This is a genomic window from Aliidiomarina minuta, from assembly GCF_003987145.1.
Classification (GTDB): Bacteria; Pseudomonadota; Gammaproteobacteria; order Enterobacterales; family Alteromonadaceae; genus Aliidiomarina; species Aliidiomarina minuta.
Window position 1 is genome coordinate 747,342 of record NZ_PIPL01000001.1, and the last position, 57,671, is coordinate 805,012.

The 57,671-nt window shown below is 46.6% G+C and carries 51 protein-coding genes, 4 tRNA genes and 1 pseudogene (2 of these 56 cut by a window edge); 13 read left to right on the forward strand and 43 right to left on the reverse strand.

Going from position 1 to position 57,671, the window contains the following annotated elements:
• The 12 genes from relA to rpoE all read right to left on the reverse strand — a co-directional run.
• Window positions 1-504: the 5' portion of a GTP diphosphokinase gene (gene relA, locus CWE09_RS03560; RefSeq protein WP_126802637.1), read on the reverse strand. The gene continues 1,680 nt to the left of window position 1, outside the view; only the first 504 of its 2,184 coding nucleotides appear in the window; its start codon is at window positions 502-504; its stop codon lies off the left edge, out of view.
• A 99-nt stretch (window positions 505-603) separates the two neighbouring features.
• Window positions 604-984, reverse strand: coding sequence for a holo-ACP synthase (acpS, locus tag CWE09_RS03565; RefSeq protein ID WP_126803902.1), 381 nt, complete (start codon window positions 982-984; stop codon window positions 604-606).
• A gap of 1 nt (window position 985) precedes the next feature.
• Window positions 986-1,714, reverse strand: coding sequence for a pyridoxine 5'-phosphate synthase (gene pdxJ / locus CWE09_RS03570; RefSeq protein WP_126802638.1), 729 nt, complete (start codon window positions 1,712-1,714; stop codon window positions 986-988).
• Between the two features lie 2 nt (window positions 1,715-1,716).
• Complete coding sequence (gene recO / locus CWE09_RS03575; RefSeq protein ID WP_157982803.1) at window positions 1,717-2,436, reverse strand: DNA repair protein RecO; 720 nt, start codon at window positions 2,434-2,436, stop codon at window positions 1,717-1,719.
• A 3-nt stretch (window positions 2,437-2,439) separates the two neighbouring features.
• Entirely contained in the window at window positions 2,440-3,339 is a 900-nt protein-coding gene (gene era / locus CWE09_RS03580) for a GTPase Era (RefSeq protein ID WP_126802640.1), read from the reverse strand.
• On the reverse strand, window positions 3,339-4,028 hold the full coding sequence (gene rnc / locus CWE09_RS03585) for a ribonuclease III (protein WP_126802641.1): 690 nt from the start codon (window positions 4,026-4,028) through the stop codon (window positions 3,339-3,341). The genes era and rnc overlap by 1 nt, the downstream gene beginning before the upstream one ends.
• Window positions 4,025-4,945, reverse strand: coding sequence for a signal peptidase I (gene lepB, locus CWE09_RS03590; protein ID WP_126802642.1), 921 nt, complete (start codon window positions 4,943-4,945; stop codon window positions 4,025-4,027). Before lepB ends, rnc begins: the two co-directional genes overlap by 4 nt.
• Window positions 4,946-4,966: 21 nt before the next feature.
• Window positions 4,967-6,778 (reverse strand): translation elongation factor 4, encoded by a 1,812-nt coding sequence (gene lepA / locus CWE09_RS03595; protein WP_126802643.1) that lies wholly within the window; start codon window positions 6,776-6,778, stop codon window positions 4,967-4,969.
• Window positions 6,779-6,850: 72 nt separating this feature from the next.
• Entirely contained in the window at window positions 6,851-7,306 is a 456-nt protein-coding gene (locus CWE09_RS03600; RefSeq protein WP_126802644.1) for a SoxR reducing system RseC family protein, read from the reverse strand.
• A complete protein-coding gene (locus CWE09_RS03605) occupies window positions 7,303-8,268 on the reverse strand; it encodes a MucB/RseB C-terminal domain-containing protein (protein WP_126802645.1) in 966 nt (321 codons plus the stop codon). Before CWE09_RS03605 ends, CWE09_RS03600 begins: the two co-directional genes overlap by 4 nt.
• Window positions 8,268-8,885: a sigma-E factor negative regulatory protein gene (locus CWE09_RS03610; protein ID WP_126802646.1), complete on the reverse strand. Its 618-nt coding sequence runs from the start codon at window positions 8,883-8,885 to the stop codon at window positions 8,268-8,270. Before CWE09_RS03610 ends, CWE09_RS03605 begins: the two co-directional genes overlap by 1 nt.
• A 23-nt stretch (window positions 8,886-8,908) precedes the next feature.
• Window positions 8,909-9,487, reverse strand: a complete 579-nt coding sequence (gene rpoE, locus CWE09_RS03615) for an RNA polymerase sigma factor RpoE (RefSeq protein ID WP_126802647.1) — start codon at window positions 9,485-9,487, stop codon at window positions 8,909-8,911.
• Between the two features lie 156 nt (window positions 9,488-9,643).
• On the opposite strand from rpoE, the gene nadB reads away from it, so the two are divergent.
• Window positions 9,644-11,254, forward strand: coding sequence for an L-aspartate oxidase (gene nadB, locus CWE09_RS03620; protein ID WP_126802648.1), 1,611 nt, complete (start codon window positions 9,644-9,646; stop codon window positions 11,252-11,254).
• On the opposite strand, the gene CWE09_RS03625 is transcribed toward nadB, so the two are convergent.
• On the reverse strand, window positions 11,223-11,639 hold the full coding sequence (locus tag CWE09_RS03625; protein ID WP_126802649.1) for a protein YgfX: 417 nt from the start codon (window positions 11,637-11,639) through the stop codon (window positions 11,223-11,225). The genes nadB and CWE09_RS03625 overlap by 32 nt on opposite strands.
• Window positions 11,640-11,649: 10 nt before the next feature.
• Window positions 11,650-11,922, reverse strand: coding sequence for an FAD assembly factor SdhE (locus CWE09_RS03630; protein WP_126802650.1), 273 nt, complete (start codon window positions 11,920-11,922; stop codon window positions 11,650-11,652).
• A gap of 156 nt (window positions 11,923-12,078) precedes the next feature.
• Between CWE09_RS03630 and ygfZ the strand changes: the two genes are divergently transcribed.
• The 5 genes from ygfZ (at window position 12,079) to CWE09_RS03655 (ending at window position 17,535) form a co-directional block, all read left to right on the forward strand.
• Window positions 12,079-12,978, forward strand: coding sequence for a CAF17-like 4Fe-4S cluster assembly/insertion protein YgfZ (gene ygfZ / locus CWE09_RS03635; protein ID WP_126802651.1), 900 nt, complete (start codon window positions 12,079-12,081; stop codon window positions 12,976-12,978).
• On the forward strand, window positions 12,971-13,456 hold the full coding sequence (locus CWE09_RS03640) for an FKBP-type peptidyl-prolyl cis-trans isomerase (protein ID WP_126802652.1): 486 nt from the start codon (window positions 12,971-12,973) through the stop codon (window positions 13,454-13,456). Before ygfZ ends, CWE09_RS03640 begins: the two co-directional genes overlap by 8 nt.
• A gap of 159 nt (window positions 13,457-13,615) precedes the next feature.
• Window positions 13,616-16,048: a S9 family peptidase gene (locus tag CWE09_RS03645; RefSeq protein WP_126802653.1), complete on the forward strand. Its 2,433-nt coding sequence runs from the start codon at window positions 13,616-13,618 to the stop codon at window positions 16,046-16,048.
• A gap of 177 nt (window positions 16,049-16,225) precedes the next feature.
• Window positions 16,226-16,582: a hypothetical protein gene (locus CWE09_RS03650; protein WP_126802654.1), complete on the forward strand. Its 357-nt coding sequence runs from the start codon at window positions 16,226-16,228 to the stop codon at window positions 16,580-16,582.
• A gap of 56 nt (window positions 16,583-16,638) precedes the next feature.
• Complete coding sequence (locus tag CWE09_RS03655) at window positions 16,639-17,535, forward strand: phospholipase A (RefSeq protein WP_126802655.1); 897 nt, start codon at window positions 16,639-16,641, stop codon at window positions 17,533-17,535.
• A 1-nt stretch (window position 17,536) separates the two neighbouring features.
• Here CWE09_RS03655 and arfB read toward each other — a convergent pair whose 3' ends face one another.
• Window positions 17,537-17,953 carry an alternative ribosome rescue aminoacyl-tRNA hydrolase ArfB gene (gene arfB / locus CWE09_RS03660; protein WP_126802656.1) on the reverse strand — a complete coding sequence of 139 codons (417 nt, stop codon included), beginning with the start codon at window positions 17,951-17,953 and terminating at the stop codon, window positions 17,537-17,539.
• Window positions 17,954-18,018: 65 nt separating this feature from the next.
• Here arfB and CWE09_RS03665 point away from each other — a divergent pair, with 65 nt between their 5' ends.
• From CWE09_RS03665 to CWE09_RS03675, 3 genes are all read left to right on the forward strand, one after another.
• Window positions 18,019-19,350, forward strand: coding sequence for an amidohydrolase (locus CWE09_RS03665; RefSeq protein ID WP_126802657.1), 1,332 nt, complete (start codon window positions 18,019-18,021; stop codon window positions 19,348-19,350).
• A gap of 319 nt (window positions 19,351-19,669) precedes the next feature.
• Window positions 19,670-20,008 carry a P-II family nitrogen regulator gene (locus CWE09_RS03670; RefSeq protein ID WP_126802658.1) on the forward strand — a complete coding sequence of 113 codons (339 nt, stop codon included), beginning with the start codon at window positions 19,670-19,672 and terminating at the stop codon, window positions 20,006-20,008.
• 11 nt (window positions 20,009-20,019) lie between these two features.
• Window positions 20,020-21,192 carry an ammonium transporter gene (locus tag CWE09_RS03675; RefSeq protein WP_126802659.1) on the forward strand — a complete coding sequence of 391 codons (1,173 nt, stop codon included), beginning with the start codon at window positions 20,020-20,022 and terminating at the stop codon, window positions 21,190-21,192.
• Window positions 21,193-21,386: 194 nt separating this feature from the next.
• Here CWE09_RS03675 and CWE09_RS03680 read toward each other — a convergent pair whose 3' ends face one another.
• The 10 genes from CWE09_RS03680 to pgi form a co-directional block, all read right to left on the reverse strand.
• Window positions 21,387-23,537: a prolyl oligopeptidase family serine peptidase gene (locus CWE09_RS03680; RefSeq protein WP_126802660.1), complete on the reverse strand. Its 2,151-nt coding sequence runs from the start codon at window positions 23,535-23,537 to the stop codon at window positions 21,387-21,389.
• A gap of 32 nt (window positions 23,538-23,569) precedes the next feature.
• Window positions 23,570-23,773, reverse strand: a complete 204-nt coding sequence (locus tag CWE09_RS03685) for a hypothetical protein (protein ID WP_126802661.1) — start codon at window positions 23,771-23,773, stop codon at window positions 23,570-23,572.
• Between the two features lie 76 nt (window positions 23,774-23,849).
• Window positions 23,850-25,130 carry a flavohemoglobin expression-modulating QEGLA motif protein gene (locus tag CWE09_RS03690; protein WP_126802662.1) on the reverse strand — a complete coding sequence of 427 codons (1,281 nt, stop codon included), beginning with the start codon at window positions 25,128-25,130 and terminating at the stop codon, window positions 23,850-23,852.
• Window positions 25,131-25,143: 13 nt separating this feature from the next.
• Window positions 25,144-26,316 carry an endonuclease/exonuclease/phosphatase family protein gene (locus tag CWE09_RS03695; protein WP_198679588.1) on the reverse strand — a complete coding sequence of 391 codons (1,173 nt, stop codon included), beginning with the start codon at window positions 26,314-26,316 and terminating at the stop codon, window positions 25,144-25,146.
• Between the two features lie 14 nt (window positions 26,317-26,330).
• Window positions 26,331-27,104, reverse strand: a complete 774-nt coding sequence (locus CWE09_RS03700; RefSeq protein ID WP_126802663.1) for a class I SAM-dependent methyltransferase — start codon at window positions 27,102-27,104, stop codon at window positions 26,331-26,333.
• A 60-nt stretch (window positions 27,105-27,164) separates the two neighbouring features.
• A complete protein-coding gene (locus CWE09_RS03705) occupies window positions 27,165-28,118 on the reverse strand; it encodes a toxin-antitoxin system YwqK family antitoxin (RefSeq protein WP_126802664.1) in 954 nt (317 codons plus the stop codon).
• Between the two features lie 79 nt (window positions 28,119-28,197).
• Window positions 28,198-29,841, reverse strand: a complete 1,644-nt coding sequence (locus tag CWE09_RS03710; RefSeq protein WP_198679590.1) for a toxin-antitoxin system YwqK family antitoxin — start codon at window positions 29,839-29,841, stop codon at window positions 28,198-28,200.
• An 11-nt stretch (window positions 29,842-29,852) separates the two neighbouring features.
• Window positions 29,853-32,147 (reverse strand): hypothetical protein, encoded by a 2,295-nt coding sequence (locus CWE09_RS03715; RefSeq protein WP_126802666.1) that lies wholly within the window; start codon window positions 32,145-32,147, stop codon window positions 29,853-29,855.
• Window positions 32,148-32,257: 110 nt separating this feature from the next.
• On the reverse strand, window positions 32,258-33,406 hold the full coding sequence (locus tag CWE09_RS03720) for a murein transglycosylase domain-containing protein (protein ID WP_241974296.1): 1,149 nt from the start codon (window positions 33,404-33,406) through the stop codon (window positions 32,258-32,260).
• Window positions 33,403-34,902, reverse strand: a complete 1,500-nt coding sequence (pgi, locus tag CWE09_RS03725; protein ID WP_126802667.1) for a glucose-6-phosphate isomerase — start codon at window positions 34,900-34,902, stop codon at window positions 33,403-33,405. The genes CWE09_RS03720 and pgi overlap by 4 nt, the downstream gene beginning before the upstream one ends.
• 127 nt (window positions 34,903-35,029) lie before the next feature.
• Between pgi and CWE09_RS03730 the strand changes: the two genes are divergently transcribed.
• Complete coding sequence (locus tag CWE09_RS03730; RefSeq protein ID WP_126802668.1) at window positions 35,030-35,599, forward strand: YbhB/YbcL family Raf kinase inhibitor-like protein; 570 nt, start codon at window positions 35,030-35,032, stop codon at window positions 35,597-35,599.
• Window positions 35,600-35,642: 43 nt separating this feature from the next.
• On the opposite strand, the gene CWE09_RS03735 is transcribed toward CWE09_RS03730, so the two are convergent.
• Both CWE09_RS03735 and CWE09_RS03740 read right to left on the reverse strand, forming a co-directional pair.
• On the reverse strand, window positions 35,643-36,002 hold the full coding sequence (locus tag CWE09_RS03735) for a helix-turn-helix domain-containing protein (RefSeq protein ID WP_126802669.1): 360 nt from the start codon (window positions 36,000-36,002) through the stop codon (window positions 35,643-35,645).
• A gap of 11 nt (window positions 36,003-36,013) precedes the next feature.
• Window positions 36,014-36,361, reverse strand: a complete 348-nt coding sequence (locus CWE09_RS03740; protein WP_157982804.1) for a helix-turn-helix transcriptional regulator — start codon at window positions 36,359-36,361, stop codon at window positions 36,014-36,016.
• Between the two features lie 368 nt (window positions 36,362-36,729).
• Here CWE09_RS03740 and CWE09_RS03745 point away from each other — a divergent pair, with 368 nt between their 5' ends.
• Window positions 36,730-37,512, forward strand: a complete 783-nt coding sequence (locus CWE09_RS03745) for an EAL domain-containing protein (protein WP_126802671.1) — start codon at window positions 36,730-36,732, stop codon at window positions 37,510-37,512.
• Window positions 37,513-37,608: 96 nt separating this feature from the next.
• Here CWE09_RS03745 and CWE09_RS03750 read toward each other — a convergent pair whose 3' ends face one another.
• The 4 genes from CWE09_RS03750 to CWE09_RS03765 all read right to left on the reverse strand — a co-directional run bounded on the left by CWE09_RS03750 (window position 37,609) and on the right by CWE09_RS03765 (window position 43,283).
• Complete coding sequence (locus CWE09_RS03750) at window positions 37,609-38,406, reverse strand: hypothetical protein (RefSeq protein ID WP_126802672.1); 798 nt, start codon at window positions 38,404-38,406, stop codon at window positions 37,609-37,611.
• Window positions 38,407-38,563: 157 nt separating this feature from the next.
• Window positions 38,564-39,709 (reverse strand): acetyltransferase domain-containing protein, encoded by a 1,146-nt coding sequence (locus tag CWE09_RS03755; protein WP_126802673.1) that lies wholly within the window; start codon window positions 39,707-39,709, stop codon window positions 38,564-38,566.
• Complete coding sequence (locus CWE09_RS03760) at window positions 39,699-41,807, reverse strand: TonB-dependent siderophore receptor (RefSeq protein WP_420807986.1); 2,109 nt, start codon at window positions 41,805-41,807, stop codon at window positions 39,699-39,701. Before CWE09_RS03760 ends, CWE09_RS03755 begins: the two co-directional genes overlap by 11 nt.
• A 99-nt stretch (window positions 41,808-41,906) precedes the next feature.
• Window positions 41,907-43,283 carry a hypothetical protein gene (locus CWE09_RS03765; protein ID WP_126802675.1) on the reverse strand — a complete coding sequence of 459 codons (1,377 nt, stop codon included), beginning with the start codon at window positions 43,281-43,283 and terminating at the stop codon, window positions 41,907-41,909.
• Window positions 43,284-44,992: 1,709 nt separating this feature from the next.
• Here CWE09_RS03765 and CWE09_RS03770 point away from each other — a divergent pair.
• A complete protein-coding gene (locus CWE09_RS03770; protein ID WP_126802676.1) occupies window positions 44,993-48,664 on the forward strand; it encodes a hypothetical protein in 3,672 nt (1,223 codons plus the stop codon).
• Between the two features lie 167 nt (window positions 48,665-48,831).
• Here CWE09_RS03770 and CWE09_RS03775 read toward each other — a convergent pair whose 3' ends face one another.
• The 12 genes and pseudogenes from CWE09_RS03775 to CWE09_RS03825 all read right to left on the reverse strand — a co-directional run bounded on the left by CWE09_RS03775 (window position 48,832) and on the right by CWE09_RS03825 (window position 57,327).
• Window positions 48,832-50,025: an AIPR family protein gene (locus CWE09_RS03775; protein WP_126802677.1), complete on the reverse strand. Its 1,194-nt coding sequence runs from the start codon at window positions 50,023-50,025 to the stop codon at window positions 48,832-48,834.
• Between the two features lie 533 nt (window positions 50,026-50,558).
• Window positions 50,559-50,645, reverse strand: a tRNA-Leu gene (locus CWE09_RS03780).
• 30 nt (window positions 50,646-50,675) lie between these two features.
• Window positions 50,676-50,749, reverse strand: a tRNA-Cys gene (locus CWE09_RS03785).
• A 230-nt stretch (window positions 50,750-50,979) separates the two neighbouring features.
• Window positions 50,980-51,366, reverse strand: coding sequence for a CBS domain-containing protein (locus tag CWE09_RS03790; RefSeq protein WP_126802678.1), 387 nt, complete (start codon window positions 51,364-51,366; stop codon window positions 50,980-50,982).
• 16 nt (window positions 51,367-51,382) lie between these two features.
• Window positions 51,383-51,733 (reverse strand): transcriptional regulator, encoded by a 351-nt coding sequence (locus CWE09_RS03795; protein ID WP_126802679.1) that lies wholly within the window; start codon window positions 51,731-51,733, stop codon window positions 51,383-51,385.
• Window positions 51,730-52,443, reverse strand: coding sequence for a DUF1538 domain-containing protein (locus tag CWE09_RS14370; RefSeq protein WP_241974344.1), 714 nt, complete (start codon window positions 52,441-52,443; stop codon window positions 51,730-51,732). Before CWE09_RS14370 ends, CWE09_RS03795 begins: the two co-directional genes overlap by 4 nt.
• A gap of 93 nt (window positions 52,444-52,536) precedes the next feature.
• Window positions 52,537-53,217, reverse strand: a pseudogene (locus tag CWE09_RS14375) (DUF1538 domain-containing protein); the annotation flags it as partial.
• 97 nt (window positions 53,218-53,314) lie between these two features.
• Window positions 53,315-53,659, reverse strand: coding sequence for a putative signal transducing protein (locus CWE09_RS03805; protein WP_126802681.1), 345 nt, complete (start codon window positions 53,657-53,659; stop codon window positions 53,315-53,317).
• A gap of 307 nt (window positions 53,660-53,966) precedes the next feature.
• Window positions 53,967-54,042, reverse strand: a tRNA-Gly gene (locus tag CWE09_RS03810).
• Between the two features lie 100 nt (window positions 54,043-54,142).
• Window positions 54,143-54,700 (reverse strand): CDP-diacylglycerol--glycerol-3-phosphate 3-phosphatidyltransferase, encoded by a 558-nt coding sequence (gene pgsA / locus CWE09_RS03815; protein ID WP_126802682.1) that lies wholly within the window; start codon window positions 54,698-54,700, stop codon window positions 54,143-54,145.
• Between the two features lie 29 nt (window positions 54,701-54,729).
• Window positions 54,730-56,568, reverse strand: a complete 1,839-nt coding sequence (uvrC, locus tag CWE09_RS03820) for an excinuclease ABC subunit UvrC (RefSeq protein WP_126802683.1) — start codon at window positions 56,566-56,568, stop codon at window positions 54,730-54,732.
• Between the two features lie 84 nt (window positions 56,569-56,652).
• The gene (locus tag CWE09_RS03825; RefSeq protein ID WP_126802684.1) at window positions 56,653-57,327 is read right to left on the reverse strand and encodes a LuxR C-terminal-related transcriptional regulator; all 675 of its coding nucleotides are present in this window, start codon (window positions 57,325-57,327) and stop codon (window positions 56,653-56,655) included.
• 313 nt (window positions 57,328-57,640) lie between these two features.
• Between CWE09_RS03825 and CWE09_RS03830 the strand changes: the two genes are divergently transcribed.
• Window positions 57,641-57,671, forward strand: a tRNA-Ser gene (locus CWE09_RS03830) (it continues 61 nt past the right edge of the window).

The window sequence follows — 57,671 nt, forward strand, 5'->3', positions numbered from 1 at the left end:
CGCCAGCACCCGGGTTTCTTCATCGGCATTTTTCAAAATGCGCAGGTGACAAATACGTTCCGCCAGCTTGATCAGCACCGCCCGCACATCTTCCACCATAGCCAGCAACATACGGCGTACGGTATCTATCTGCACAACATTAGGTTTACCGTGTTGAAAGTGCTGCAATTCGCTGATGCTTTGCATCTGTTGCACGGTATGCACCATGCTGGCCAGCTGCTCACCGCCCTGAGCAATCAGCCAGTCGTCATCAATCTGTCCGGCTTCAAAAGCAGGCAGGCATAATGCCGCCTGTAAGCCCAGTTTATCCAGATTCAAAGCAGCCAGGATTTCTACCATCTCCTCCCCTTTGATAAGGGTCTCAGGCTGATCGATAGAAACCTTTCTTAGCTGACCGGCAAGGTCACGTAACATGTCACGTTGCTCATCACGCTGCACGGCGGCCAGCCAGTCACCTTTTTGATGAATGCCCTGATCAACATGAATATTACGAACCTGGACCATACTGCGCCTCTCTACCTGAGCTTTTTGTGTAAGTGATGCTTCTTCACAATGTGCGAAATCCCTGCAGTGCTGTCAACGATTGTTCCGCTATAAGTTATGTTAGTCGCTTTCCAGAATTACATAAGCCATCGCATAATCAGCTTCATCGCTGATTGATAAATGGAATGCTGTGGCACCAATCGTATTGGCCCGCTGAAGAGCTGCGGCTGACAGATGCAGTAGCGGTTGGCCCAATGCCGTATGGCGTACTTCGATATGCTGAAAGGAAACCCCTTGCGCAATACCAGTGCCCAAAGCCTTAGCAGCTGCTTCTTTAGCAGCGAAACGCTTTGCCACCAAGGCAGCCGGACGACCCGCCTGAGCATAAGTCTCCAGCTCATCGCCAGTCAGCACACGTTCTGCAAATGCCGGATTGCGCTCCAGCACTTTCTCAATCCTTGCTAATGCGACTATATCGGTGCCAATGCCCACAATAGCCATATCAGGTGCGGGCGTTATCAATAATGTGTTTCATATCGGCCACTGCCTGAGCCAGACCACTAAACACCGAACGGCTAATAATAGAGTGCCCGATATTAAGTTCATAGAACTCGGGAATGGCCGCTACTGCCGCCGTATTATGATAATGCAAGCCATGTCCCGCATTAACAATTAAGCCCAGAGCTTTTGCTTCACGAGCGGCTTTCTTAAGTACCAGCAATGCTTCTTCCTGAGCCTCGCCCGTAACTTCAGCATAATGACCGGTATGCAGTTCGACCAACGGAGCGCCAACTTCCCGCGCGGCCTCCAGTTGCCGGATATCAGCATCAACAAAAAGAGATACCTGAATACCGGCAGCAGTCAGTTCAGCCACTACATCCCGGGTACGCGAAATTTGCCCGGCGACATCAAGTCCACCTTCGGTCGTCAGTTCTTCTCGTTTTTCAGGAACCAGGCAACAATAGGCAGGATTAATTCGGCGCGCAATAGCGACCATCTCATCCGTCATAGCCATTTCCAGATTCATTCGGGTCTGCAGTGTCTCGGCAAGCAATTCAACATCGCGATCTTTAATATGACGGCGGTCTTCACGTAAATGGATAGTAATTCCGTCAGCGCCAGCCTGCTCAGCCAGCGTTGCAGCATGTACCGGATCCGGATAACTGACACCGCGTGCATTGCGTAAGGTAGCAATATGATCAATGTTGACACCAAGTAAAGCGGGTTGCATAACTATCTCCTGTCTGGGCCCGTCAGCGTATTCACCTGAGCCTGAAAAAGTTCACGACTGCGCAGTGGCTTAGTCCCCAGGTAAGGGGCCAGTGCACGGCGCATAATATGCTTAAATTGTTGTAATAAACTGGCATCCTGCAGTGCAAAATTCGCCATAGCGAGCAACGCTTCACCAGAAAAATAAGGAGTGGGAGCACGATTGTCATTAACCACAGAAAAACCTTCAGCAGGTCGGAAATAATAAGTCTGTTGCGGTTCTATCGGATCACCATTGTCGACATCTTCATGCCAGCTAAAATCCAGTTGCAGGTGACATAACAATAGCCATTCGAATTTACGTAATACCGGCTGCATACTCACCTGCTCGCGCAACAGATGCAGGGTATCCTTATAGGCGTTAAATAATTCGGGAATCGAAGCCTGCTCTGGCAACAACCTCTGCAACAGTTCATTCATGTAAAAACCACAATACATAAACTCACCCTGCAAGGGGCCGTTGTAATCATCAACTTCTACTGAAGTCAGAGTTTTCAGTTCATGCCGGCCACGTACTTCTATCTGTAATAAGCGGAACGGCTGCAGCAACGGAGCCGTGCCGCGTTTACTGCGCCGGGCACCTTTGGCAATTGCCCGAAAACGCCCGTCCTGTTGACCAAAAAATTCAACAATCAGGCTGTGCTCCTGATAGGGCCAACGATGTAATACGTAGGCCTGTTGCACTATCTAGTCCTCGCCGTAACCCAGGCTACGCAACGCCCGCTCATCGTCGGCCCAGCCAGATTTCACTTTCACCCAAAGGTTAAGATGCACTTTGCCGTCAATTAAACGTTCAATATCGCGACGCGCCTGCTGCCCTACTTCTTTTAATTTAGAGCCGCCCTGGCCTATTACCATGCGTTTCTGACCTTCCCGCTCAACCAGTATTAAAGCGTGAATATGGGTAGTACCCGACTCATGGACTTCATACTTTTCAATTTCTACTGTGGTTGAGTACGGCAGTTCATCACCCGTTAAACGCATCAGTTTCTCACGTACCGCTTCCGCCGCCATAAAACGCACTGAACGGTCAGTGACATAATCGTCAGGGTACATATGCTGACCTTCCTGCTGATAACGAGCCACAATACCTTTAAGCGTAGGTATATGCTCACCAGAGCGCGCTATCATAGGCAGAATGTCAGCAAACTTATGTTGCTCAGCCAGCCACTGCATATGAGGCAAAAGCTCGCCTTTATCTTTTATTTGATCAATTTTATTTATAATCAGAACTACAGGCCGTTGAGAGCGCTTTATTTTCTCCAGCACCATGTTGTCATCATCGGTCCAGTGAATGCCATCGACGACAAAAAGCACAACGTCGACATCGCCGATAGAGGAGCTGGCAGCCCGGTTCATCAGGCGATTAATAGCACGCTTTTCTTCGCTATGCAGACCTGGAGTATCTACATACACCGTCTGTACATCACCGTCAGTATCTATACCTAAAATACGATGGCGCGTCGTTTGAGCTTTTTTTGAGGTAATACTGATTTTTTGCTGCAATATCTGATTCAGCAACGTTGATTTACCTACATTCGGTCGTCCAACAATGGCTACAAAGCCAGTGCGTGAAGAAGTTGTCATTACTTTATATCATCCAGTTGTTGAAGCATCGCGCTCGCTGCAGCCTGCTCGGCTTTACGGCGGCTGGTGCCTGAGCCCTGCACGGGCTGGTCAAGCTGTTGAATAGAACAGCTGACCGTGAATTGCTGATTATGAGCCTGACCCTGTTTGGCCACCACTTCATAAATCGGTAACGGGTTTTGTCGCGCCTGCATACGTTCCTGCAATTGCGTTTTAGGATCTTTTTGGCTGATACCCGGCTTAATGTCCTGCAGATAAGGCTGAAACCAGCCAAGTACCACCTGCTTACAGACTTCTACATTACTATCCAGATACATAGCACCAATAATGCTCTCAACCGCATCCGATAAAATAGACTCTCGACGAAAACCGCCGCTCTTTAATTCACCCGGGCCAAGTTGAAGATGGTCACCCAGGTTAAAAGACTTCGCCAACGTAGCCAGCATAGGAGCACATACAAGGCTCGCACGCATACGACTGAGGTCCCCTTCGTCTTCTTTCGGGAACTGGGTATACAGAGCCTCAGCTATAACCATGCTCAGAATCGAATCGCCTAAAAACTCGAGACGTTCGTAATGAATAGCAGAGGCGCTGCGGTGAGTCAGAGCTTGCTGCAGTAATTTATTATCACTGAACTCGTAACCAATCTCTTTTTGTACCTGACGACTGGCAGCTGCCGTTAAACTCACTCAATGCCTCCCAAACGAGAGAAACGAACGCCACTAGGTACCCAACGCGGCAACCAGTCACCTCGTTCCCGGTCAAATTCAAAGCTCATCCATATAGCCACAGCGCGACCAACCAACAGGTCCTCTTCAACAAATCCCCAATAGCGACTGTCAATAGAATTATCGCGGTTGTCGCCGACCATGAAATAGTGCCCTTCAGGCACTAACCATTCATCAGCGCGGGTTCCTTCCTGGGTCATGTACTGACCTAAGCGGGGGGCGACAGAAGGGTCAATTAAAATGTCGTACTCAACACCGCTCAGAGTTTCCTGATAACGACTTAACGGAAAACGGTCGCGGTAGAATTCACCTTCACTTACTTTTTCATGCTCTGAAACCAGAATTTCAGGTTCCTCACAAGGCAGCTCACAGCCAGCCGGTTGCACATAAAGCTGCTTGTCGCGATAAATAATACGGTCACCAGGTAAACCAATAATACGTTTAATATAGTCAAGATCGGGTTCTACCGGGAATTTGAAAACAGCAATATCTCCGCGTTGAGGAGTTCCGGTAGAAATAATTTCTTTACGCCAGATAGGATCCCGCAGGCTATAACGGAATTTTTCAACCAACACAAAGTCACCAACCAGCAGAGTTGGCATCATAGAGCCTGAAGGAATGCGGAAAGGCTCATAAACAAAAGAACGTACAATCAGAACCAGCGCAATAACGGGGAAGGCTGATTGTGCAAACTCTGCAATACTGGATTGCGGAGCGACCTGATTTTTCTGTTCTTCTGTAAAAGGAGTTCCTGACTGCGCTTCCATGGCAGTTATTTTTTCTTCCCGTCGGGGTTTCCAGACAAAGTGATCGATCGCCCAGATTATGCCGGTAACTACAGTTACCAACACTAAAAACACAGAAAAGTATGCGGTCATGCTTATTTACCTCTGTGCTGATTATTTACTGGTTTTAAGTACGGCCAGGAATGCTTCCTGCGGAACTTCCACGTTACCTACCTGTTTCATGCGTTTCTTCCCTTCTTTTTGTTTTTGCAGTAATTTTTTCTTCCGGCTAACGTCACCACCATAACACTTAGCGGTCACGTTTTTACGTAGTTGTTTCACTGTGCTACGCGCAATGACATGATTACCAATAGCTGCCTGAATCGCTATATCAAACATCTGACGAGGAATCAGTTCACGCATTTTATCGACTACTGCACGACCACGATACTCGGCATTATCTCTATGTGTGATCAATGCCAAAGCATCCACTCTGTCGCCATTGATAAGAATATCAACACGCACCATGTGCGAAGCCTGAAAGCGTTTAAACTGATAGTCCAGTGACGCATAACCGCGACTGGTTGACTTCAGTCGATCAAAAAAGTCCATGACGACTTCTGCCATTGGCAGCTCGTATGTCATGGCTACCTGATTACCGTGATACGCCATACGGGTTTGCACACCACGCTTTTCTACACAAAGCGTAATCACGTTGCCCAGGTGTTCCTGTGGAACCAGAATATTGGCTTCCACAATGGGCTCAAAAATTTCATCAATCAGGTTCACCGGCGGTAACGCCGACGGATTATCAACCTTATGCTCTTTACCATCGGTGGTAGTGACACGATAAATAACCGTAGGTGCTGTGGTTATAAGATCAATATCGTATTCACGCTCCAAACGCTCCTGAATAATTTCCATGTGCAGCATACCGAGAAAACCGCAGCGGAAACCAAAACCCAGTGCCCCGGAATTTTCCGGTTCGTAAAATAAAGAAGCGTCGTTCAGGCTAAGCTTACCCAGGGCATCACGAAGTTTCTCGTAGTCCTCTGAGCTAATCGGAAACATGCCTGCATACACCTGGGGTTTGACTTTACGGAAACCGGGCAATGCCTGATCAGAAGGGTCTTTAGCGTTGGTCAGCGTATCGCCAACTGGAGCGCCAAGAATATCTTTGATGCCTGCAATCACAAAACCTACTTCACCAGAGCGTAAAACGCCTGTATCCAGCGGTTTCGGGGTGAAAACACCGACTTTATCAACACCATGTATCTGTCCGGTGCTCATCACTTTCATTTTTTCGCCGGCTTTCAGTACGCCTTGTTGAATACGCACCAGTGACACCACCCCCTGATAGTTATCAAACCAGGAGTCAATAATAAGCGCCTGCAGGGGTTTTTCATCTATCCCTTGAGGAGGCGGGATTTGCTTAACAATACGTTCCAGCACCTCTTCAATACCGATACCGGTTTTAGCTGAGCACTGCACGGCATCAATAGCTTCAATACCAACAATATCTTCAATTTCCTGAGCTACCCGCATCGCATCTGCCTGCGGTAGATCGATCTTATTCAATACCGGCACCACTTCCAGATCCATATCCATAGCGGTGTAACAATTCGCCAGCGTCTGCGCTTCCACGCCCTGTGCTGCGTCGACTACCAACAGCGCACCTTCACAACCTGCCAGACTGCGTGAGACCTCATAAGAGAAATCCACATGTCCAGGAGTGTCGATGAAATTGAGCATGTAACGCTCTCCGTCGCGGGCATCATAAAACAAGGTCACACTTTGCGCCTTGATGGTAATTCCCCGCTCTCGCTCAATATCCATTGAGTCAAGTACCTGCTCCGCCATTTCGCGGTCTGCCAAACCACCACAATGCTGAATCAAACGATCAGAAAGTGTCGACTTGCCGTGGTCGATGTGAGCAATAATGGAAAAGTTACGGATATTCTTCTTAGCAATGCCGGATTGGCTCATTCAAACCTCATTATGGAACCGATTACTCTGGTAATGGAGCGAAATTTTACTCGCTTTTAGTCTTCCATACAATCAAAGTCGGTTCTCTGTGTCCACCGCCGATGCGGCTTTTACCTGCAATAAGCCCTGTACTTTAACGTCACGGTGACGTAAATAACGGCGCAACAAATAGAAACTTGCTGCCATAAACAGTGCACCAGATAAAATTGAAAGAGGTTCGTAGAGTGGCCAGAATAGCTGTCCGACGGCAGCACCTGCCAATAAGGCAAGTAATGGAATTATATATAGCAGAAGAGAAAAGCGGGTCAGAGCCTGTTCCGGAAGTTGCAGTTCTACCTGCTGCCCTGGAGTGAAATCATAGTTACCTGTAATACTGAACTCGCCGCGGCGATTAGGAAAAGCTTTTGATAATAAGCCCGCACCACAGCGATTTTGCTGCTCACAACCAGAACAGCCGCTTTTCAGGTGAGTACTGATAACAACTTTACCTGCGCTCACTTCAACGACTTCGCCCAGTTCCCTGATCATCGCGCTACCTGTACGCCATCAGCAATACGCTTTACCGTTTCAAATGGCAGGCGACCAACAACAGTCACCATGTAATTACCCAGTTCTTTTGCATACAGCGAATCAGCTCCTTCAACCTGAACGGGACCGGTTCCCTGCCCTCGAAGGCCAATATATACAGAAAATTTAGCTAAACCGTCGGAATAAAGAAAATAGTCAGTTTGCTGCCCGGTAACCGCCATTTGGTGATGATTCGACCGCAATAGCTTAAATCCGGCTGGCAACCAGCTTAAATCCCAATCTCCCTGAACTTCTCTGCGATTACTATCGTCTTCCACCATAGGAGGACGGGTAACTTCTTTCAATTCACGCAAATTATCCGGAAAATGGTCACTTATTTGCAGACTGGTAAGCTGTACCTGTTCCAATACATCCCCGTCCACTGACAAGGTCGCGGCGCGCAGTATCAGGCCCGTGTCTTTATCCAGCCAGATTGAATAGCCATAACGCTGACGATCACGAGCCAGCACACGAATGTGCTGAGCGGGCCTGTCTATTACCCGACCGCCACCTACTGCAATAGCGTTATAAGCCTCGCTTATTTCGGCAAACGGATAAAAAAATCCTGATGGGAAAGGTCCATCCAGAACCTCAGCCCGAAGGCTGTATGGCGAGCCCATGGAGTGATAATAAGAAACGTGGTCATCAAGGCGTAATACTTTATATTCAGGTCCGTTAAGTCCCGACAAAACCTCTATTTCCTGGCCACTATCAGAAAGTCCATGTAACCAGCGATAGGGTTCTACCCGCTGCCCACGGACATGCACAAGCGCTGCGTCGAAGTTCAGCTCACGCAAGGCCTGATTCATACGGTCATACCAGTCGGCCCCCTGAGCCAGGGCTTCATCATCAACCTGAGCCACACTGACTGCAGAGAAACTAAAGGCAACCAGTAAAATAACCTTCTGTACCGCTTTTATCATTAGTTACTTCCGTCTTTAGCCTGCTCTTTTTCTAACGGCTCCTGCTCTTCCTGATGCTGATGACTCAACTGCAACTGCTGCTGATGGTCAATAAAGTAAGACTGTAACTGGCGCCGTTGTGCTGTTCCGCTATCCATCTCAGTTCGCGGAGACTCCTGAATAGAATTAAAACTAACAGGACTGGCAAAACCAGGTAAAGGATTAGTTTCAAAGATAGGGTTACTCGATGTCGCATCAGCTCGCTGCGACGGAAGCTCTCCGGTTGGCGACATTTGGTAACTGGTAACTCCAATAACAGTCACCAGAGCAACACTGGCTGCAACAGCAAAACTAGCTGCCGGACGCCACCATGAGTCATTGGCTGCTGGCTTCAGCCAGCTTTGGCGAGTTTTAGGTGCCGCAATAGCAGGCTCTTCAGCAACCTGAGCGGCTACCGAAGCTGAAATATCAATGGCCATACCTGGCCGGGCTTCGTCACGGATAACCGCACCCACCAATTGATAACGCTGCCAGGTCGACTTTTGCTCATCGTCGGTCAGCATGCGTTCAAGCACTCTTTCATCTAGGTCTTCACTATCAATCAGCGCTGACAGATGTTCATTATGCTTGTCAGTCATAAGCTTTTTCCTCAAGAGTTAAATCAACCTTCCAATAAAGGCTTTAATTTCTTATCTATTGCTTCACGTGCCCTGAAAATGCGCGAACGCACAGTACCTATCGGGCAGTCCATGGTTACTGCTATTTCTTCATACCCCATGCCATCCAATTCTCGCAAAGTAATAGCCTGTTTCAAATCATCGGGTAAATCATTTATCGCATCCAGTATCACTGCTCTCATTTCTTCAGACAACAATTGGCTTTCCGGCGACGCTATATCTTTCAGACCATGCCCATCATCTAAAAATTCCGCTTCCTGCGCATCAATATCTGAACTTGGTGGTTTACGGCCTCGTGAAACCAGATAGTTCTTGGCTGTGTTCACCGCGATCCGATAAAGCCAGGTATAAAAAGCACTTTCGCCACGAAAATTAGGTAGCGCACGATAAGCTTTAATAAAAGCTTCCTGGGCAACATCAGGCACATCACCCTGCTGTTTCACATAACGGGCTATCAGGCTCATAATCTTATGCTGATATTTTTTTACCAGTATATCAAATGCCGCCTGCTCACCATTCTGCACCCGTTCAACCAGACGCTGATCAATTTCCTGTTCGCTCATTCGAGCCTTCTCTCCTGTTTTCCTGCAACTACATCTGATAGCAGTGGCTCGAGCTGCGATTCAACTAACTAGACCTGCCACTTTGCGAAAAGTTCGCTTTCTTTATCCAAACAAGGGTAAAATTCATTTTAAAATCATGACAAAATTTTGGATTTTATGACAGCTCGCTTCGCCTACCAATGTGATGCACTGATTATTGGCAGCGGTGCTGCCGGTCTCTCACTTGCATTAAAACTTGCTCAGGACCTGAGTGTAATAGTACTCAGTAAAGGCCCATTGGTCGAGGGTTCTACTTACTACGCTCAGGGTGGTATTGCTGCTGTATTTGATGAAAATGATAGCATTGAATCCCATGTCACCGATACTCTCAAAGCTGGCGCTGGCCTTTGTGACCGACAAACCGTGCAATTTACAGCATCGCGGGCAAAAGCTGCCTTACAATGGCTTATCGAGTTAGGTACCCCTTTTGATACCGAGCAGAATGAACAAGGCGAAGCTCGTTACCATCTGACACGTGAAGGTGGCCACAGCCACCGCCGCATATTACACGCGGCCGATGCCACTGGCCGTGCCGTACAAACCACGCTGGTTGACCAGATTCAGCACCACCCTAATATCCAGGTGCTCGAAGGTTATAATGCGGTCGATCTAATTACCCGGGAAAACGATAGTAGTAAACACTGCATAGGCGCTTATGCCTGGAGCCGCCACGACAGCAAGGTATACACCATAAGTGCGCCCTTTGTGACTCTTGCTACGGGTGGTTCCAGTAAAGTTTATCAATACACCAGTAATCCGGATATAGCCAGTGGCGACGGCATTGCCATGGCCTGGCGCGCAGGTTGCCGGGTTGCCAATATGGAATTCAACCAGTTTCACCCAACCTGCCTGTTTCATCCACAAGCGCAAAACTTTTTGCTCAGCGAAGCACTGCGCGGTGAAGGTGCCAAATTGAAACGTCCGGATGGCAGTTCGTTTATGAAGGACTTTCATGAAGATGGAGAGCTGGCACCACGTGATGTCGTGGCCCGCGCTATCGACTTTGAAATGAAACGCCTGGGTGCGGACTGCATGTATCTGGATATTTCGCACCAGGACAGCGAATTCGTTCGCCAGCATTTTCCGACTATTTATCAGCGCTGCCTGACTCTCGGCATTGACATCACACAAGAGCCCATGCCGATAGTACCGGCAGCTCACTATACCTGTGGCGGCGTAGTTACCGATTTAAATGCGCAAACTGACCTGCCAGGCCTCTACGCAATAGGAGAAGTCGCTTATACCGGCTTACACGGTGCCAATCGCATGGCCAGCAATTCGTTGCTGGAGTGTGTGGTTTTTGCCCATGCTGCAGCTGAACACATAGCATCCAGGGTTAAACAAGCAAAACCCGCTCATAATCTGCCAGCCTGGGATGACAGCCTGGTTACCGACTCTGATGAAGAAGTTATTATTCAGCATAACTGGCACGAGCTGCGTCTGTTTATGTGGGATTATGTAGGTATCGTAAGAACGAATAAGCGACTGGAGCGTGCTGCCCGGCGCATTGAATTATTACAGCAGGAAATTCATGACTATTATTCAAATTTCCGTGTTTCTAATAATCTGCTGGAACTGCGCAACCTGGTACAGGTAGCTGAGCTTATCGTAAAGTCTGCTATGCAGCGCAAAGAAAGTCGCGGCCTGCACTATAACCTGGATTACCCTAATCTGCTCAAAGATCCTCAGGCTACTATTATCTCTCCTGATGACGCCGGTTCAAGATAACCCGGCGTAAACGTCGCCACCCAGAGGGATCTAACTGGTCACGGTAAATAAGTTGCCAGTGACTTTTACCTTGAGCAGGCTGCTGTACGCGAAGTGCAATCAAGAACGGGCATAATAAACTTTGCTGACCAATTTGCAGGGCGTCCTGATCGGCAGACCAGAAGCCCTGTCCTGATTCATTTATGCACAGGCTGTCATCGGCCTGCTGCTGATTGCTGCTAATAAAAAGCAATGCGGCCTGGGCCATTAACAAAGGCATCATCCACCACAGCTGAAAGACCAAGCCAGTCAACAACAGAGTCAGCAGACATAACGCTTGTATTAGTTGCACAGACACCAGAGCCTGGGAAGGCTGGATTTTTATATTCAGAGTGCGTCCCTGCATCTGCCACTTCTCAGACTTTAACCCGACTCAGCATGAGTTGTACCATGCTGGCAAGCTCTGGATCCGGACATTTTTGATGCCCCATGAACCAGGCAAATAAATCCGGATCATCACAAATAATAAGGCGCCGAAAAACCGCTTTCTGTTCATCCGTCAATTCATCGTAAGCATCTTCTACAAAAGGCGCAAATAATACATCCAACTCCAGCATGCCACGACGACATGCCCAGCGCAGGCGATTCTTGTCGCGCAGCGACTCAGCTGATTGTTTAACCATATCCATGTGACTTCTCCGAATTAAAAATTAGCCGATATACCTTATTCATTATGATATCAGCTTTCACTTCATAGCGGATAGCTTGAAAATTATCGTTTAGCCCCAATACTCTGTTTATACGCAATATCTCAGAGCATAATCGCAGAGCAAAAAGGAGCCGCAGTGAGCTTACCCATTCGCCACGCAAGCCAGCAACAAGAGCTAACCTGTACTACCCAGTTAGGAGCTATTCGTGTCAGCGGAGAAGACTGCCATAAATTTATGCAAGGCCAGTTAACCTGCGATATTGATCAGTTACAAGAAAACCAATGGGTCTTTGGTGGCCACTGTGACGCCCAGGGTAAGCTCTGGAGCGTATTTCGTGCTGCCTGGATGAATGGTGATTTACTACTTATCCAGCCACTATCAAGTATTGACGCCAGTCTGCAGCAGCTCAAAAAGTTTGCCGTCTTCAGCAAAGTAGACATTACCGATGCCAGCCAGCACTTAAGCTTTAAGTTACAGTTACAGCCTGGAAAAACATCGTCGACGCCAAGTGTGAAAACGGAAAAACAGCGCCTCATACTTAACTTAACTAATGCACAACTTGAAGTCAGCGAGCAACCTCAGAAAGCGGACTATGGCAGTGAATACTGGCTGGCTTATGAAATCGAACAAGGGGTCCCCCTGATTGGCCCGCCATTAACCACGGAATTTATACCGCAGATGGTTAATCTTGACAAATTAGGTGGCATCAACTTTAAAAAGGGTTGTTATATTGGTCAGGAGACCATAGCTCGTATGCATTACCGCGGAAAAAACAACCGCGAATTACGACAATTAACAGGGAAGTCCGAACAAATCCCCGCCACAGGTGTACAACTTGAACGCGCAATAGGTGATTCCTGGCGCCGGGCGGGTGCAGTTCTTAACGCAGTGCGTTATGATAATGGCGAAATCGCGTTACTGGCCGTTCTGCCGGTCAGTATTGAAAACGACGCGACACTTCGCATCAAGGGTGAAGAGAACAGTACTCTGACACTTTGCCCACCATTCGACAATCAGGAACTATCAGATGAGTGAAGCAATTACCGCAGATAAAGCCGTGACCATCCACTACGCCGTAAAAAACCCGGCCGGTGAGGTGCTCGATAAATCCAGCGAAGAGCAGCCTTTAGCTTTCATTTTCGGCCGCGGCATGCTGATCCCGGGCTTGGAAAAAGCTCTGGAAGGCAAAGCAGCGGGCGACTCTTTTGAAGCTGAAGTGCCAGCAGATGATGCTTATGGCGAGCGTCATGATGGTTTGGTACAGGCTGTACCACGCCAAATGTTTGGTGACAACGAAGTTGAGCCAGGCATGCAGTTTCGCGCTAGCACCGATAACGGTGACCAGAGCGTACTAGTTGTGGAAGTAAATGAAGAAACTGTAACCGTTGATGGCAACCACCCACTGGCAGGCGTAGACCTCAAGTTTGATGTGGAAGTTGTTGATGTGCGCGATGCGACAGCTGAAGAGCTGGATCATGGACACGTCCACGGTGAAGGTGGTGTTGAACACTAAGGTGTTTTAATACAACTTTGCGAAAAGGCACCTTCGGGTGCCTTTTTTGTTACATATCCCACCCGTTGTACTCTTTGTCTCATTGGCCTGGCAATTGAACTTGATAACCTGTTTGCTTATGCTCTTACGATCGATTAAATAAAAACAGGAAACCTTGTAATGCTCCAACAACAAATTCGACGCACCTTTGGCGTTGCTGCTGGCCTGCTGCTCTTTAGCCTGCCCGCAGCTGCTAATCAGATAGAAGTCAGCTACCAGCAACCCGCTCAGGAAGTTATAGATATTGTAGATGCAGCACCCGCGCCTGGTGCCAGCATAAGCCCAGGAAGCAACTACTTGCTGGTCCAGAACTACCCTGCACTTCCTGCACTTTCCGACCTGGCCGTTCCTGAATATCGATTGGCTGGCCGCCGTATTAACCCAGATAACAATACCATCAGCCAAAGCCGTTTTATTGAAAACCTGCGTATTGTTGACATCGGCTCAACTGAACAACGTCCAGTTTCCGGATTACCTGAAGATTCCCGCATTATAAATACACTTTGGGCACCTGATGGTGAACAGCTGGCAGTACTTAATATGGAAGCCGATCAGGTAAGCCTGTGGTTGGTAGATGCACAAAGCGCGGAAGCTTCACGCTGGACTGACGTTCAAGTCAACGCCGTCTGGGGCGGACAAATGCACTGGAATGAAGACAGTAGCGCTGTCTACCTGCTTGCAGTAGATACTGAGCGAGGCGAGGAACCTAAGGCCAGCCCAGTTCCACAAGGGCCTATAGTGACAGAAAGTCGTGGTCGTACGGCTCCCGCCAGAACCTATCAGGATTTGCTGGCTGACTCCCATGACGAATTACTTTTTGACTATTATTTCAGCAGTCAGATTACCCGCATCGATCAACAAGGCAACCAGAAAAAAATTGGTGAACCCGGTGTTTTTAACACCTTCAGCCTCTCTCCTGACAGCCAGCATCTTCTGGTTACCGAGTTACAGCGGCCTTATTCTCACGCCGTGCCACAATTTCGTTTTGCGCGTACAACCGAGGTCTGGAACACTGATGGCGAAAAGGTTTATCAGGTGGTAGAACAGCCGCTGGCTGATGACTTACCTATCTCTTTTGATGCTGTGGTAGAAAGTCGCCGTAGTATCTCCTGGCGCAATGACGCCGACGCCACACTGGTTTGGGCGCAGGCCGCCGACGGTGGTGACCCGCGCAACGAAAGTGATGTTCGCGACCAGGTATTTCAACTGCCCGCACCTTTCGACGCTGAACCGGAAAAATTACTGGAACTGAGCACTCGTTACGCTCGTCTGTTAGCAGCAGACGGTGATACGGCGATAGTTTGGGAACGTTGGTGGAACAGCCGTGAAGAAAAAGCCTGGCGCATAAATACTGCAGGCGAAGCTGAGCCTGAACTAATGTGGGAACGCTCCTGGCAGGATCGTTATGGCGATCCCGGCAGCCCCATGACCACCCGTACCGAAGACGGACGCCGTGTGCTTTTTGTTGATGACGGCCATATCTTACTTACTGGTGACGGTGCCTCTGATGAAGGCGATCGCCCTTTTATCGACCGCAGAAATCTGGATAGCGGAGACACTGAACGTTTATGGCGCTCGGAGTCGCCATATTTTGAGCAACCCAGAGCTTTAGTCGACGCTGAAAGCATGACCTTCCTGACGCAACGAGAAGCCAGCGATCAACCGGCTGATTTCTACCTGCGCACTTTAGGTGAAGAACAGCTCACGGCATTGACTCAGACTGAACACCCTATGCCGCATACGCTGGGGATTTCCCGAGAACTCGTACATTATGAACGTGAAGACGGCCTGGCGATGTCAGCCACTCTCTTTTTACCCGAGGGTTATGACGCCGAACGGGATGGCCCACTGCCTACTATAGTCTGGGCTTATCCGCGTGAATACCGCAGTGCTGCAGACGCCGCTCAGGTTTCAGGTTCGCCGTATGAATTTAATCGTATTTCCTTCTGGCGGCCTCAGTTCCTGGCAACGCAGGGCTACGCAGTCTTTGATAACGCGACTATGCCTATTGTCGGGGAAGGCGATAAACGACCGAATGATACTTTCATCGAACAATTGGTGATGAATTCGGAAGCGGTCATCAAAGCAGGTGTCGACAAAGGCGTTACCGATGCTAACCGTGTTGCACTGGGAGGCCACTCCTATGGTGCCTTTATGACAGCGAACGTACTAGCACATTCCGACCTCTTTCAGGCGGGCATTGCACGCAGTGGTGCTTACAACCGTAGCTTAACGCCTTTTGGTTTTCAGCGCGAAGAACGTACCGTATGGGACGACCCGCAACTGTACCTGGATATGTCGCCGTTTTTCTCAGCGCACCAGATAAAAACCCCTTTGTTATTGATACATGGTTCTGAAGATAATAACTCAGGCACCTTCCCTATGCAGAGTGAACGCCTGTATCAAGCCGTTAAAGGGCTTGGTGGAACTTCCAGACTGGTTATGCTGCCGCTGGAGTCACATGGCTATCGCGCACGTGAGTCAATACTGCATATGCTTTGGGAAACCGTTGAATGGCTGGACGAGTTTGTCAAAGATGCTGACACTGAATAATCGCAGCTTATAGCACTAAAAATCCCCGCGTTGTTTACAATGCGGGGATTTTTTTAAGCCACGCTATTTTATTAGCTTATAGGTACTGCGAAAACTTTAATTAAAAAGCACTTGTTTCAACACCTTAAAATAAATAATCTACGCATTGCTTACACTATTAATCTAAGGAAAATGTATATGGACCATAACAATGACATTCCCGATGAAGCTATTACAGGCGCATCAGAGGCTAAACAAAATCTGACACCGACCACAGAAACCACTGATGCTGAAAACAATTTGCCGGTTATTCTTTCAATCTACTGGTCTTTTCTCTGGCGCTCAGTCGCTGTAGGCTTGCTCACGTTACTAATTTTCAGTTTCATTCTCGGTTTTGTTCTAGCCATGATCGATAAAGTAGAGCTTGCAGAAACCCTAGGGGGCATTGCTACCATAGTTATCGCTGTCCCGGTAGGTATCTGGGCTCTGGGTTCCGCATTAAACAAACCGCATAAAGGTTATTCGATAGTTTTTAGCAAAAAAAAGGAACTCTGAATGGAAATCAGAGCAGCCTCTGCTATTTTAGAGGGGCTAACCTAAAGGAACTTTATATGCCAGCCTGCAAAATTACAGTCGTATCTCTATTTTTAGTAACATCAGTAAGCATTGCCGGCCAGGATGAAGAGCATCCGGAAATTATAGTTCCAGATATAGAAAGTAGAGTTGAAGCCCGCGTGCAGGCTGAATTAGAAAGCGCTGAGAACCCTTATGTAATAACCCCTCACCGACCGAATTACGTACTACCGGCAAAATTCAGCACACGCCGCAATGAAAGCTCGTTTGATGATATTCCCGATTCCGATATTATCAATAGCGTAGAGTTTAAAATGCAGTTCAGTTTTAAATACCCGCTCACTACCAGTCTTTTTGGAAGCAAACACAGTATCTGGTTTGCTTATACTCAGCAGTCTTTTTGGCAAGCCTACAATAATCAAGCCTCGCGGCCCTTTCGGGAAACCAATTACGAGCCTGAGGTTTTCATCGCTTTTGATCTCGACTTCGAAGTTCTAGGAATCGATCCTAAATACCTGAATATTAGTCTTAATCATCAGTCTAATGGACGTTCAGAACCTACTTCACGTTCCTGGAACCGGGTCATGGCCGAAGTTATTTTTGAATACGACAACCTGGCATTTTCAGTGCGCCCCTGGTGGCGTATCCCAGAGTCCAGTGACGATGATGATAATCCCGATATATACAGCTACCTGGGCTACGGCGATTTAACTGCCGTCTATAGCTGGGACCAGTACAGTGTGGATGTCATGTTGCGCAATAACCTGCACCGAAGCAACAACCGAGGGGCTATTCAGGTCGGTTTCACCTTCCCCTTGTGGAACCGTTTCAAAGGTTACGTGCAATATTTTAACGGCTATGGCGAGTCCTTAGTCGACTACAACTATCATAACCAAAGTCTGGGTGTCGGTATCATTCTGACTAGCTGGCTATAAATCAATCTATACTTTTATTCTGGCGTAACACCTTAGTTGCGCCCCGCTTCTTTTTAGACTCAATTCTTTTGCGCTTCGCGGAACGCGAAGGTTTAGTCGCAATTCGCCGTTTCTGAGTCACATTGACGCTTTTCACTAAAGCAATGAACTGCTCCAGTGCCAATTCTCTATTATTCAGCTGACTCCGGGTTTCCTGGCACTTAATAATAACCTTGCCACTTTGCGTAATGCGATGATCCCGTAACTGCAACAAACGTTCTTTATAGAACTCAGGTAAAGACGAAGCCTGTATATCAAAAATCAGCTGCGCCGCAGTGGCAACTTTATTTACATTCTGGCCACCGGCTCCACTGGAACGAATGAACTGCCATTCGATTTCCTGTTCTGCAATATTGACTCGGGCTGAGATCTGAATCATGTTAGTCCTGATTAATAAAAAAGTATCGTAAAGCATGCATCCAATGCCCCAGCAAGGAGATTGAAATGTTAGACAAATTTGAGCATGCACTGCATGTTGCCAGAAAATTCCCTATTGCACGAACACTGGCGGTAATCGCAAGTGTTAGCTTAAGCCATGCAGCCCTGGCTGAAAACCTCGAATTACGTGCTATTTCCGCTGATCTTGAACAACAGGTCATTGAATGGCGCCGGGATATTCATCAGCACCCTGAGCTTAGCAACCGCGAGTTCCGCACAGCAGCTCTGGTGGCTGAGCATCTCGAATCACTGGGCATGGAAGTACAGACTGAAGTAGCACATACCGGCGTAGTCGGTTTCCTGCGTGGAGGTAAACCAGGGCCTACTATCGCACTGCGGGCTGATATGGATGCTTTACCGGTCACCGAGCAGACAGATGTACCTTTTGCCTCGACTGCTATAGGTGAATACCGAGGCCAGGAAGTCGGCGTAATGCACGCCTGCGGTCATGACCTGCACGTTGCTATTTTAATGGGTGCCGCTCAACACCTGGCCTCAATTCAGGATGAAATTGCAGGTAATGTGATGTTTATCTTCCAACCGGCAGAAGAAGGAGCCCCTCCAGGAGAAGAAGGCGGTGCTGAATTAATGCTCAAAGAAGGCCTCTTTTCTGAACATAAGCCAGATGCCGTGCTCGGAATCCACGTTTGGTCTGCAGGAACAACAGGTACTATTGGTTATCGCGAAGGAGCGCTTATGGCCTCATCAGATCGTTTTGAAATCTTCGTGAAAGGCGAACAAACCCATGGCTCACGTCCCTGGGGCGGAGTCGATCCTATTGTAGCCGCTGCTCAAATCATTAATAACGTACAGACTATTGTCAGTCGTCAGGTAGATATTACCGCTGCTCCCGCTGTAGTTAGCTTTGGCAAAATTGAAGGCGGCGTGCGCAATAATATCATTCCCGATGAAGTGTACCTGGAAGGCACCATACGCAATTTCGACATGGATATCCGTCAGCAGATTTTTAAAAAGTTAGAGACTACTGCAGTCCACACCGCCAAAAGCAGTGGAGCTGAAGCCGACGTGCATATTCACGAAGGTTATCCTGTAACTTACAATAACCCAGAACTGGTACAGCGCTTAATGCCCACTACTCAACGCGTAGCCGGAACTGATAATGTTCACCAAAATGAGCTGGTTACCGGTGCAGAAGATTTTTCATTTTATGCAAACGAAGTTCCTGGCATGTTTGTGTTCCTTGGCATAACGCCGCCGGGCCAGGACCCTGCAACCGCCCCAAGCAATCATTCACCTCACTTTTATGCGGATGAAGATGCTTTAAAAGTAGGCACCGAACTCTTTGTGAACTGGGTACTTGATTACCCTAAAAGCTAATAAAAAAAGCCCCTGAAAAAATCAGGGGCGAATACTACTTACTTCCAGGGATAGAAAGTTCATCAATCACATCAGACTATTCGTTCCAACAACTATACAAATTCACCTCAATCAAAACGATAATCCAGGCCTTTCATATCCGTTATCGACAGTTTCAATTAATACTTTAAATGCACCAGATGCGCTCATTGTCGCACAAAAAAAGAGCAGTCGCTTTAGGGTTTAAAGTAAAATCTATGTAAATTCAGCAAGTTATAACCTGGCACGCCTCTTGATAGAGAACCTTTGTCTGTAACTACAACAACAAAGGGACGCTCTCATGCAACTCATTATTGCAATTATCAAACCCGCCAAGCTCGCAGATGTGCGTGATGCACTGAATGACATTGGCTGTAAAGGTATGACAGTCACCGATGTCAAAGGATTTGGTCAGCAAAAAGGTCATGACGAACTCTATCGTGGCGCCAAATACCGGGCCGAATTCTTGCCCAAAATCCGACTCGATATTGCTGCAGTCAATGAACAGAGCCAGCAAATCGTCGACACCATTCAGAAGGCCAGCCACACAGGAAGCACCGGCGACGGCAAGATATTTGTCTTGTCGCTGGAACAGGTCGTTCGTATTCGCACATCAGAAACTGATGAACAGGCCATTTAAGGAGCATACTCATGACTATTGAAGAACTAAGTTACTCACTGGATACATTTTACCTGTTGATCAGTGCTGCCCTGGTGATGTGGATGGCCGCGGGTTTCTCAATGCTGGAAGCCGGTTTGGTGCGCAGTAAAAACACCACTGAAATATTAGTTAAAAACATACTGCTCTATGCAATTGCCTGTACTTGTTATTTGTTAATAGGGTATAGGCTCATGTACGGTTCGCCGGACGTTACCGATTTCGCTCCCTCTGCAGATTTCTTTTTCCAGATGGTTTTCGTAGCCACCGCCATGTCTATTGTCTCAGGGGCGGTAGCAGAACGTATGAAATTACTCAGTTTTCTGATTTTCTGTATTGTGCTGACCAGTTTTATTTACCCGATTCAGGGTAGCTGGAGTTGGGGTGAAGGCTTTTTAGACCAGGCAGGCTTTGTCGATTTTGCAGGCTCAGGCATTGTCCATATGGCCGGTGCATCGGCCGCTCTTGCGGGTGTATTGCTGCTTGGGCCCCGCAAAGGGAAGTATGGTAAAGACGGTGAAATCAATGCCATTCCGGGCGCTAACATGCCTCTGGCTACCCTGGGTACTTTCATCTTGTGGATGGGCTGGTTCGGCTTTAATGGTGGCTCACAACTACAGCTTAGCGGTACCGACAATGCAGACGCTATAGCGTTAGTTTTCGTTAACACCAATGCAGCGGCAGCATGTGGCGCACTCGCGGCCTTTGTAATAGTACGGCTGGTCTGGCAAAAAGCCGATTTAACCATGATATTAAATGGTGCTCTGGCTGGTCTTGTTGCCATTACTGCGGAGCCCTCCACACCAACCCCAGGCATAGCTTGTCTTATCGGCCTGGGTGCCGGTTTGCTGGTCGTGCTTTCTATCGTAGTGCTGGACCGGCTGCGCCTGGATGATCCTGTAGGTGCTATCTCAGTGCATGGGGTAGTAGGTTTATACGGTTTGCTGTTAGTGCCCGTCACCAGCAGTGACGCCACGGTTTTAAATCAGCTTTATGGCGCTGGTACCATCTTTGCCTGGGTCTTCGGGCTTAGCCTGGTGGCCTGGTTTCTACTTAAAATCACCCTGGGTATTCGCATCAGTGAAGACGATGAATATCAAGGCAGTGATATTAGTGATTGCGGTGTCGAAGCTTATCCCGAGTTCGTCACTCAAAAAACATCCTGAACTTAAGGGGCCTGCGGGCCCCTTTCTCTTCCACGAATAGCCTGGCGGCAGGTGGAACCTGCCCTACCCTAAACCGTCAACAACGTAGGGCCAGGCTCTCCCTGCCGTGGGCGCTATTTTCAAGCCATAAAAATCAGTTACAAAAAAACCGCCGTAACTTCAGATACGGCGGCTTTTGCGTTTAACGCGGATTATTAATCCAGGTTAACTTCTTCTTCGCCCATGCTGTACAGGGTAAAACTCAGGATGTCCGCGGCCTGATCGATGATCATAGACATCGGCATGCCCGCACCGTGACCAGCATTAACAGCAATGCGGATCAACTGTGGGTTGGTGCCACTGTCTTTGTCCTGCAATTCCGCCGCAAATTTAAAGGAATGCGCAGGTACTACGCGGTCATCATGATCAGCAGTGGTAATCATAGTCGCCGGGTAAGTTACGCCTTCTTCTACATTGTGCAGTGGTGAATAGTCCAGCAGATAGCGGAACATTTCTTCGCTGTCTTCAGCGGTACCATAGTCATGCGCCCAGCCCGCACCAGCGGTGAAGGTATGATAGCGCAGCATATCCAGCACGCCGACCGCAGGCAAAGCAACCTGGAAAAGATCCGGACGCTGAGTCATCACCGCACCGACTAACAGACCACCGTTAGAGCCACCGCGTAAAGCAAGTTTCTCGCTGGAAGTGTAGTTCTCTTCAATCAGGTATTCAGCGGCTGCAATAAAGTCGTCAAACACATTCTGTTTGTTCAACTGAGTGCCGCCCTGATGCCATTCACGACCATATTCGCCACCACCACGGATATTAGGCACAGCATAAATGCCGCCCATATCCATCCAGACTGCGTTCATCACACTGAATGAAGGTGTCAGGCTGATATTAAAACCACCATAACCATAGAGCAGTGTTGGGTTGCTGCCATCCAGATCGATGCCTTCACGGTAGCTGATAATCATCGGAATACGGGTGCCGTCTTTCGAAGTATAGAAAACCTGTTCTGAAACATAGTTCTCAGGATCGAAATCAGCACCTGATTGAATATAAAGATCCGACTCACCGCTGTCAGGATTAAAAGCATAAGTATTAGAAGCGGTTATATAGTTAGTGAAGGAATAATAAAGGGTTTCGTCGTCTTTATTGCCCGAGAAACCACCTACAGAACCCACACCCGGTAAATCGATTTCACGTACCAGTTGACCTTCATAGTCATACTGTTGCACCTGGGCAACTGCATCCACCATGTACTGGGCAAATATATAACCACTGCCCGTTGAAACCCGCAGCACGTTTTCAGTTTCAGCGATCAGATCCTGCCAGTTCGCTGGTTGAGGCTCACTGGCTGAAGTCGATACCAGACGCTGATTAGGCGCATCCAGATTGGTAACCAGGAATAATGTATCGCCGTCGTTATCCAATAAACGTGTATCTGAATCAGTGTGATCCAGAATGGTCACAAAATCGCTGTCAGACTCTGATAAGTCACGTAAAAAAAGTTTATTGCCCGAGGTTGATACGGATGCAGAAACCAGTAGATAACGATCATCTTCGGTAACCTGAGCGCCTACATAACGGTGGATCTCATCTTCAGCTTCACCAAAAATAACAGGATCATCAGACTGCGACGTACCCAGCTCATGATAATAAAGTTTATGCTGGTCGGTCATTTCTGACAACGCACTGCCTTCTGGCTTGTCGTAAGTAGAGTAATAGAAACCCTGGTTTCCGTACCAGGAAATGCCAGTAAATTTAATGTCCGTCAGAGGTTCGACTATCTCTTCTTTAGTTTCGGCATCCAACACATAAATGGTGCGCCAGTCACTACCGCCTTCGGAAGTCGCATAAGCGACTAAAGAGCCGTCGCGGGAAAAACTAAGCTGTGCCAGCGAGGTAGTGCCATCTTCACTGAAAGTATTAGGGTCGAGAAATATTTCCTCTTCGCCACCTTCTTTTTTACGATAGATAACCGATTGATCTTGCAGACCGTCGTTACGTGAAAAATAGATATAGTCGCCTTCAGTAAAAGGCGCACTGACTCGTTCGAAGTTCCAGGCGTCTGAAAGTGTCTGACGCACGCTGTCGCGATAAGGGATCTGCTCAAGATAGGAAAAAGTCACTTCGTTTTGGGCTTCTACCCAGGCTGCGGTTTCTTCGCTGCGATCATCTTCCAGCCAGCGATAGGGGTCGGCCACTTCGGTGCCAAAATAAGTGTCTATTGTGTCTGAGGTTCTGGTTTCAGGGTAAGTCACTGCTTGTCCGTTGTCGTTATTGCTTGAAGACGCTGGCTCATTAGCCGCGCCGCAGGCCGTGAGCAGGGCGAGCGCTGCTAAGGGAAATAAATATTTCATTATTATATAAACTCCAAAAGTTGCTTAAAATTTCAGACAGCGCTGTCACTTAATTGAGCTAAAATTTCCTGAATACGCTGTTGCTGGCGATTGTACCGCTCTTCTTTTTCGCTATGCTCAAGTTGCAGGTTTTCATTTTTATCCTGCAACTCTCTCACCTGCTCTTTGAGCTGATGATTCTGTTCAATCAGACTTTGCACGGCACTTTCCAACTTATTTATCATTGGTTCAGTCATGCTCTTGTATCCAATTCAAAAAAACCAGCCTAAGACGATAATCAATCAGCAGGCTGAATGCCAGTAAAAAACTATATCAGGTTATTAAAGCCCGGTAATCCTGTTCCAACTGAGCGAATGAAAAACCGCCCAAAAAGCGATTAAAGCTCAGCCAGGTCGCCAACCCGCGTAAGTCTTTGAAATGCGGCGGTACATAAGCAGGTGCGCTAACTACACCGGCATCATGCAATTCGCAAATAAGAGCAAAGTCATCCACCGCCAGTTTACCCGATAACAATAACGGCAAACGCTCAATGCGTCCCCGCTGAATGGCTACCTGGATCAGGTTATACACCAGCACAAAACCTTTGATATAGGCTAAATCTTTAGTGAACGGCATTCCATCTGGTGTACTGCCACGAAAAACGCGCTGAGTGAGCGTATAACTCTCGTCAGGACTCATGCCGCGTTCCAGTCCATCACGATAGACGTCAATGAAATTAGCACCAGACGCCGCCATAGCCACTGCCTGAATGCGCTGCACCAGTTTATTCAGGCGTCTTGGAGTAGAACGCAAAGTAACAATTTCGGTCAGGACGGCTAGTCCCTCCTGAGTTACCGTGGCGCTGGGCGTGCCTTTACTTAATGACGTCAGATAAGGCTGTTTAAGACCATTTTGAGTGGTGCCCACATGAATCCAGCCTTCATGCACTTCCAGAATATCCAGCTCACGTTGCGAGAACTTCACGCCCTGATTAAGCTTAATTCGATCGCTGCCTGCGGAGGCGTCACTGACAATGCCATCTGACAGCATCACCTGCACGGAGAGTTCGGACATGCTGCTATTTAGTTGTGCCTGCAGTTTTTCCACCGCATCCGCCGCCTCGATGTCTTTGTCTTCTTCCGGTAACGCATTGGTACTCAACAAACCCGACAAAGGTTCCTGCAGCATACTTGCCAGCTCGCTCAAGGTGGGCTCCCCGGCATGAAATTTGTCATCCGGATGGCCATAAAGCTCTACTGAGAGTTCATGAAAATCAGGCGTACCACGGGACTCCAGCATACGTATGACATCTTTATACTCGCGACAGGCACGGCTCATAAGCTGAGTGATCGGGCTTAACTGGCCCAGTTCCTTTACAATATCCCGTTGCAGCTGGGAAAAACCATGACGCAACTCAACAGGATCAAAACCTAAATTACGGCTCTTATAATAATTCTGGTCAATAGCGGGTAAACGCTCGCCCTTATGTTTGAAAAACTCATCGCGCACGGAACGATCCCAATTAATCGCATCCAGCACCCGTATAGGCGACTGCAAAGCAACCAGCCGTTCCGAAAGCACTCTGGCACTGTCTAACAGATGTTTCTCAACCATACTCACTAACGCCCTATTTTAATTTTATCTGCAACCAGACCAGGCGATGATCCGAACTCGCGCTGCGACTAGCCACCAGTTCATAATCAGCTTCATCGATAGCCGGCCAGAAAACACCACTGTCCATTACCTCCAGACCGTGAGCCGAAGGGATTACGTAGTCTACCCGGGCACGCCAGCTGGCAGTATGCGCCGCTGCATGAGGATTATCCAGCGTATGCTCCGCCGCACCACGACTGACCGGTGTGATATCGCCCTGTACAACGCGATTTTCCAGTAAATGAACAATAGCCGAACGTATACTGTCGCCTTCCACCGGCGATGAGTTTAAATCGCCCATAATGAGAAAACGAGTGTCGTCCGGCAAGGCGCCGCTGCGTCCCTGATCGTCATAAATATAGTCGCCCTGCCCCCGACTTATATAATCGTTCCAGAAACGAATTTCGTCGTGATTGCGTTTGCCATTACGATTTTCCGGACCATCAAAAACAGGCGGTGTTGGGTGACTGGCCAGCACATGCACTGTCTTGTCGCCTACTTGCAGTGGAATGTCCCAGTGTGATTTCGAAGATAATGGAAATTGCGCCCAGGCCTCTGGACTATACCAGGGACTTCCGTCAGCCTGGAGAGTTACCTTATGGTCGGGCATGTCTTTCCATTTAAAATGGCGAAAGGTGCGTATCTGCTCTTCCTCTATGGGGAAACGCGACAATAACAGCATGCCATACTGACCCGGATAAACGCCATATCCCCAGGCGTCGGCCCCAGTGCCCGATTGTTCGCCGTCACGATTGAGATCATACGGGCTGGGCTGACCGGTATTTACCTGGTCATAAAAATAATGCCCATAATGGATAGGTTCGGCCCCTTGCTGGGATACCGCCAGATAATTTTGCAAAAAAGCTTCCACGCCCTTTTTCGGATTTTCAATGTAGTCAAACTCGGTCAGTAAAATAACGTCCGGGCGCTGCAACTGGATAATTCGTGCTATGGCCTGGATCTGCGCTTCGTCTCCAGCACGCAGACGTTCAATGAGCACCTGTTCGCTCTTCTGCTCATCGTCTCCGACATAATTTTCAGCCTCCATGCTGACATTAAAAGTAGCGACCCGTATTTCCGCAGCCGAAGCAAACATGCTGACTCCTGTTAACAGCAGGCCGCATACACCTGTAATGAAAAATTTCATAAAGCTTCCGTATATTATTCGATAGTGGCCGCAATCACATAGTCGTGCCCTGAAGGGAGTCCATTGTATTTGACCAGCAGCTGCATGCCTATACGATGCATATTCTCGATATGTTTTAACATGCTTTCGGCGACCTGTTTATCCGCAAAATGGGCAACACGTTGTCGACACATCCCCAACTGACTATTTATAAAGCGCTCACCATAACGTATTGGAAACCGTTGGCCGCTAATGACTGTATAACCGGCCCGTTTTAAGTGCCGCATGACCCAGTCACTGGGATATTCCCGATAAGGTCGCTGGCGAGCCAGCAACAGGCAAGCATCACGCAGGCGTCCGATATCGCCTATGTACTGCCCCACTTCGTCCTGAGCAACCAAAGGTACGTAGGGCTCAAGCGCGGTAATGTAGAGACGTCCGCCAGGTTTCAGGTGGGCTTTAATACGTTCGAGCACAAGATCCTGCCAGTAAGGGGCAAATCCGTCGACCGCACCAATAAAATAGTCCAGTAACAGGGTATCAAATTGCTCACCGCGCAGAAGCTTATCATCGATCCAGTTGCCTACCAGAATTCTATCCTGCTCACGCAACTCGCCCGGATAATCACGCTCTGAATTCCGCGCCATACTGGCCGAAGCCGTAACAGCGGTCCAGCTCTCAGTACTCAGAGTGCTTATCCATTGCAAGGATTTAACGCCGGTGCCGACATCTAAAACATGTCCCCAGGGACGATCCTCGTGCAGTGCTTCTATATGCTTAAATAAACCGGATATATTTTTTGTTTGCAAAACCTATACCTCTCACATCAGATTGTTACTTTATAACATACAGATGTGAGATTTTCTCAGTCATTCACTATAAGATTCAGTGACTTTTTCATCTTCTTTGACATACACCCATTCACCAACCCGATTGCCAGATTCATACTGACCTGCAATGACGACATCGCCCTGGCCGTTGGTGCGCTCGTAGGTTCCATGCCGCTGACCTGCCCGGTACTGAACCCGTTCCACACCGCCCGTCCAGCGGGTTTGTACAAACCAGCCTTCGCGTTTTCGATCAAGGAATTCACTGCGATCCTGCACCTCACCATTACCGCCATAACCTTTAAACAAGCGCCAGCGTCGATTATTGCTTTGTATGCGCTCTTCTTCGAGCTGACCATAAGCATTATACTCCTGACGTAACGTAGCGGGTCCATAATCTGACTCCACAGGCTCTTTTAACTGAATTAAAGAACCATCAACGTGGTAGGTACGCAGCACCACCTCATTTTCATCTTCATTCAACAGCCGATAGCTTTTCTTCTGACCGTTGGCATGCCACTCCCACTGTTCGCCGACCATACGACCATGCTGGTAATTTTGTCGCTGCTGAACCTGACCATTAGCAAAGAAACTGACTTGCTGGCCGTGCAATTCACCATTTAAATAACTGGTTTGCTGCCGTTTACGTCCTTCTTCATCATATTCAGTCAGTATGCCATGCCATTCGCCCTGCAAGGTGCGAAAGCCCTCTTTCAGCAGAGTCCCGGACTCATAATAAGCACGATAAGGACCGTAAAAACGCATAGGATCAAGGTTCAGGCGAATAATTGATGTTTCCAGATAGGTGGCTCCGGACAGGTAATTGACCTCTACCTGATAGCCCCGTTCTTCCGCTTCTTCCCAGTTATCCAGCACATAAACCGCATCCGCTTCAACGGTGCGCTCCATATCATGGTTTAACCATATAGTGTCGGCCGTGGCTACGGGAGTAATGCTCAGACAGAGCACCGCCCAGATACCGGTAATCACTTTCATTAATAAACTCCTCGCAACGCCTGCAATCTCCAGGAGGTAGACGCGCTGCGGTCTTTTTGGTTCCACTCTACAGGTAAGTCTAGTCAATCAGGTCCTCAGGCGCGCGCTCTTCGGTGACATCACCATCCTGATAGATGCGTACCGACGAAAGCGTACCCTGAAAATAATAATGCTCTTCACCGTGGCGAACGCCATGTTTATAATCAGTCACGGCTTGTAACGCACCATTTTCCTCAAACTGGATTTGTCTACCATGGTACTGGCCTTCATCATCATACTGCGAGATTCCGAGTAAATAGCCTTGTTCTGAATAACTACGCCATGTCCCAACCTGCGCACCGGAGGCAAACTTGCCTTCCATAAAGGCAGTGTTATGAGAATAACTGTCCCGGATTCTCCAGGGACCATAACGCTGACCTTCAATATATTCGCCTTGGGTTGTCAGTTCGCCATTTTCATAACCACGAACCTCACCATGCAGTTCGCCATGACGATAGTGTTCCAGCCTGACTAACTGGTCATCTTCATCAAGCTCTCTGCGCTCACCGTGTAACTTTCCGTCGTCGTCATAAAATTCATAAAACTGACGATAGCCCAGGTTCTGATACCACTCGCCCACGCGGGTGCCATGTTTATAAGCACCTGAAGCCAGTACGTTGCCTTCACCATCGACTTCTTTATAGTCACCGTGATACTGCCCCTCAAAAGACTCAGCTTCTGTATAGCCGTCGTCCCAGCGCATGTTAAAAGAGCGGCCATGACGTCTGCGATCCAGGGTTTCGCTTCGCTCAACCAGTTCGCCATCGACATCATAACGCTCCCTGAGATACCATCTGTTATCGTCACTTTGCGTAGTTCGACGACGCAATTGACCAGCGTCATTGTATTCCTCAGTCAAAGTTGCCGGACCGTACTCTGAATCCACCGGTTCTTTAATGCGTTCTTTACTGCCATCTTCGTAATAAGTGCGGGCTATCTGCTCGTTGCCTTCTTCATCAAACACCTGGTGGCTCTGTAGTGTGCCATTGGCATACCATGACTTGTGTTCACCAACCTGGCTACGCATGTCATATTCGCCACGGCTTTTGATCTGACCATCCTCAAAGTACTGTTCTGACAGTCCATGTAAACGGCCGTCTTTGTAGTGTCTTCTCGCTACCAAAACGCCTTCATCGTTCCAGCGTTTCTCTTCGCCTTCTTTGCTGCCGTTAACATAATGGTTTTGCAATCGCTGCTGGCCACTGGGGTAATACGACTTATAAGGACCATGGCGCTCATTATGTTCAACATGCTGTTCACGAAGGAGCTGCCCGTCTTCATAATAAGTAACATAAAGGCCATGCACCTGGTCATCTCTATAGGGAGCTTCCCAATGTACATTGCCATTCTCGTGGTAAGTGACCACAGTCCCCTGATGCAATCCTTGTTCATCCCGGGTGCCTTCCTGCAGCACCTGTCCGGACCTGAAGTACAGACGGTAATCCCCTGTCAGGGTGCTGTCAGACACTTCGGGCTGATCGATAAAGCTTTCAAAGCGTAACTCCCCGGACAGGAAGTTAACCCGCATCAGATAACCTTCGTCGGTTTCAATAATTTCATCCAGCACAAAAGTAGCTTCAGCTTCTGCAACCGGCTGCATCTCTTCATTCAGCCAGATACTTTCTGCGAAGGCTGCAGAACTCAGCAACAAAAGGGTTAGAGATAGTAATGTTTGTTTCATCATAATTCCCTGATTCAGTCCTGATGCGCAGCATCTGCAGATGGCAATGCCGGAAACTGATGCTCCCATTCCCGTGCAAAAGCATCTCCTGATGCCTGCAATTCTTCTACCCGTTCAACACGGCCGGCAATTCGTAAAAAGCCTTCTTCAGTAACAAAATCGTCCAGCGTTAAACGGGTCAGATCCAGACGTCGCTGATTACCAAACCCCGGCGGCGGTATCACTGTCAGAGCTCTGTCCGTAGTGTCCAAGAAACGATAACGACGTAACAAATCAACCAGTACCATATCGCTATGGGTGTCCTGCCAGTCATCGCCAAGCAACTCAGTGACAGCAATCAGCCAGCTTTGCTCGCCCAGTTCAAGATCCAGCGCATGCCATTCCGGCTCACCTCCACAACTCATACTGAGCACCACTTCATGCTCATAAAAAAATTCCCGTACTCCATCTTCGGTCGCCAGCTGATACACCACTTGCTGAGGCAATGACAATTCGCGATGCATATGCTGCTCGCGAGGGTCATGTTCGCGCCAGGTAATCGCGCGGCCCGCTTCTTCAACATCGGAGGTCTGCTGCAACTCACATAAAGCCGCCTGTTCGTGACTGAGCGCCATATAAAGTTGCGGGCGGTCAAAACTCACCGGCTCGACATTCTGAAGGCTGTTCAACTGGAAGTTGAAATCGGTCCGCGAAGGATTGGCATAATCAGGGTACTTAGAAAACAGATAGTGGCTGGACGTAGGTTCCAGCTCAATATTGCTTAATGCCGCATCAGGGTCATAAAAACGTACCTGTTTCTCCTGCACAGGCTCATCACCGATAAGAAAGGTCATCAAGCGGACCTTATTAGGGCCTTCGTCTGCAAAATACAGCGTATAGGTCGTCGGGTAATAACCCTGGCGGATTACCTCAAGCAGACTGCGTTCGCCGTCATCCAGCCAGTCAGGTGTATTTTCTGCCCGATCATATTGCAGACTGCCATCGCTCGGGCCATCAATGCTGATGCCAAAATAGGCTTTTTCGGTATACTCCAGCTTAAGATAATACACGCCCTCTTCATCGGCAGGCGTCAGTATTGCTCGCGCGCCATGATGCTCCAGAACGGTTTCGCTGTCTTCTACAGGCAATTCAACCAACTCATAAGTAACAGGAAAGCGTTGTACCGTGGCTTCAATGGCCGCTAACTGCTCAAGCTTAGTTGCCATATCAGTCCAACCCAGGGGGTAGACATCGACACCTGTCTGCATAGCCTCGTCGTCACCATAATGATAGGTGAAGGCATTCACCCCGTGCAGGGTAAGATCCAGAACATCACCATTCTGATCCAATGCCTGAAAATCAGTTATTTCAATATGGCCCAGACTTTCCATGTCAAACACATCATGAATATAACGTAAGGACAGTTTGTCATCATAGTCATCAATGCTCCCGCTGCTGGTTGGGAAAACCTTCGCTTCACTGGCCAGCTCAAGGTCGTCCAGCGTGTCTGGCAAAGCTGAAGTGTCTATAGGGAAACTCTGGCCCGCGTCGCGCAAAAACTCCAGGTCCTGACCAGACTGCCAGTCTGCTGGCAGCACAGTAGCGACCATTCTTGCAGTGCCTTCCACATAGTCGTCCTGCAAAGGCATATCGACAATTAAGGTCGAGCGTTTCAACCAGCCCGTGCTGCGTTCCATCAATATATAACCGTAAAGCTTAATCTCGTCGTTTTCTCCCTCGATCAACAGCGTAACTAATTGGTCATCCAATTCTTTTACGGTCAGAGTGACCTCGGGGAAAGGTCCCTCAGCAGGCATTTGCTGAGTAGCACCTTCCCTTAAAGTGATACCGCTGCCATAACCGGGGCGGCTGAACTCGTCCTGCAATAACTCACGAATGGGGTCAAAACCGTCTTCATCCATACGGTCAATATTGTGATGAATAATAAAATCGGTAGCCTCGCCGCTCTGTTTATCCACTTGCATAGTGAAGCCGCCTTCCATCAACGGCCACAGCTCTTCCTGGCGGTAGTCAGGAGCATCCAGGCTACTGAATCCACCACGTCTGAAACGCATGCGTATATACTGAGGTTGCAGCAACACATCGTACGTAGAGGACTGTTCTTCTACGTCGTAGTCCATAAACATATGAGTGCGCACACGCTCGGAATCACTTCCACGAGAGCTGGTGGCTTCAATAAAGGTTTCGCTATACATCTGATAGCGACGGTGTTCACCATCATCAGGTTTAAATTGCAACGTTTGCGGTGGTTCAGAACATGCCATCAAGGCTAAAGAACAACCTAGCAAGAGAGAGAGTCGTTGAAGCATCTGCTTGTTTCCTTACAAATTTAGACAGAGTCTATGAAGAGGCTCGTAGCATACATTTGTCGAGAATGATTCTCAACGGAGGGTGAGTTAGGTCCGGTTATCTTTACACTTTATTGATACTGATTCACCGCCTGCTGTACTTTCTCCAGATAACGACGGGTTTCCGCAAAGGGATGTGTCGTGGTCAAATGCTGGTAGACCTGATCCGGTGTCATGCTGTTAATGCGCCTCACTGCGGTTTCCCTGTCCGCGGAAAACGCCCGGAAAACATTACCTGCACCGCCGTTGTAGGCCGAAATCATGGCATAACGCCGACTCTGTGGGTTCAGTACCCGGGGTAAATAGAGATCATCCAGCAGGTATAAATAAGCACTGCCTATATCTATATTAAAGTCAGGCTGAAAGAGCTGCTGCCGCGTCGGTTCGCCCGCGATCTTTTTCACCTTTTCGAATACATCCCGCCCAGCTGTTGCCGGTACTACCTGCATCAGGCCAAAGGCATTAGCATGGCTGACTGCATAAGGATTGAAACTGCTTTCGACTTCAATCACCGCATAAACTAGCGCCGGCGACACTTGGTACTGCTGCGCAGAAGCTAAAACATATTCTGAAAACTGCAGCTGTCGCAGTTTAAGATGATTGTCTACCAAAGGCGTCTGGACTGCATAAATACGACGATCATCCAAAGATTGTTGTTGCAAGTGATTGGACACCAAATAGTCCGCAAACCTGTTGGCACGCCATTCATAACGTATGGGCTGTTGTTCATGATCCAACACCTGGCCCAGCAGGAAAGGCTCAGCGCCAGTCTGAGGCTGACGATCTGAGAAGATATCTTCAATACTAAGATCTTTAGGTGTTAATAAAGCCAGCTGAGTAGCCCGCTGCAACTGTTCACGTGGGTTCTCAGTGGCTATGGTTTCTACTCTCAAATACCCGCGCTCAAAGTCAACAATGGCCCGGGCCTGATAGTCATTACTGTATTTGACCAGGCGTTTATCTGATGAGACTTCTTTTTCGTCCTTGCCCCAGATACTTTCGATCAGTTGTTCCAGCGCTATTAAGAGTTCGCGCAGTTCTGCAACATCACGAAACACTTCCGAATCCGTATAGGGCTCGAGTTTTTCTTCCAGCACCGCACGCGCATGCTCCCGCGCACCAGTGCGGTCCGCAATCTCCAACCACTCCTGTTGGCTCAAGCCGCAACTGAATAAAAAGCCTGAGAGCATCAGCAGTGTGATACGAATTTTCTGGTTCAAGATTTCAGCTGAGCCTCAGTAGATTCATCGAATACCTGCTCCGATTTGCCCTGCATACGCAGCAGCATGTCTTCCGCTATTTTTTTGCCCCGCTCAACACCCGGCTGATCAAAAGAGTTAAGCTTCCACACTACACCCTGAATAAAGACTTTATGCTCATAAGCAGCCACCAGGGCACCAAAGGTTTCAGGCGTCAGCTCGTCAATAGCCAGTAGATTCGTTGGATTGTCACCCGGATAATGGTCCCGGGCCGATTCACCACGAAAACCAAACGCCATTAAACGGCGGTGTGCCAGGCAGTTGGCAACGGCCAGATCCTGTTGCCGGGCCAGACTTTGCTGCACAGACTCCGTGAATTTCGCCGCCTGCCGTTTACGCACCAGCACAAAGTCAGCGCTAAACTTGTCATAGCCCTGATGCAAATGCTGAAAAAAAGCATGCTGCCCGTTCGGCCCAAAACCACCCCAGATAATAGGCCCTGTCGGATAATCAATCGGATGGTCAGCAAAATCACATTGCTTACCATTGCTCTCCATATCCAGTTGTTGCAGATAACTGGGCAAATGTCGGAAGCGGCCGTCATAAGGCAGGATCGCCAAATTATTAATACCACGCTCTTCGCGGTTATATAAGCCTGTTATCGCCATGAGCATGGGGATATTCTGCAATAACGGTGCACTGGAAAAATGCTGATCCATATTGTGAGCTCCAGCCAACAGGCGCTCGAATACACGCAACCCACAGGTTGTAGCTATAGACAGGCCGATTGCTGACCACATCGAAAATCGACCGCCTACCGATTGACTGAAAGTAATCTGATGCGCAGGCGGTATGCCGTAGTCCGACATTCTTTGTGGATTGGCCGACAACCCGATCATATGGTTTTGCAGCCAGTCTGTTACCGTTTTGCCTACATTAGCAAAAGCAGGCTTTATCCATTCGCGTACCGTATCAACATTAGCGAAAGTATCTATAGTGCCAAAAGACTTGGAAGCCACAATAAACAACGTAGTTTCAGGATCAACAATGGGTAGTACCGCATACAACTGGCCGCCATCCATAGAAGATACGAAATGAGTCTGGATCCGGTGCTGTTGCACATCGCTGGCAAATTCAGCCAGTGCAAAGCTGGTCATCAGTGGCCCTAAATCTGAGCCCCCTACGCCTATGTTCACGATATCCGTAATAGGTTTTCCGGTTGCACCTAACCAATTACCACTACGAAGTTTGCGTACAATCGTCGCAAACTTCGAGGTTTTCACGTCTTTTACAACTGACTCTACTGAGCGACTTAATACATGGCTGACACTGCGTCCCTCGCTGGGGTTTTGAAAACTGCCACTGAGCAACTGTTCACGAAGCTCGTCAAAATTAGCCGGAAGCCTCTTTTTCACATAGTTTTCAATAGTTTCAGGAGCTAAAAACTGATAACTCCAATCCAGCTGCAAACCATCCAAATGGGCCTTTCTCAACGGCGTATTGAGTTCCTTGTTCATGGGTTTTCCTTGTGGCAGGTAAATACTGATTGTTAGGCAAACATTAGCATAATCACCCAAAGTAGTCAGCTGAGTGGTCTACACTAATAACTGACTTCAGACCTTTATCATGAATAGGAGATCTAATATGCATAAATTGCTTATCGCATCCTGTTTCACTGCACTCACAGTCGCATCCCTCAGTAGTGCCAGTGCAAATGAATTCAGATTATACAGTCCGGACGTCGAAAGTGACGGTGAAATTGATTCATCTTTTGAATATGATGGTTTTGGTTGCAGTGGTGATAACCAATCTCCTGAATTACGTTGGGAAAATCCGCCTCCTGGTACCCGCAGTTTTGCAATTAGCGTCCATGACCCTGATGCCCCGACGGGCTCAGGCTGGTGGCACTGGCGTGTGATTAATATCCCCAGTGATGTAGACCACCTGGCAGCAAACGCTGGCGCCCCAGACGGTAGCAACATGCACGAAGATGCAGTTCAGATACGCAACGATTACGGTGATAAAGGCTGGGGAGGACTTTGTCCACCAGCCCATGGCGAACCTCATCGTTATACCTTCACAGTCCACGCGCTGGATGTCGAAACCTTAGATGTACCCGATGACGCTTCGCCCGCTATGGCAGGCTTTATGATTCATCAGCATCGCATTCATGAGGCTGGATTCATGGCTACCTATACGCGTTACGAAGACTAATACAGATGGCTAACGGGTGGTTTACTTTGCAATCAGCCATCCGTTAGTCATCTTTTACGTTTTCAGACAGCGATTTTGCGATATCAATAAAGAACTGAACATGCTTAAGCTCCAGGTTGGGTATCTCTTTCACATGTTGCGAAGGACTATAGTCAGGGGTTAACCCTATTTTTGGAATTTCTTCGCCGGACAGATAGCGGACGAAGTCCACCAGCGAAATTTCCAGTGCGTCACATATCTTAAAGACCAGAAGCAAAGATGGTCGTTGCTCGCCTGCTTCAATACGCGAGATCGTAGACGCCTCAGTGGATGCAAGTAAAGCCAATTCCCTGATTGAAATCCTTTTCTTACTGCGAAGTTTTTTTAGCGTAAAACCTGTTTGATCGTTTAACGATTTATTCAGAACTTTGTACCTTAAATTTGCAGTCTGATTTTCATTATATCGACTATATCCTTAAAAACTTTCTTATTCACTGGCGCGAGCCTTGCGTAATACATATCCATCTCAGCAAGCTTAGCTTCGAGTTTATCTTCAGATCTCAGATCAGCCCCCACGTTATCGGTTGTTATATCCGCAAAAAAATCACTGCCAGAGAGTCCAACAGCATCAACAAGCGTTAATGCCAACTCAAAAGAGGGAATCTGCGTTCCCTGCTCAATACGGCTGATAGTCGCACCGCTGACTCCAGCTTTTAGTCCCAGTTGCTGTTGCGACAAGCCTAAGTTCTTACGAATATTATATAACTTATTTCGAAACTGCATATGTTGACTCTGCTCCCCTGTCTTTTGCTCTCCCCGCATTACATAAAAGTATATTGCAGAAAACCTCTTCTGTTGATATTGTTGCGAAAACGTAATTAATTAATGTTAAATTACTTTTTAGCAACACCCCTGAAACACTGAAGTACAGGATCCGCAAATTAACTATCAAGGAGTAAAAAATGAGTGCGGTCACCTCACAATCTAACCAAATCCATAAATTTCACTACCTAAATTCAGCTCATATTTCTTATCTGTCCCCACTCCCGAGATTACGCCACCCATGTCCGGAAAGATCTGAAATTTACATTCCGGTACCCAGGGTAAATTTAGCAACGCTGGACTCTGGCATTTAAAAAGGCGAGCTCAGTGTGAACTTAAATATCATAGAAAACTTCAGAAACGACTTAAGACACCATTTGATTCCCCTGCATTATCAAACGGTTATTAATTATCAGGAAAACAGCGTCTTCAGCATGGAGGCCTTATTAAACTGGTCAAAAATCAAGGAATATGACGTATCTTTAGAAGCACTGATAAGCGAAGTTGAAACCAACGAAACACTTTGCCTGGAATTGGACCGCTATGTGGCTACAACTGCTTTGCATGAGTTTAACAGTATATGCACTGAGTATCCTTACTCAGGCTCGATCTCCATTAATATATGCCCACGCAGTCTTGAGACTTTAGACTTTGTCGATTTTTTAAAAGACCTCATACAGTCATTAAATAAGATGCAATTTTCCAGGCTTATAATTGAAATAACAGAACGAAATGAATGGCTGCATCCTGCTTTGATTCTGGAGAATATAAAAAGATTAAGAAAAATGGGCGTTCAGGTTGCTGTAGATGATTTTATTACCGGTTATTCCAACTTTGGAACTTTACTGAATGAAGATGTGCGAATAGTAAAACTCGATAAATCGCTGACGGCGCGTCTGCTAACTGACAAAATGGTGCGCAAATTCTTTTCGTCATTCTATGCATTAAGCCAACAACTCGGTAAAGAGGTCATTGTCGAAGGTGTGGAAAAGATAGAGCAGGCTTTGATTTTACGTTCCGAGGGCTATGCCCTATTGCAAGGCTACTACTTCTCAAGACCTATGAAAAAAGAACTTATGGTGAGGTATTTAAAAGGGCTTGAGAGTGTTTAGTATCGACAACGAAAGCATAAAAAAGAGTGACACCACCTAGACCTGGTGTCACTCTTTTTTTCCTAAGTTTCATATCAATGACCTTCTATTGGAATCTCAATCTATTGGAATCTCAATGGGACACCGCTCACAGGTCTGCCAGGAACCTTCAATAGGATTAGCCCCCGACCACTCTCGATAATTAAAAGTTCGATATTCAGACTCTACTGAATCCTCAATCTCAATTCGAATTTGAATTTGAATATAATTTGGGCCGCCATGGTAAATCCCAGCTTCATGAATGGCCTGGGTAGCTCCAGTGGATAAAGCTGCCCCCCCGCTGCCCCAATTAAGAGCCCGTGGTCGAGTGACTGTAATAACTTCATCTACTTCGGAACGGTCATCGCCATCACTTAAGATTACAACCTGTGTTTCCGCAAGTTGCTGCTCAGCGCCTTTAAATTCAACAAGCCGAAAGTAATTGTCAATTACCGCGTCAACCTCATGCGGTTGTAACCACAAGGCATCAGCTAATTTCTTCTGCCTGCTTTTTAACTTAGCCTCCAGTCGCTGTTCTAATTTCGCTGGGATAGCCTCACCCCGGTCAAAATATGAAAAGGCATCCATATAAACTTGTGTTTTGTATATCGGTTTTCCTTCAACGATCGGCTTCCCTTCGTTAAGCGCCTGATGGATTACCGATACAAAGTGATGATAACGACGCAAATCACTTATACCTAGAAGATGAGCGTAATTCTGTAGTCGTTGACAGGTCTGTGCTCCAGAAACCGATTGATTACACTGCGATTCCAAATCCTGCAGAGTCGTTGGATCATGTATTTCCGCCTGAGCACTATGCATAGCAAGGGTAAACAGACTAACTGGCAGCGATATGGTGAGTATCTTACTAATCATTTTGAACTTCCTTATTAACTTAACTTTTAGTAAGTAGCTCAAAAAGCATACAGGGAGAAATAACAGAAGTCGAGGTCACTGTCGAAGGCGTAGAAAAAATAGAGCAGGCTCTGATTAAGTTAACTACGCCGTATCCCGGCGCAGTTAACCTGTGTTCTCAGAGGTATTTCAGCCAGGCCTGCTGGCTTTTGCGTTTATAGGCATTAAAAATACGGGTCGGTTTATACAGGGCGATCGCTAACACAGCGCTTATCAGCCAAATATAACCTATATGATCAACGCCAAAATAGATGCCTTTGTTAGTGCCCCAGATAGTGACCGCAATGCAATACAAAGCCAGCAATACATATAAATGCAACACATAAAAGAACATAGGTGCCCCACCATAACTCGCCAGAATATTGTTTAAACGACTGTTAAAACGTTCCAGCAAATACAAACCGGCAAACATGCCCGCCAGAGTTATTAGCAGGAAGTTCAGTGACGGCGGATACTTGGTAATATTAAAGAAAGACATCAGGCTGTCATTCACACCGCTATATAGCTGCCACGGCTGAGTTTCACCATATAGATTAAAACCTCTTAAAACGACAAAAAGCGCTGCACAGGCAATGGCTGTGATCGCTAAGTAGCGCTGCCGCTTAGCGGCTTCCATTGCCCGGCCATAGAGAGGACCCGCCGCGTATCCCAGCAGAATCACACCAATCCAGGGCAGAACCGGGTAACTGACTCGAATCGTCAAGCTATCACTTTGCCATAAATTGCCCCGATCATGCAGTATGGTCCACAGACTATAACCCCACTGCCCCGGCTCAAAGTTGATCACATCCAATGCATTATGCCCCGCCACCAGCAAACCACCGACGGTAAACAATAACCAGCGCGGCCAGCTGACACAGCAAGCCAGTGCCAGCATGCACAGTCCTATCGCCCAGATAACCTGCAGCCAGATAGTGTCGTAACTGCCCAACCAGGAAAATGTGATCAAAGTAACTTCAAGCACAATCAGAAACAGGCCGCGACGCCAGAGGAAGTCGCGGGTTTTGTGATGATCATGGCCTCGTGACTGGCTGAACAGCCAGGCCGATAAACCGGTCAGAAATATAAAGGCTGGTGCGCAGAAATGGGCCGCAAAACGACTCCAGAATAGAGGACCATTCGTGTCGGCAATCACCATAGGATCGCTGACCTGTGCATGTAAAAAGAAACGTTCACGTACATGGTCAACCAGCATCAGTAAAATCACCAGCCCGCGCATAGCGTCGATGCTGTTAATACGTTTTTTAAGTTGTTCAGAAGTCATAACGAAGGCTCACTGAGAATTGTCGTGGTGCGCCCGGAGTCGTCCACATGGCAGCATAAGAGTTTGCGATATAGTGGGCATTAAAAAGGTTGTCGACATTAACCTGCAGCAACCATGAGTCACTCAAGCGCTGGCCGTAGAACACATCCACAAGTGTATATGCTGGAAGCCGATAACCGGGCCGCACGGTATCGCCGAGTCGTTCGTCAACATACCGCACCCGGGTACCCAGGTGACCATCAATAGCAAAACGTTGCAGGTAATGTTTTATATAAAGATTGGCGGTATGGCGTGGCACGTTAATCAGCGGACTGCCTTTGGGAATGGTAATGCCCCAATCCAGGTTCACCATTTCATTACTGGTTTTTGTGTCCAGAAAAGCATAAGCCAGCCGTAATTCGGTATCTGCACCCAATGATGTCGTCAGGTCAAGTTCCAGCCCACGACTTGAAGCCGCTCCCAGTGAGGCTGGGAATCCAACGTTAACCGGATCCGAAGTCAGAATATTGGTTTTAGTCGCATCAAAAAGCGCTCCGTTAAGTGCCCAATCACCACGCTTCCACTTAAAACCCATTTCAAAGGATTCGCTTTCTTCCGGGTCAAAACCATTGCCCGCTGCATCGGTACCACTGAGCGGTAAAAAGCCCTCCGAATAACTGGCATACAGGTTCAGCTCAGGGTTTGCTTTAAACAGCAAACCTGCCCGTGGACTCAGACGTTGGTCACGCTGTTCTGAAAACACCCCATTAATCTGCTCTTCCATGCTTTGCTCAAAGTCATCCAGGCGCAGCCCCAGCAGGCCGTCCCAACGCTCACTGATAGCAAACTGGTTCTGGACATACACACCCCAGGCCTGCTGGGTTTCAAAGTTGGCATACAAAGGAACAGGCACAGGTTCGGGTTGATCACGATATACCGGCTCAAAAATATCGATTTCATACTCACCCGCTTCGGGCCTTACCCGGGCCAGCATGGTATAAAGCTCATAATCGTATGCATCCGCGCCTAGCAGAATATTGTGTGTAGTACCCAATGCATTGAGACTGCCGCTAAGCTCCCAGCGCAACGAGGTGTCTTCGGAATGGTAATCACGATAACGACGCTGACGGGTTAAAGTACGGCCATCTGTAAATAACTGCTGGCGAGCTGGAGCCAGTTCAGCATCGGAGGAATAACCGCTTAATTCAGAACTCCGATGACTAATACCGCCGGCCGTAAACCAACCATTATTAAGGCGATGCTCAAGTGTCAATTGATGACCACGTGCGCTTATTTCTGTCGGCCCATCGGCAGGTTCACCTAGATAACGTTCACGAGGTATGGTTTTGGTATCGTTGTCTAATACCACGATACCGCGGTCAAATAACTGCGACTGTTGCAGATACTCAAATTCGTATAACAGCGCCGTATTATCTGCAAGCTGCCAACGTACAGAAGGGGTTATCACCTTTTTTTCACTGTTTACATAATCTCTGAAACTGCCGTGGTCCTGCCAGGCACCATTAATCCGAAAGGCCACATCATCGCTGATGCCGCGGGTATAATCACCTTCCAGTCGATAACGGTCATTGCTGCCAGCCGACAGTTTCAGATAACCTTCAGGGGCATATTGAGGCTTGCGCGTAGTGATATTGATAATGCCGCCCGGATCAGAACGGCCATATAAAGCTGAGCCCGGCCCTTTCAGTATTTCTACGTATTCGATGTTAGAAACATCGCGATGCCCACTAAACCCACGCCCGCCATCAAAGCCATTGATCAGATAACCCGACGGCATATTTTCATTGCCCGGAAAACCACGCAGTGAATAACTGTCCCACAAACTGCCGCCATCATTTTGCAGAGCAATAGATGGTGAGAAACTTAGCAGGTCCTGAAGACGGGAAATATTAGTGTCCGCAATAAAATCACGATCCAGCGAGTCTATCGCCTGAGGCAAATCCCGTGTTGCGACATTGCCGCGGTATGGTTGGTGATAAACCACATGCAGTCGTTCATAATTTTCTTCAGCTTCTTCACCGTTCTTTTCTTCCGTCTGTGCAGAAGCTGCACTGGCTGAAAAAATCGCAATATGGACTACAACCCAAACCGGGCTCACACATTGGCGTCTAAAAGGCATCTTCCTGATCACTTATGAGTAATGTTATATCGTAACATTATCTCGACCGTGAACCGATTTTGCAAGTGAAAATAGTTGTTATTTCAATGGCTTCCCACTGGCTCGCATGATCTGAACCAAGGAGTAGTTTTCTGCGCTTTCCTGTACAAGGGTTTTAGTGTCCTCATCAAGTGCTGTCATCAACTCCTGAAAATAGGCGATCAGCTGCCCCGCTTCTTTTATGCGGGGGGCGAGCACCTGCCGTGTATCTTCAAAGTGCTGGCACTTCCAGTTCGCCCACTGATGCGCTTCACGGAAAAAAATATCCGCCATGCGCAGATAGGCAAGAGGTTGCAACTGCTGGTATTCATGATACAAAAGAAAAGCGTTCCACTGCCGTTTACCCTCTTCGCTGATCACCTCACCCGGCCCTTCAAGCAGCATGTAATGTTCAAAATAAAACTGGTTCTTCTGTGCTAGTCGCTGCCAGTTCAACTTTTCAGGTTCACTACTTTTTGCTATCCGGCTTATCAGTTCAGATTGCTGATAGAAACGAAACTTATATAACAGCTGTTGCCGCATCCAGCTGGTAAATGCTTTGTCGTCTTCCTGTGACTCTATGGCCTGTTCACAGGCCTCTATCAAAGGCAAAGAGACATATTCAAAGTCATCCTCTGAAGCTTTCACCTCTTTTTGTAACTGAATAAATTCAGGATGCAGCTTTAACGGGCGCAGGCTTTCATCAGCCAAAAACTCAGCAATATGCGCTGAACGGTAATGAAAAGCCTTCTTACAGCAGTCAATCGCCTGCTCCGGCTGGCCTGCCTGAACATAGAGCTGTGCCGCATGGTATAACATTTCCGGGTGCAACCAGCTAAACAACGGAAAGCGCTGAAACAGACTCAGTCCTTTTTTCAGATGCGCTTCCTGGTGATCGTCCTGAAAGGCTTCAGTGCACCACTTCAGGTAAACAGACACCAACCTGTAAAGCTGTAGGTTGGTACGCTGCATAGCCCACCTGGCAGCGAAGTCTTCAGTCAGCCACTGACCCAGGCACACAAGGTTCTCTGTCAGGCTACCGCTAAAGTCTCCCGGCAGTAATGGCGACTTTCTTTTTTCTTCCTGCTCTGCTTTTTCCCGGATCGCTAAGCACCTATCAGCCTCGTCTTTGATTTCTTTGCCACGTAAAACACGCACCTGGGACTGGTCTTGCTGAGGACGCAAAGTTACCAGAATGCGCATCTCACCGTCTTTATCTTCCGCGGTGTCTTCATCCAGTACTTTAAAGGTTTTCACATCCGGCCCTGCAACCGGCACTAAAGTGATTGGCTTCCCCTGCAGTTTATATAGCTGACCGTCGCCGATGAAATAGAAATGACTGTGTTTGCCAATACGCTTGAATTTACCTGGCTTAACAGCAATGACCTGGTCACCTACGACCACATGATTGGCGTCAGCAATACAATAAGGCTTCACTTTTAACGTTTCAGGGTCGAGATCAGGAAACAGGGTTCTACCCAGATTTTACGGACACATCCAAAAAGAGGCATCATGTAACTCTTCCTGAGAAGGTATAGAGTCACTTGCTTTAGCCACCGAAGGATTCGAAGTAAGAAGAAAAACAACGCAGAACAACAAAAGACTAATCTTCATTCTTACCTCGCTTTCTAATAGAAACATGACTGCTTGCCTGTATTTATCATTTTTTCCAAGTGCTCCACAAATACCTAATAATGAGCCAGAATATATAATTCATCGCGGCAAATATAGGTACGTAAATAAAATATAATACTTCAAACAAAGTCCCTGCAGATTCAGGATAAAGAAGAGGGATAGATGTTATAAACACTATAGGTAGTATAACTCCAACTATGACGGCTATTCTTTTATTGAACAGCTGCAAAATACATGCGGAAAAAAACGGAACTACTATTAAAAAAATAACCATTGCAAACATTCTATTTCTCCTTGTCAATGATTGCTATAAAGTGCCCTCCCTGCATGGGCACACAGTTGTCAGATCCAGGTGGATTTATTTCCCTATACTGTTAAAGAAAGCCGAGAAGGCCCTCCCACCCCAGTAAGGTGAATGCAACTGTGGATACCCCCAAAGCGACAGAAACGTATACATTCATCTTTTTGACTTCACTCCAAAAGATGAACGCAAACACAGTTACAAAGTGGATGTAGGACACATAAATAAACAGCTGCCAAAATTGGTTAGGAACGCTGTCCAGGCGTGATAGAAAAATCGCAGTAACGAAATCCAAGGGCCATTAGAAACCCCACATCACTGGATACCATTTTCATATATAACTCCTTGTTATATTTGCATTCATCCATAGTGTTAACCTACATGGGGGATTGGCATCTTTCAACCTGAACTTAACAACTCTTTAACTATTTGAATGCTTTTGTAAGTTTGGCAGAAGCATCCGAAAAAATATCTCCGGGTAAGTTCGAGCTGAATATAGCGGTAACCTTCAACCGACAGAGAAATTTTCAAGTCACCTTGCTAATTAAACAACAGTGGTTTTTTTCGACTGAAAAATGGGCATAAAAAAGACGCCGAAGCGTCTGGGGCTGTTAGTTGTGCTGAGGGCTTTATGGCAGGCATAGCCTGCGCTACGGTTTCATGGCAAGTGTGGCCTGCCCTACGTGAAAACAATTAAGAAATGGTGCCCGGGGCCGGACTTGAACCGGCACGATCTTACGATCGAGGGATTTTAAATCTCGTGTCATTAAAAATACATATTGTCAAATCAATGACTTACAGAAGGCATTTAAAACTTAAACAGTAACTTAAACACCTGCCCCCTAATTTATAGCTCTCCTACTCAGGTAAAGCTGACAAAAACAACATGAAATCAAACATACACAGTTATAAAAATTCCTGGATTTGCATTGTAGACACAAGGGATTTTTAGTGATTAAGTAGATTTCAATACTCACATAGAAAATATGACGCCGTAAAAAAGTTACTTACGTGTATTAATCTGGCACTTTTTATAAAAATCGCTGACTAATCCTGAACGCCAGCTTTCAGCAAAACTCGGACTGATGAACCCAACTGTCCACATAAGTTATCCTAGGCTATTTCCTTTAAAGTGAAGATGAACTAGTAATTTATTCATGGCATACCAGTAACTGGATAAAATAAGAACAACAATGATAGAGGGATTTTGATGGTTAATCTGCAGTCAGAGTTATGTAGAGATGGGGGGCGGTATCTATCTTCATTTAGGCGCAAAGAGTTAATAGCTATTGCGGCAGGCTTACTGACACTTCCAAGACTTTCAGCAAATTCGATAAGGTGTGAAACCCTTGTGCATCTTGCTGTTGCTTATGCGAGAGGAAATAAACAGCCAAACAGAACGACTCTGAAGACTGTTCTTAATGACTTAATGGGCAACACTCAAATTGCAATGATTGAAGATCCTCAAGAGGATGTTTTCGTTTCAAATATTCTAACAGAGAATGGAGACCTTAGAGTGTTTAATGCTCTTTGGGAAGCAAATGACTACTTTATTCAAGCCCTGATTGATATTGTAGATCGCTATCAGGTTCCTGATAGCCTCCAAAACATAAAAGAAAGCTGTATATCTTTACTCAAATTGAGTGAGGAAGTTGCTTCACGATCAGGGTTAAGTCGAAACGCCAGCGAAGATTCGACGGATAAAGAGTATATCAACGTCCCTAAAACAGGTGAATACAGCTCATTATCAAAACGAGTAACTTTTACTCGTGATGAAATGAACGACTTGGGCGTAACAATTGAATCCATTGATCCGTTTATTATTTCTGACGAAAACATATTCGAACTGAAGCAATCGATAGTTGGAAATTCAGTTTTAGAAAGAAAACCAATTGTCAAAATCGACGATAGCTATATCCTCGCAATTCCAAGCGCCGTGGGAATAGCAATAAGATATCATTTCCTATCTGGATGTAAATCAAATGAAAACTTAGCTGTTTTTTCTAAAGTATTGGCAAAATACCAATCGGAACAGTTGACAGACGAAATCCTTCATGAATTCAAAGGTGTTTTTGAGTCGATAAGACCAGAATTACCCGCCATTGAAAACATGCCTTCAATGCATGCACTCCTATTAAAGAACAATTCAGGAAACTACCTTCATTCGATAATTATACATGATGAACTCCATGAAATTATTGATGATGGTATTGGTAGTTTTCATAAACTTTCCGAAGATCAGGTTGCAGCTATTCGTACGTACTTTCAAGAAATTGCTGAATACTGCAGATCACAGGATGATTTTGTATCGGGCTTATCAGTCACTACACATGGAGGACTTGGTAGAGGGTATAATCTAGGGTTTGACAGCTGGCCAGAGAACTGGGGATTTTCCGCTATAGGTTTGAATGACCTACTCCTGTTAAGTAACTCAAAAAGCAAGCCTTTAGAAGAGTTTCTCCAATGCATAAAGCAAAAAGAATGGATGGAAGACGAAGGAGTAAAATTAAGTAATATAAATGGGGATTTAAATTACTTTTCTTTCTGGAGGGAAGGTGAATATAAGTGCGCCCCTGACAACATTGAAATTTCAGAAAATAGTTTTATATCCTTATACACAGATTTTGTGTTTTCGATTAGAAAAGATCTGAGAATAGAGACCGACAAGCACAGTGTAGAATATATCGACGGCAATTGGATAAGGGTTGAGCGATTAACAAAAGACTCTTTTTATGCAGGGATGAAAAGTAAACCTATATATGCTTCCGTTAATCACATAGCTAATGGAATTCTAAATGGTCTTATTGAATCCGATTTTGTTAATCTTTGGTTTGGGGCTGAATTCTCAGATGAGACCGCGGATAGAGAATTAATCTACGAATGGTGGTCTGGTTTCATTGGTGTACTTGAAGAAACCCTTAGCTATATCTCTTCAAACATCAAATTTGAGAATATCTATTCTTTGCAGGTGATTATTGATTATTCAAACATTATTCCAAGGGATCAAATTGATGTAGAGTCACAGGATAACAGAAGTGCAAATGTCTTCTGGGGTCCTGACGTCTGTAGGATAACCCTTGAATCAAACTTTATGGCTAACTTTTCCCAAGTTGAGAATACGGGAGAAAAGTTAGTTGTTGATCTAATCCTATGCTCTTTGGCAGAGTTTCTGAGTGAGAAAGGCAATGATATTTATGAGCATATCGACAACGCTATAAATCATGTCTTAGGCGATTCAGCTGTTCGGATCATTCACATATTTAGGTCATATGATGCCGTTGAATTCCTACTGCACAACGCTTCTCTAAAGCCAAAGTTTGTTGATAAGAAGAGAACAACGTTTGAGCGTATTCGCACAAGTAAGTCTCTGGGATTATCCGACCAAGAGATCGAAGGAAATGGTAATTGTGTTGATATCCTAAACAGTATTGTTAGTGAAATATGGGCAAGAATTAAATCAATGTTGTCCCAAATAAACAAAAGGTCCATGTTAAGTGAGCTAGTTTCACTGGTTAACTCTATAGAGCAAGATCGAGAACAATGGAAGAGAACAGCAAGAGCAGTCTTCGCAATTTACTCAAAGCATGACGATGTTATTCGAGTGGCTCGCGAGAGAGAGTCTGATAGGAGTTTGACCTCTCTATGTTTACGCTCATTAGTTGAAATGTCGTTATGCGAGTGTCCTGATGATGACTCTGGAATACCTGTGAATAACAGCACTATTGATGACTTACTCTCTCTAACTTCTCTACTGGTCAGCACAGCTTCCGATTCTGATGCTATTCACTGGGGTCTTGTGGCTCCAAAACTTAATTTCAATATGAATGGCACATATTTCATACCCACAGAAGTGATGGAAGAAATGCTTTTGCCTTACTTTTCAGGGCACTTTGGGGTTCAATTTGGTGGAGCAGTTGACGATTACGAAGATCTCTACAATCAAAAGCAGGTTAATAAGTCAGCGATTCAGGAAGGTGTTTGGGGTGAGGATTTTGATAATGCGTTACGTGCTGAATATGGTCTACTAGCCCATCATATTGTTGAGTGTTGGGCAGAGCTTGTCGATTTGCATGTTGAGACATCTGAACCTGTGATCATAATCGATTTGGAAGACTTAATTCTCCGTATTGGAGAAAACAGAAACTTAGAAAAGGGTATTGTGAGACGGTTTTTCGAGGCGTTCACATTACATCCAAGGAATGAATGGTCTGAGCTACCCGAAGGGTATTCCTTTAGAGATATAGCACCTTGGAAGTTTAAAAGAAGGTTAAGCTGCTTGGTTAAACCTATTCTTCAGCTTAGTGACGATGAGGTTTTTCTAAGTCTCTCACTTGTTCGCCTTGGATTACCCTACTTTCTAAATCGAGCAAAAGAAGGTGAATTCAATACGGAATTTTTTAGTTCTGCGGTGATGCGTAGTTATGTCGGCTCTATGGTAGAAAAAAGAGGAGCCGATTTCACCGAGTTAGTTGCTTCAAATCTTGAAGCTCAGGGTTGGTCTGTCAGGAAAGAAGTTTTGATGACAACTGTGGGGGCGCCTCAAGAGCTTGGTGATATAGATGTATTGGCGTTTAAAGACGGCATAATGCTTATTCTCGAATGTAAAAAGCTCCAAATGGCTAAGACTGTCTCCGAAATTGCAGATGTATGTAATAGGTTTAGAGGGGAGGAAAAAGATGAACTTAGAAAACACTTAAATCGTGTTAGTTGGTCTACCGATAATCTAACAATTCTCTTGCAGCGGCTCAATTATAGAGAAGATGTTATATTTGTAAGAAATGCTCTGCTGACAAGTACCGAAATGCCAATGAAATATAAGAAGGATTTACCGATAGCGAGCAAAGATATTGTCTCTTTCAGAGAGCTTGAAAGTTGGCTATAGACATTAGATTTTCGTGGGGGCAATCCACTTAACTTAATGCCAGCTTTTGCCACTGAGCTGATTACTAGATCTAACCGATTTCCATAGTTAAATTTTTGCAGCTCTTTTACTGAGTTCATAAATTATTGAAGTCTGGGAAAGGAACCCCTCTCCCAGACAAAACACACTTACTTATTCAGTAATCGCTTATAAATAGCGGTAACTTGGATTAACGACGAGTAAGCAGCTTTCGACCTACCCATTACGTATGGCTTGTGGTCGGCTACGTTTTGGTAAGTTGATTTGATAGCGCTAATTAGGTCTCTATCATCAAATATATCGGGTATCGTTAGAAGCCAAGTGCCGTCTTCAGATTTTGTTACAAACTCTGCAAGAGCAGCTAGTGCTGGAAAAACAATACCATCTGGAACGTCCAGTATTTTTTTGCCGTCTCTATGAATAGACCTGATACCTGTACCTGTGAAGCCCTCATGTGTTTTCCACTTTTGATATAGCTCCCATGCTGACGGTGCTATCTCGACGAAGAACTCATACGCTTCTTTGGTATCTGCATTTGCAGTGCCGTCTTTGACGCTTTTAGCCATTTCTGTAAATTGCTTTAAGCATTTCGTTTTCTGGTTGTATGCATAATTCTTGTTAGCTAAATCACCTCGTCCTAACTTAGTCCAAATTTCCTCAGGAGTCAGAGCTGTTATAACTTGCAATAACTTCTCGGTATCTAGTGTATCGTCAGGAGAGTCTGTTTCAGATAGTCTTAGCTTCAACCCATCAAAGTGCTTCTCTATAGACTTAGCTAAATCATCAAATGAGCCAAGCTTTCCAGATATTGACAACATCTTAACGTCATTCTGAAAGTTTCGCGCTATCGATATTTCTGCTATCAAAGGCTCATCAGTACAAATAATCAATTCAAAAGTGATATGAATATCTGGAAAATCCTTAGGATCTTCTAGCGTGTTGATATAATCCCTCAGAATTCCTTGAGTTTGAGCACCATTAATAATGCTCGCGTTTATTAAGGTCAACTCTTTAACTTTCTCATTGACATCATAAGCTTCAGCTACGATGGTGATCCCACCGTTCAACACTGAAAATTTCTCAGGTGAGTTTTCAAGAGTCGCAGTAATAGCTCGATGGACAGCTGTAGGAACTTTCTTCTTACCATCGACGGCCAGAAGGTAGTCTCGTACGTTGTCATTGGTGCTGATTTGTAGAATTTCTGACGCTTTCATATGCCCTGTTAACACTTTCCGATCATTTGATAGATCATCTGGGCTAGAAATATTGCGCAGCGAATGGAATTGAACTTTGGTTTTGTTGCTTACAGGCGCAACGGCCTTGTTCAGACTTAGTCTGCTCATAGTAAAATCCTATTTGTCTCTCCTTCCACCGTTTCAACACGATCCCAACCTAGAGATGTGCGGGTGCAAAGGTTTTTACAAAATAGTGCGATATTGCTCGAAATGCAACCCCTAATTTAGACTTTTTATTATAGCGGCAACTTATACGAACCTGTTCAAGGCATCTCACGGATAAAATATCGTGGTGTTGATAACCCATCCGTTTAAATTGTCAGATCTTTGAAGTTTTTGGAGAAATCTCTTCGAATTGACCGAAGAACTTAGGTGTTTTGTGTATTGAAAAATGAGATAAGATTTTTAGGGAATACGGCTTATAAAGGAAAACTTAAACAGTAGGGATCGAAAAAACAAGGGGGCACCGAACAGGATGAAATCGAGCAAAAATCGCACTAAATTTAGACATGTTGGAGGGGTTAAGAAACTTAAACACCCAACAAGAATTAAAACAGACTTAAACAGTCGTTTTTTTAGTGAATTCAAACAGCCCTACATTTTATGTGGTCATATAAGCTGTTGATTTCAAAAAGAAAAAATGGTGCCCGGAGCCAGACTCGAACTGGCACGCCTGTTAAGGCGAGGGATTTTAAATCCCTTGTGTCTACCAATTTCACCACCCGGGCACATCTTTTTTCTTGCGTCTTACTTGCTACTGGAGGCGGGTCCCGGAGTCGAACCGAGATCCACGGATTTGCAATCCGCTGCATAGCCATTCTGCCAACCCGCCACATGAAGCATGCCTGGTCGCTGCCAGTGCTGGACGCAATTCTGCCACTATTGGACAGGCCTGTAAACAGTCTTTTTAAATAAAACTGTCTGATTGCGCACTTTTCAAACGCTTTTACTGCGAGAGCCGGACTATTGCAGGTTTTATGGTCAAGACGATTATTTATTATACTTTAAATACAATAACTTATAATGGATTTATAGTATTAACCTAAAGCCTGAAATTGAAATTTACTCGATGTCGCGCAATAACACGTCCATGATGTCATCCATAGCAATAAAACCAACCAGCTCGTTGTCATCAAGGACTACCAGGCGTTTTATCTTATGTTCGCTCATCAAGCTAGCCACATGCTTAACGGCCAGGCTTTTACCTACAGATACCGCTGGCTTAGCACAGACGTCGTAAACGTTAAGCAGGTCTATATCGCCCTCTTCTGCAATGACGGTCTTCAGTACATTGGTATAAGTGATTAAGCCATACGCATCATGGTCGGCACGTTTTTCAACGACCAGTGACTTGAGGTCATGGCGTTTCATCAGACTCAGTGCTTCGCGCAGGGTTGCGAAAGGCGATACACTAATAACCTCGGTGACCATCACATCTTTAACTAGCATTTTAGTACCCTTCATTTTACAAAGATTGTTTAACGTGCTCTTCAAACTTTTCGACCTGACTCATGTCAATGCCCGCCAGGTGCTCAAGTCCCAGTGTAAATACCAAGCCTTTGGATTCGTTATGATCCGGCATGACTACGTGCTGTACCGCCTTTAATATTTCAAGAGACAGACTCTTCTCCAGCACCATAGTTAATACGCTCTGGCTGCCGTCGTAACTCAACCCGAAAAAAGTTTTCTTGGTTGCGTTACTGATACCCCGGGCAGACATCACGGTAATACCGCCAGCACCGAGTTCGCGCGCAGCATCTATAGCTGGTTGTTCAAGATCTTCAGGTACAATAGCCACTAACACGGAAAATTTCATGCTGTCCTCTCTTTCGAACGATTAACCAAATCCATCACGATAGCGTAGATCATAACGGTAACAATAGGGAAAATAGAGGCAAATGCGATTAACCCAAAACCATCAATCAGCACATTGCGACCTTCAATGTGAGTCGCCAGGCCTATGCCAAGCGCGGTTACCAGGGGCACGGTAACTTCAGAGGTAGTCACGCCGCCTAAATCGTAGGCCAGCGCAATAATATAACGAGGCGCTAAGAAAGTCAGGATAATAACCAGGGTGTAGCCGCCCATAATATAATAATGCATAGAGCCGCCAGCAATAATGCGGTGCACCCCAATGGTAATACCTACAGCAACCCCAAGGGCTACTAACAAACGAATGGCGTTGCCGTTCAGTTTACCAGCAGCGGCCTCTTCCGCCTGTTTACCAACGGCAATCAGAGCAGGCTCTGCCATGGTAGTGGCAAAACCTATGCAAAAAGCAAAAAGATAAACAAAAAAGTAAGCTTCCAGGCCTATCAACTGTTCGGCCATACTGGTTCCAATGGGGAACAGCCCCATTTTAAGACCCACTACAAAAGCGTATAAACCAAACACCACCAGCATGAAACCCAGCGTTACAATACGCGGGTTACTCAGAGAGCGTTTCAACACCAGGTACTGGAAGAAAAGCACCGTCAGAATAATAGGCAACACATCGCGTATCATTTCCAGCAGTTCAAATAACATCAGCAAAGCGCCACTGGGTAAGGCTTCATCTGAAGTCGCCGACATCACCAAATCAGCATCCGGCGCTTCACCGGCAAACACCAGAATGCCGTAGACCTGAACGCTGATCATCGGCACCATCACCGCAAGGGCCACCAGACCAAAGCCGTCCGTCAGTGGATTACGGCCACGTATCGAAGAGGCTAAACCTATGCCCAAAGCCGCTATCAAAGGCACAGTCACAATATTGGTGGTGACCCCGCCAGAATCATAAGCCAGGCCAACTATTTCTTCAGGGGCGAAATAGGTCACAGCCACGACAAGGCAATAACCGATAATCATAAACCAGTGCAGTGGCCAGCCCATAATGGTGCGCAAAACACCCAGAGCGACTACGGCTCCTACCGAAAAAGCGACCAGTAAACGAAGGGTCAGTGCGTCAATGCGCCCATCACTGATTTCCTGAGCCTGTTCTGCAACTGCGATCAGAGCAGGCTCTGCCACTACGGCAGAAAAACCTATAGCAAAACCAAAAGATAATAAGATAGGAATAGAGCCGCGTTTGGCAAACTGATTAGACAGGCTCTTGCCGACTGGGAAAATGCTGAGCTCAAGCCCCTGCAGGAACAGCGCGACACCGATAGCAACGATCAGCAGGCCAATAGCCATACTTAATAAGTTGTCCGGCACCTGCTGCAGGATAAGCGCCTGAAAAACTGCAACCACAATGACTATAGGTAACAGATTACGCAAGGCGTGTAAGAATGCGTGGTAAAAGTCCTTTAAAAAGGGCACTGCTGTCCTCGACTGCTATTCTTTTTTTCGTTAGCTACTATGCGTAACTGCAACCACAGACGCAAGGATAAATTAACATAATCTATGATGCCGTATCTTATTCAGAATCAACTTCTCGCTCACCCTTACTGTGTCCGCACTGCCAACACACTTCAAAATTAGCGCCGTTCTCTTCGCCACAATGTGCGCAGCGCCACTCATCAATCTGGTTTTGTTTGCTTTCGTAATTGAGCATTAATTCGCGTGCCCGCTGAAACTCATCAGGTTCAACCAGCACTGGGGTATGTAAAGCATCTAATGGAAGCTCGCCAATGCCACCGACCATGCCCTGGCTACGCACCCCAGCCTGAATACCCTGATGCTGTAATAAACCCACCAGTAACTCAGCTTCCATTGGGTTTGCGGCAGAATATACCTGTTTCCAGTCCGGCTGTATTTGCATGCTTCAGGCTCCTTTTATTGCGGATCCCTATAGTGCCAGACAAAGCTCATGGCGCAAATCGAAGTGCGCATAAAGGGAATGAAATAATTTTCATAAATGATATTGATTCTCATTAACATTGATGTATACTTAATTCCGTTAGCACGAAATGACCCTCCTCGGTCGTTTGCTCTGCATGAGCAGTGCCATGGAAGGCACAGAGGCCACGGCTATCAATTACAGGCGGGTAGTCGTGGCCTTCCCTTCTTACACTACTTGATTTGCAAAACAAAAAGGCCACTCATAAGAGTGGCCTTTTTGTTGAATCTGGAGCGAGTAACGAGATTCGAACTCGTGACCTCGACCTTGGCAAGGTCGCGCTCTACCAGCTGAGCTATACTCGCGTTTTGATTTTATGCATTTTACCGCTAACAGGCAGGCAGTCAAGCGCTAACTCATACTGAAGTCGCCGTTTGCTTAAAATTTAGCTCAAGTGACTACTTTTTATTCTTTTGTCAGATCCTGCCAGGCATTCAGCAAATACACATACATAGACCAGAACGTCAGAATAGCGGCAATATAAAGTGCCATGGTCGAGACTACAACAATCACCAGATGTCCGGTTAAATCACCAGCCCATAATAATCCAGTCAGAGCCACCATCTGAGCAATGGTTTTTAATTTGCCCATACTGGATACGGCGACGTTTCCGCGTTTACCTAACTCAGCCATCCATTCACGTAACGCTGAGACTATCAATTCACGACTTATAATAACTAGCGCTGGCACAGTAATCCAAAGGCTGCCAAAGCTTTCGACAACCACGATCAAAGCCGCAGCGACCATGATTTTGTCGGCGACCGGATCCAGGAACTCACCAAACTTGGTGAATTGATCCAGTTTACGCGCTACCCAACCATCCAGGGCATCCGTAATTGCCGCTATCACAAAGATCAGCGCTGCTAAAAAACTGGCATGCTCAATAGGCAGGTAAAACACCACCAAAAACACAGGTATTAATACAATTCTAAATGATGTCAGTAAGTTAGGAATATTCCACATGAACGCAATTACTCGTCTTGTTATTCTGGTTACTCATCCCGAAAGGCATGATAAATGTTCTCAGCCATACTACGACTGATTCCGGGTACTTGTGTAAGTTGCTCTATACTAGCGCTTTTCACCTGCTGCAATCCACCCAGATTTTGTAATAAAGTTTGCCGGCGCTTCGCCCCAATGCCTTCAATTTCTTCAAGTGTGGAGGTTTTTTTAACTTTTGCACGCCGCTGGCGATGCCCGGTAATGGCAAAACGATGAGACTCATCCCTTATATACTGAATTAAATGCAGTCCGGCGTCATCTTCATTTAGTTGAATTGCTTTATGAGTATAACCGAAAAATAGCGTTTCCAGGCCTGGCTTACGACTTTCCCCTTTTGCCACACCAATTAGCAATGGCGGCTGCGGCCAGTCTCGAAAATACACTTCAGCCTGCTTCAATTGCCCTTTGCCACCATCAATAAAAAGTATATCGGGTACATTTTCCTGTTCAATGGCATGTTTATAACGCCGCTGCATCACCTGTAGCATGGCGGCATAATCATCGCCTGGGGTAATACCTTTAATATTGAAACGCCGGTAATCTGATTTACGGGGCCCTTCATGATCAAACACCACACAGGAAGCCACTGTCTGCTCGCCAGAAGTATGCGAAATATCAAAACACTCCATGCGCTCGATTGGTTTATCCTGCTGCCACATATCCGCCTTATGCAAGGCTATCTTTAATGCCTGCAGGCGATTGGTCATGGTCGTTTGTGAACCCAGTTTACTGGCCACCGAGTTCATCGCATTTTTAGTTGCTAACGCCTGATAACGGGCACGATCACCACGGCTGTTGCTATTGAATTTGATGTTCTTGCCTATGGCTTCGCTTAACGCCTGCTGCAGAGTACTGGCTTTGAGGTCACTGGCCGGCAAAATAACTTCAGCAGGTATCTGGCTGGCTCTTTGCTGGTTCAGGTAAAACTGCATCAGAAAAGACTCCAGGACTTCCGTATTCTCCGTATGGGCGGGAACTTTGGGGAAGTAACTACGACTGCCCTGTACCTGACCGTCACGAATAAAAAGCACCTGAATGCAGGAAAAGCCAGACTCGCGATGCAGCCCAATGACATCCAGTATATCCTGGTTACCGCTGACCGCATTGCGATCCTGAATCTGTCGGAGATTGCCGATTTGGTCGCGAAAACGCGCCGCTTTTTCAAACTCAAGTTCGGCACTGGCCGCTTCCATACGGGTCACCAGATTATCAATTACCTGCTGATTTTTACCCCGCAGGAAGAGTTTAGCCAATTCAACCTGATGCTGATATTCGTCTTTTTCCGGGTAGCCCACACAGGGTGCCAGACAGCGTTTTAACTGATACTGCAGACAAGGTCGACTACGCGCCCGGTAATAACTGTCATCACACTGACGTACGGGAAAAAGTTTTTGTAATAAACGTAAGCTTTCGCGTACTGCAGAACCATTTGGAAAAGGCCCAAAATACTCGCCTTTTTCACGCCGGGTTCCCCGATGAAAAGCAATGCGCGGGTGTTCATGACTGGAAATGAAAATATAAGGGTAAGACTTGTCGTCACGCAGCAGCACGTTATAGCGGGGCCGATATTTCTTAATGTAACTGTTTTCCAGAATCAAAGCTTCCGCTTCTGAATTGGTCACAGTTACATCCATGCGCGCTATATTTTTCACCAGCGCCCGGGTTTTTACCGCATCGACCTGCTTACGAAAATAGCTACTGACTCGTTTCTGTAAGTCTTTGGCTTTACCCACATAAATCACCACCTCGTCTTTATCGTACATACGATAAACACCAGGCTGGTGAGTCAGGTTGGCAACAAATGCCTGAGCATCGAAGGTTTGTTCCATGAAGATAGTAAAAAAGCGACAACAAATAATGCTTGTAGCATACCAAAATATCTACTTGTTGTCGCCTTACAGAAGTGGTCAGGCTTAGCTTAGTACCGGAATAACCCCCTCTTCCTTAGGTATCGGTGTTAGTGGTATCAGGCCAGTGCCAATAGCAATATGAGTCAGTTTCACATCCCCGCTCACCCCCGTTTTCTTAAACAGCCGATAACGAAACGTATTAACCGTTTTACGGGAAATATAAAGCCGTTGAGCAATTTCCGTCACAGTGGCCCCGCTACACAGCAACTGCAATACCTGGCGCTCACGTTTGCTCAGGCCTTTTAAAAGTGGTTGTTGTTCATTCTGATCACGCAGTCGTCGAAACAGGCTCGCCAGATAAGGTGTCAGGTAGCGCTGCCCTCTATGTAGCACACTGCAGGCTTTCAGAACCTCCTGAGTCTCAACATACTGGTAAATATAACCATCTATGCCCTGTTCTGAAGTGAAATGATCGATAGCGCAAATCAGGTCGAAGCTCCAGAATAGTACTTTGGTGTCTGAACGTACGCGTTTCATTGCACGAATCAGTGATTTAGAACCCTGACTACAGAAATCAGCGCTTAGAATGATCAGCTTTTGATAGTTACTATCTACAGCAGCCAATAGCTCATGCCGATTATTCACAGTATCGTCCACCCGCCACCCCTCGCTACGGATTTCCGACGCCAGTCCTGACCGGTATATGCCTCTGGGTACAGCTAATATTATTTGTCGCATTGTTATACATCCTTGTGTTATTTATGTGTTGACTTTCGGGTACTGCTTATTTTTATTTAGTTCATTTTTTAACCAGCTGCAAGACTTTTTTAGCCTATAATTATAAAATAATTCTTTTATTTTCATACGACTAAAAAACCACCGGCAAGAGTTCTTCATTAGAAACATAACCCATGTTCCAGCCCTAAAACGACTGCTTTCATTTTGTACACTCTGTTTAAAAACAAGGCAGTCAGTAACTTTTTTTCAATTTGCGCTTTACAAGCAGCGCTCAGCTCTTTAATATTCGCCTCGTTCTGTTCCGACAGACTCCGGAGAGGTGGCAGAGCCTGGCTTAATGCACC

What these genes read in the sequence shown, in the direction of transcription:
- era (WP_126802640.1), bottom strand. Translation starts at nt 3,339, where the DNA reads ATGACAACTTCTTCACGCACTGGCTTTGTAGCCATTGTTGGACGACCG.
- uvrC (WP_126802683.1), bottom strand. Translation starts at nt 56,568, where the DNA reads ATGGAACAAACCTTCGATGCTCAGGCATTTGTTGCCAACCTGACTCAC.
- acpS (WP_126803902.1), bottom strand. Translation starts at nt 984, where the DNA reads ATGGCTATTGTGGGCATTGGCACCGATATAGTCGCATTAGCAAGGATT.
- CWE09_RS03740 (WP_157982804.1), bottom strand. Translation starts at nt 36,361, where the DNA reads ATGCAGTTTCGAAATAAGTTATATAATATTCGTAAGAACTTAGGCTTG.
- CWE09_RS03795 (WP_126802679.1), bottom strand. Translation starts at nt 51,733, where the DNA reads ATGAAATTTTCCGTGTTAGTGGCTATTGTACCTGAAGATCTTGAACAA.
- CWE09_RS14370 (WP_241974344.1), bottom strand. Translation starts at nt 52,443, where the DNA reads ATGTTATTTGAACTGCTGGAAATGATACGCGATGTGTTGCCTATTATT.
- CWE09_RS03825 (WP_126802684.1), bottom strand. Translation starts at nt 57,327, where the DNA reads ATGCGACAAATAATATTAGCTGTACCCAGAGGCATATACCGGTCAGGA.
- lepB (WP_126802642.1), bottom strand. Translation starts at nt 4,945, where the DNA reads ATGACCGCATACTTTTCTGTGTTTTTAGTGTTGGTAACTGTAGTTACC.
- CWE09_RS03670 (WP_126802658.1), top strand. Translation starts at nt 19,670, where the DNA reads ATGCAACTCATTATTGCAATTATCAAACCCGCCAAGCTCGCAGATGTG.
- pgsA (WP_126802682.1), bottom strand. Translation starts at nt 54,700, where the DNA reads ATGTGGAATATTCCTAACTTACTGACATCATTTAGAATTGTATTAATA.
- lepA (WP_126802643.1), bottom strand. Translation starts at nt 6,778, where the DNA reads ATGAGCCAATCCGGCATTGCTAAGAAGAATATCCGTAACTTTTCCATT.
- CWE09_RS03705 (WP_126802664.1), bottom strand. Translation starts at nt 28,118, where the DNA reads ATGAAAGTGATTACCGGTATCTGGGCGGTGCTCTGTCTGAGCATTACT.
- CWE09_RS03805 (WP_126802681.1), bottom strand. Translation starts at nt 53,659, where the DNA reads ATGCAAATACAGCCGGACTGGAAACAGGTATATTCTGCCGCAAACCCA.
- CWE09_RS03730 (WP_126802668.1), top strand. Translation starts at nt 35,030, where the DNA reads ATGCATAAATTGCTTATCGCATCCTGTTTCACTGCACTCACAGTCGCA.
- CWE09_RS03695 (WP_198679588.1), bottom strand. Translation starts at nt 26,316, where the DNA reads ATGAAATTTTTCATTACAGGTGTATGCGGCCTGCTGTTAACAGGAGTC.
- CWE09_RS03645 (WP_126802653.1), top strand. Translation starts at nt 13,616, where the DNA reads ATGCTCCAACAACAAATTCGACGCACCTTTGGCGTTGCTGCTGGCCTG.
- CWE09_RS03640 (WP_126802652.1), top strand. Translation starts at nt 12,971, where the DNA reads ATGAGTGAAGCAATTACCGCAGATAAAGCCGTGACCATCCACTACGCC.
- CWE09_RS03685 (WP_126802661.1), bottom strand. Translation starts at nt 23,773, where the DNA reads ATGACTGAACCAATGATAAATAAGTTGGAAAGTGCCGTGCAAAGTCTG.
- CWE09_RS03655 (WP_126802655.1), top strand. Translation starts at nt 16,639, where the DNA reads ATGCCAGCCTGCAAAATTACAGTCGTATCTCTATTTTTAGTAACATCA.
- CWE09_RS03610 (WP_126802646.1), bottom strand. Translation starts at nt 8,885, where the DNA reads ATGACTGACAAGCATAATGAACATCTGTCAGCGCTGATTGATAGTGAA.
- CWE09_RS03600 (WP_126802644.1), bottom strand. Translation starts at nt 7,306, where the DNA reads ATGATCAGGGAACTGGGCGAAGTCGTTGAAGTGAGCGCAGGTAAAGTT.
- CWE09_RS03775 (WP_126802677.1), bottom strand. Translation starts at nt 50,025, where the DNA reads ATGAGCAGACTAAGTCTGAACAAGGCCGTTGCGCCTGTAAGCAACAAA.
- CWE09_RS03755 (WP_126802673.1), bottom strand. Translation starts at nt 39,709, where the DNA reads ATGACTTCTGAACAACTTAAAAAACGTATTAACAGCATCGACGCTATG.
- CWE09_RS03625 (WP_126802649.1), bottom strand. Translation starts at nt 11,639, where the DNA reads ATGCAGGGACGCACTCTGAATATAAAAATCCAGCCTTCCCAGGCTCTG.
- CWE09_RS03710 (WP_198679590.1), bottom strand. Translation starts at nt 29,841, where the DNA reads ATGATGAAACAAACATTACTATCTCTAACCCTTTTGTTGCTGAGTTCT.
- nadB (WP_126802648.1), top strand. Translation starts at nt 9,644, where the DNA reads ATGACAGCTCGCTTCGCCTACCAATGTGATGCACTGATTATTGGCAGC.
- CWE09_RS03790 (WP_126802678.1), bottom strand. Translation starts at nt 51,366, where the DNA reads ATGCTAGTTAAAGATGTGATGGTCACCGAGGTTATTAGTGTATCGCCT.
- CWE09_RS03665 (WP_126802657.1), top strand. Translation starts at nt 18,019, where the DNA reads ATGTTAGACAAATTTGAGCATGCACTGCATGTTGCCAGAAAATTCCCT.
- CWE09_RS03770 (WP_126802676.1), top strand. Translation starts at nt 44,993, where the DNA reads ATGGTTAATCTGCAGTCAGAGTTATGTAGAGATGGGGGGCGGTATCTA.
- CWE09_RS03630 (WP_126802650.1), bottom strand. Translation starts at nt 11,922, where the DNA reads ATGGATATGGTTAAACAATCAGCTGAGTCGCTGCGCGACAAGAATCGC.
- CWE09_RS03690 (WP_126802662.1), bottom strand. Translation starts at nt 25,130, where the DNA reads ATGGTTGAGAAACATCTGTTAGACAGTGCCAGAGTGCTTTCGGAACGG.
- CWE09_RS03650 (WP_126802654.1), top strand. Translation starts at nt 16,226, where the DNA reads ATGGACCATAACAATGACATTCCCGATGAAGCTATTACAGGCGCATCA.
- pgi (WP_126802667.1), bottom strand. Translation starts at nt 34,902, where the DNA reads ATGAACAAGGAACTCAATACGCCGTTGAGAAAGGCCCATTTGGATGGT.
- CWE09_RS03715 (WP_126802666.1), bottom strand. Translation starts at nt 32,147, where the DNA reads ATGCTTCAACGACTCTCTCTCTTGCTAGGTTGTTCTTTAGCCTTGATG.
- CWE09_RS03680 (WP_126802660.1), bottom strand. Translation starts at nt 23,537, where the DNA reads ATGAAATATTTATTTCCCTTAGCAGCGCTCGCCCTGCTCACGGCCTGC.
- pdxJ (WP_126802638.1), bottom strand. Translation starts at nt 1,714, where the DNA reads ATGCAACCCGCTTTACTTGGTGTCAACATTGATCATATTGCTACCTTA.
- arfB (WP_126802656.1), bottom strand. Translation starts at nt 17,953, where the DNA reads ATGATTCAGATCTCAGCCCGAGTCAATATTGCAGAACAGGAAATCGAA.
- CWE09_RS03605 (WP_126802645.1), bottom strand. Translation starts at nt 8,268, where the DNA reads ATGATAAAAGCGGTACAGAAGGTTATTTTACTGGTTGCCTTTAGTTTC.
- CWE09_RS03675 (WP_126802659.1), top strand. Translation starts at nt 20,020, where the DNA reads ATGACTATTGAAGAACTAAGTTACTCACTGGATACATTTTACCTGTTG.
- CWE09_RS03750 (WP_126802672.1), bottom strand. Translation starts at nt 38,406, where the DNA reads ATGATTAGTAAGATACTCACCATATCGCTGCCAGTTAGTCTGTTTACC.
- rpoE (WP_126802647.1), bottom strand. Translation starts at nt 9,487, where the DNA reads ATGAGCGAACAGGAAATTGATCAGCGTCTGGTTGAACGGGTGCAGAAT.